Genomic DNA, 57671 nt, shown 5'->3' on the forward strand with positions numbered 1-57671 from the left:
CTTTTGCGTTTTCCCAATCGGAAGTTTTGAATAAGCCATCAGCGGCTGCAAGTGCATCTTTGTATTTTTTATCAATGTCGGCCAATGCATTTGCATCACATTTTGCGATCTGGTCTTTCGGATACTGCACATCACTCTTCACCGCGCTTGCCTGCTGGTAAATTGTTTTCGCTCCAGCCCAATCGCTCGCTTTGAATTTTTCATCCGCCTGCGCGATCAGGTCGTTGTATTTTTTATCGACGCCGGCTTTCGCAAGATTCGCATCACAAATTTTTATCTGGTCTTTTGGATATTGTTCCGTTGCCTTCATCGCGCTTGCCTGCGTGTACAAAGTTTTTGCTCCGGCCCAATCGTTTGCTTTGAATTTGTCATCGGCCTGCGCAATAAGATCGTTGTAAGGTTTGTCTTTCGCCGCCTGAATATTTTTATCGCAGATCGCAATCTGGTCTTTCGGATACTGTACATCACTCTTCACCGCACTCGCCTGCTGGTAAATTGTTTTCGCTCCCGCCCAATCGCTCGCTTTAAATTTTGTGTCGGCTTGCGCGATCAGGTCGTTGTATTTTTTATCAAGGCCCTCTTTAGCAAGATTCGCATCGCAAAGTTTTATCTGATCCTTTGGATATTGTTCCGCTGTCTTTAGCCCCGACGCTTCCAAATATTTTGCTTTCGCACCGGCCCAATCCGAAGTTTTAAATAATGCATCAGCAGCGGCTATCGCATCATTGTATTTTTTATCGAGATCAACTTTTGCCAATGCCGCATCGCACAACTTCATCTGGTCTTTCGGATACTGCTCCGTATTTTTCAGATCACTCGCCTGCTGGTAAATTGTTTTTGCTCCGGCCCAATCGCTCGCTTTGAATTTTGCGTCGGCCTGCGCAATTAGATCATTGTATTTTTTATCGGCTCCTGCTTTCGCAATGTTCGCATCACACAATGCGATCTGGTCTTTCGGATATTGCTCTGCAGGTTTAATTCCTGACGCTTCGGTGTATTTTGTTTTGGCGCCTGTCCAATCGGAAGATTTGAAAAGTGCATCAGCAGCAGCGATCGCATCGTTGTATTTTTTGTCAATGACCGATTTATTTATTTCTGCATCACATTTTGCGATCTGGTCTTTCGGGTATTGTTCCGTACTCCTCATTACCGACGCCTGTTGATAAATTCCTTTAGCGCCGGTAAAATCTGTCGCTGCAAATTTTGCATCGGCCTGAGAAATGAGATCATCGTATTTTTTCTTATCGGCTAGTTTGCCAAGTTCCACATCACATTTCGCGATCTGGTCTTTCGGGTATTGCTCAGCAGGTTTCATTCCCGAAGCTTCCTGGTATTTTGTTTTCGCTCCGGTAAAATCACCGGACTTGAACAAAGCATCGGCGGCTGCAATCGCATCATCATATTTTTTCTTGTCAGCACCCTGCTTGTTCAATTCATCATCGCATTTCGCGATCTGGTCTTTCGGATATTGTTCAGTAGCAATAATTCCGAGCGCTTCATTGTAAGTTGCTTTTGCGCCCTCCCAGTCTTTTGCAGAGAAAGCTTTATCAGCTCGTGCAATTGCATCATCATATAATTTCTGTCTCTTCTTCGCTTCGTCGGCAAGGCGTTTGAGATTATCAATGCAGGCCTGCACTTTTGCGAGATAAACTTTATCGTAATCAAAATCGTCCACATCAGGTGCAGGATTATAAACTATTCTCGCTATGGGCTGATCGAGACAGGAATAATCCAATCCGGGATACATTTTGAAAAGCTCAATCTCCACATCATACTCACCAAACGCGCCTTCTGTTCTCACTTGGGGAACATTGTAAGTATTGATCTCAATTTTTTTTGTGATATAGCCCGATTTTGTGATCGTCAGGATGTAATCGCTGTTCGGTGGTGTATCTACTTTGAATTTTCCATTAGAGGAAATAGTTGGTGAAGCGACGAGTGTTGATCCCGCATAAACATTTACAACGGCTCCGACAAGTGCTACATCTTTTCCTTTTACTTCATCAAATTCTGTAACGTGTCCCACAAAAGTCAAATGCCAGTCCACTGCTTCGGGCGGTGGCGCCTGCGCGTGAAGAAAACCCGGCAGAATCGCCAGTGAGAAAAAAATAATGAAGCGTGCAAGGACGCTACCCGGGCCGGTTCCCTTCATGTGCGGAAATAGAGGTGTTTTTAAGCGCTTCAAATATCGTTGAAAAATCCTGATTTACCCAATAGTGATTTCAACAGGGTATGCAACTTAAACAGGCATTTTCTGTGCCAGAATTAGAACCGAGAACTGAGAAAGGAGAACTGAGAGTTAAGAGATGCCCTTTAGAAAGAACGGAAGGTGCCATCGGCTAATCTTGTTTAGTGCGGGGGTAGCCCATTTTACTTTCGCACATTCCCATCTGATCTTTAGGATACTTTTCATTGGGAAAAACAGAATGTGCCAGTTGATAATAACGAAGTGCATTTTCCCAATCGGAAGAGGTATAACATTCATCGCCTTGCTTAATGAAGTAATTATATTCTTCTTTATGATTTTTTGCACTGGTCTCCGGAACTTCTGCCAATTTATCATTGCAGAATTTTATCATGACTTTCGGATAAGGATCGGCGTTCGCTTCAAAATCATCTTGTTGGTAATATTTTTTTGCCGCTTCCCAGTTTTTCGTCTTGAAACAGGAATCGCCCTTATTTAAATTAGAACGATAATTATTGGCTGCATTCGCCATTTCTGTCGAGTCAGCAACAACTTTTTCACAATAGGCAATTTTGTCCATTGGATATTTTTCACCGGGTTTTAACTGGTGCGCCTGTTGGTAATAATATATTGCGGTATTCCAATTGTAATTGGCAAATGCATCATCAGCTTTTTTTATGAGGTCATTATAATTTTCGGGAATAACCTGACTTTTTTTTGTGGTGTCAGGAAATAAAACAAAATGATTTCCGGCAAATGATTTTTCTCCGAAAGCAAAAACAAGAGTGAAAAACAACAGAAAAACCTTTCTCATCAGAATCTCATTTACATCATTACTTTTACCGTGAATTATTTCTGAAAGTTAATTCATTCCATGCAAACGCAGCTCAGTTTCTGGGAAAAGGACCGTTATTATTCCAGCATCGACATCGTGATCGCCGGCAGCGGAATTGTGGGATTGAATTCGGCGTTGTACCTGAAGAAAAAAAATCCTTCGCTGAATATTCTTGTGGCAGAACGGGGCGCGCTTCCGTCGGGAGCCAGTACAAAAAATGCCGGGTTTGCCTGCTTCGGAAGTCCGAGTGAACTCATTGACGATCTTGCGCGCATGCCCGAAGAAGACGTTTTTTCATTGGTAGAAAAAAGATTTCTTGGTTTGCAGCGGCTTAGAGAAAATATCGGCGATGAGGCGATGCGCTTCGAGAATTTTGGCGGCTATGAAGTTTTTACGAATGATGAAACCTACAAAGAATGCGAGGATCATCTTACTTATTTCAATTCGCGCCTGAAAAAAATTACTGCTCAGGAAAAGTCATTTCTTATTGCCGACGAGAAGATCCGCGAATTTGGTTTGGGAAATGTAAAACACCTGATCCGGATTCCGGCCGAAGGACAGATAGACACCGGGAGAATGATGGAAGCGCTCATTGCAAAAGTAAAATCTCTGGGCGTGAAGATCATCAACGGGATCGGGATAAAAAGATTTGAGACGGATGAGAAAGGGGTTCTGCTCCACACCGATCAGGAATATGATATCCGCGCAAAACGATTTCTCATTTGTGTGAATGGTTTTGCGAAAAAACTTTTACCGGCAGAAGATGTGGAGCCCGCGCGTGCGCAGGTGCTTATCACGCATCCCGTGCACGGACTGAAACTAAAAGGAACTTTTCATTACGACAAGGGCTATTATTATTTCCGCAATGTGAATGACCGCGTACTTTTCGGCGGAGGAAGAAATCTCGATTTCACAGGAGAAAATACGACCGATCACGCACTCACTGCTCAAATTCAGAATCGCCTCGATGAAGTTTTAAAAACAATGATCCTTCCCGGAATTGATTTTAAAGTGGACCTGCGCTGGTCGGGAACAATGGGTATAGGCGCGAAAAAAAATCCGATTGTGAAAAAAATTTCCGATCACGTGTATTGCGCGGTGCGCATGGGCGGAATGGGCGTTGCGCTCGGAAGTCTTACCGGCGAAGAAGCGGCGGATCTTGTGCTGAAAGAAATGTGATTTGATATTCAATGATTCGAAAATTCACAGGGAGCTTTTATTCCATTCGAATCATTTCATTTTCCTCAAAAGGTTCGGGTTGTTTTTCGGGTTCAGTAATTATTTCCAGGTAATTTTCAGTTCCTTTTAATTTGTAATCGGCATGGAAGGCAAATGCAAACGGAATGAAATAGTGTTCTTTTTTTCCCGGCGCGGCTTTAAATCCCATTGAGAAATAACGGCCGGATTGTAAACTTATACCTCGCTTTATTTCCATGAAAAACAATTTCAGGTAATGTTGCGCTGTATCTTTTTCCCAGGTGATGTTGCTGAAGTTCGAACTGTCATCGACATCGAACGAAACAATTAATTTCCCCTGTATACCATTTTCCTTTAACATCAGCGGATACTGAATATTTTTTGAAAACGTTTTGACGATCGTGTCCTCTACTTTCATCCATTTATGTAAACGATACGAGGAAATTTTCAGCGTCGTATCTGCTTTCAGCTTTCCATCATTCCTGTAAAAAAACGAATTGGTTTCAGTGGCCAATGAAAAACCGGAAAGGAGAAGAATGATAAAAGCCGCATAAATGGATCGCATACAATAGGAACGCGGCGGATTTTATTTTTCCATACTTCTCAGCACTCATTTTTCAAAGATATTTTAGTAACTTTAGTGTTACCAATGAAGATTTTCCGAGCCGCCATTCTTTTTCTTTTAGCGATGTTATGCATGCATGCAAGTGCATACGCTCGTGATCCGCGCGTGAAAACAGGATTGGGAAAAGGAACAGGAATCGGCGACGGAGCCAATGATAATACAGTAAAACTTCCGATCGGGCTTCCATGCGAGATCACTGACGCGAATGAAAATTCAGGCGGTGGCGATGCAGTTTCTTCGCAACCTTCCAACATTGTGGTCACTTTCGATATGCCTGCAGAGATAGGGCCGGAAGCAATTCACCAGACGCGTGCAGCCCTCGATGAAGCTGATGATATGAATGCGGCGTATGTTCTGATTCGCATTAACAGTGTTTCCGGGACGATGAATTCTGCGCAGGACATCAAGAATGAGCTAATGGAATTCGACCGGCCGGTTCTTGTTTATGTGAATGACCAGGCAATACCTGCGGCGAAACTCATTTCTACTGCCGGCGACAGTATTTACAAGAATCGGAAAAATAATATTCAACCGAAAAATAAAATTTCCATTCCAAAAGATATTGCAGCCACGCATCGCCACTACTCCAATGAAAAAAACGAGAACACTGTTGCCGGAAACTTCATTTCAAATTCTTCCGTCAATGCGAATTCTTCTTCAGAAGAAATGAATGCTTTTGCTAATGTTTCTTTACAGCATTTCAAAGTGGTGGAATTTCACGAAGGATTTTCCGGTAAACTCGTTGACTGGTGCCTCGATCCTTTCGTCAGCTTTTTTCTCATTGCAGGGTTGTCTTTCGGATTGGCGTGGCAGAAAAGAAGTTTCTTCCCCGGCCCTTCCACTTTTTTCTGCATGGTTATCATCCCGCTTCTTTTTGTTCCGCTCATTTCCAGCGGGCTTGCAAACTGGCAGGAGACTGTGATCTTTTCATTGCTGCTACTGCTTATCACTATTTTACCAATGAAAAAACGGCCGACAAGATTTTCTCTGTTATTGCTTCTTTCAGTAGCTATCCTGTTCTGTCGCACCGGGAGCATGATCAATATAGATCTCCCTTTACTGCTCATCAATGCGTTTCCTGTTTTTGTTGCGGTATTTGCCGGATGGAAATTTTTCGATCTTCTTAAAGGCCGCGCTCCTCTATCCGGCACACTTAAAAAATTGCGATTGAAATTTTCTGTTGTACGCTGATTCAGTTTTTGAACCCGATCAATATCCTGTTCGGTGAATTGCCAAGATTTATTTCTTCCACTTTATTTGCCGGGAAAACTTTTCCGAACAGATCGGCCAGTTCATCCCCCCCACTCCTGTTCTCGCGCGGCATTACATTGAAAATAATTTTTCCATTCGAATTCAGAGCGCTTTTCAGAGCGAGAAGAAATTTATCTGTCCTGCATTCTTCCGGAACTATCCCTTCCACAAAAACATCGACACAAATGAGATCGAATTTTTCAGCAACGGTTTGAATGAATTCTTCCGCGCGCGCATACACAAGCTGAAGCCCTGGGAAATTTTTCATCCCGAAAAATTCTTCTGCTATGCGGATCACTTCTTCATCGGCTTCTACCCCGGTGATCTTCAAATCTATTTTCATTTCATTCCTTACAATGGAAGCAATACTTCCGGCGCCGAATCCGAGAATGAGCATGTTGTGTGGCGGATCCTCTTTTACACGCGCCTGTTTCATTGCAAACTGAAAAACGGTGTGAAGATTTCCGAATGAATAATTCACATGCCCTGCGTTCAATACTTTTTGCCCGTTCTCGAATACTACGTCCAATCGCGGGGAAATTTTTCCTTTGACCGTAACAATAGTTTGCGGCCAGAAGAAGCTCATCATTTTTTTCAGAGCAACCATAATGTTTCTGATCCTCCCTGTTGAGCGAAGAATTGTACGAGCGCGAAGAAAAATGCGCCGATCCCTCCCAGCACATTCAGGTAAAGAAAAGACATGAATAGGCAACCGAGATTACTTCCTGATGGGCGCGATTTTTTGAAAAGTTGCAACGCCATCCATCCGAGAATGACCGATGCCGCAGCAAGCAGAAGATGAAGAACTACTTTCTGTGTCCCTGAAAATCCGTGATGGAACCATACGAATGCATTGTAAAACCAACGAATGACGATGGAAAAAATAAAAAAATAAACTGCGCTTACCCGCGTGGACTCGCCTTGGCTCATTGGAAAAAGTGAATGCAAAAGTACGACCTATTCGGTGTAAAAGAAATTGAATTCATTTTGATCCTATCGGGATTTGGAAATTTTGTAACGCAGCTTTGAGTCTTAGCGCCTTTATGGCATCCTGTTTTTTCGCCACCAGGGCACAATGACACAAAGAAAAACAAATGGAATTAAGCTATCTGCCGCCACAATTGAAATAAATCCTGTCGAGAATTTTTCCCTGGTCATTGAGTTCCGCCTGCACAATTCCCTTCCCGCTTTTCTTTCTGAATTTTTCGAGACAGATCCTGCATTGCGTGATCATTTTTTTTCCGGACGGCGTGATCATGATCCTGAACTGCCTCTTATCACTTTTCACTTCCGAACGTTGGGCGAATTTTTTCTTCTCGAGAATATCCACGATACGTGTCACCGACGCCGGATCTTTTGCCGTTCCCTGCGCGATCATCCTCTGGCTGGGCGCATCATGTTCTGCAATGAACGAAAGAATGATCCACTGATCGACGGAGATATCGAGTTTTTTTTCGCGGAAAGATCCCTGCAAAGAACCCCTTGCCTGGCGCAACGTACGTTCGAGCAGGTAAAGAAGTGAAGAAGAGCGTGCGTGTTTCATGTGTGCTGATTATTTTTTTCTGAAATGAGAAATAAGCCGAAGAATACCAGTGCGCCGTTAATGATCAATAATTCATTCCCGAATTTATATCCTCCGAGTAAATGATTTGCTTTATCAAGTTTAGTGGCAAGCCCCGCAACGAAACAAAGCGCTGCAGAAAGTACAGGAACTATGATCACACCCATGCCTTTCACTTTTCTTTTCGTGAGAATTCCGAATGAAAATAATCCGAGCAGCGGGCCGTAGGTAACGGAAGCAATGAAAAGTATGACCTCAATTATGGCGCGTTCACTCACCGCTTTCAGGATGAGAATGGAAATGAAAAGCAATACCGCAAAAGCGAGGTGAACTTTTTTTCTCGTGTTCATTTTTTCTTCCTCCGTGCGTGAAGATTTTTTTTCGCTGAATCCGAGAAAATCCATGCAGAAAGATGCCGTCAATGCGGTGAGCGCTCCATCTGCGCTCGGGTAAGCTGCGGAAATAAGCCCGATGATGAAAAATAATCCGGAGACTGTTCCCAGTGCATGAATGGCAATGTGGGGATAAAGTTCATCACTTCGGAGCATTCCGTTCTTCACTGCGTCGGCAACGTGCGTCGTGCTGTTCCAGTCCATCGTTCCGGCGTATTCCCACAACAAAACCCCGAGCGAAAGAAAAATAATATTCACAAGCACCATCACGAAACTGAACGTGATCATATTTTTTTTCGCGTCGTGAAGTGAGCGGCAACTGATATTCTTCTGCATCATCTCCTGGTCCATTCCCGTCATGGTCACCGCAATGAAGATCCCGCCGAGAAATGCTTTCGGAAAAAAATAACCCGACTTCCAGTCGAGATTGAAAACAGATGCGTTCACACTTTTTGAAATGTGTGAAAATATTTTCGGAATGTCGATATTCATTTTCGAAGCAATGAGGATCACACTCAGCACCAGCGACAGCAGCATGAAAGTAGTTTGGAGCGAATCGGTCCACACAATTGTTTTCACGCCGCCTTTGAAAGTGTAAGCGAGAATCAGTAGAATGAAAATTGCGGTGGTGACTGCAAATGGAATATTCCAGTTCTCAAAAACAAATTTCTGTAACACAAGCACCACGATGTACATGCGGCATGCAGCCCCGAGCGTGCGCGAAAGCAAAAAGAAAAATGCGCCGGTCCTGTGCGCTTCCTTTCCGAGCCGTTCACCGAGATAAGAATAAATGGAAGTAAGTTTCATCCGGTAATAGATCGGCAGCAACACATACGCGATGATGAAATAACCCACAAAATATCCGAACACGATCTGCAGATACCAGAAGTGAGAATTTCCGGTATCGCCGGGAACAGACATGAAGGTCACACCGGAAAGCGATGCGCCGATCATTCCGTACGCAACAAGAAACCAATTCGAGGAACGATTGCCGACAAAATAACTTTCGTTGTTAGCACCGCGCGAAGTGATCCACGTAATGCCGAAAAGCATCAGCGTGTAAACAGAAATGAATAGTAAAAGAGTTATTGGTTGCATCAGGGAGTACGAAATATGAAATCCCGAATTAATTCGGGAAAAAGTTACGAAATACGAAATTCCGAATACGTTCCGGAAAAAGTTTTCGTTTTTCGTACCCTGCTACAAGATTACAACTATCGGCACAGCAGTTCTCCCATTCTCCATCAGAAAATCCAACGGCCGTTTGTTGATAACCGTTTTGATAAATCGGGTGTTAATGCAGTAAAACCTGGCAGGGGAAGGAATTACTTTTACGCGAAATGATGCATTATCCTTCCAGACTCATTGAAGAAGCCGTTGAAGCTTTTGCGCAATTGCCCGGCGTGGGAAGAAAAACTGCTTTACGTTATGTGCTGCATTTGCTGAGGCAGGATGAAGAGCAAATGAAAAAATTCGGGAATACTTTTTTGAAATTACAGGCAGAACTTAAGTATTGCCGTTCCTGCCACAATCTCAGTGACCGCGACACCTGCGACATCTGCTCCAATGAAAAACGCGATCATTCTACAGTTTGCGTGGTGGAAGATATCCGCGATGTGATGGCCATCGAGAACACCAACCAGTATCACGGAATTTATCACGTACTCGGCGGCATCATTTCTCCTATGGACGGAATCGGCCCGAATGATATTGAGATTGATTCGCTGGTGCATAAAGTGCAATCTGGCCAGGTTCGCGAAGTGATCATGGCGCTCGGCGCAACCATGGAAGGCGATACCACCAATTTCTACATTTATAAAAAGCTGAAAGAATTCCGCATCTCCGTTTCCACTATTGCACGCGGAATTTCCATTGGCGATGAACTGGAATATGCCGACGAGATCACACTCGGACGCTCCATTGCCAACCGTGTTCCTTACGAACGGACTTTTTCTTCGCAATAATTTTTCTGCAGCACAATTTCATTTCAGATTTTCCGTTCACCATAAGCGTGAAAAATTATTTTCCCTGCGCAATGTCACTCCCGCTTTTTCCTTCATGCCTTGTGCCCTTGTGGCAAAAAAAACAAATTTGCCACGAAGACACTATGACACAAGAGATCGATGCCGGATTTTCATACCAATTATGTTCCGTACGAGCAAACCATCATTCCGTTAAATTTGTCCATTCTTCCCCGCGGTGAAACTTTCCGTAGTCATAGTCAATTACAACGTAGAGCATTTTCTTGAACAATGCCTGCACAGCGTGCGCCGTGCCGCGAAGAATGTAGAGACTGAGATTTTTGTGGTCGATAATAATTCGGTGGATGGAAGTGTGCCGATGGTGCGTGAAAAATTTCCGGAAGTGAATCTCATTCCGAACAAAGAGAATTTCGGATTTTCTAAAGCGAACAACCAGGCCATACGCAAAGCGAATGGTGAATATATTCTCCTGCTGAATCCCGATACCATCGTGGAAGAAACCACTTTCGAAAAAGTGATCGCGTTCATGGATGCGCATGCGGAGGCAGGCGCGCTCGGCGTACAGATGATTGACGGCAAAGGAAATTTTCTGCCGGAATCGAAACGAGGGTTGCCAACACCGGCAGTTGCATTTTACAAAATGTGCGGACTCGCGAAATTATTTCCACGCTCAAAAAAATTCGGGCGCTATCACCTCGGCTATCTCGACCGCAACCAGACGAATAAAGTTGAAATTCTTTCCGGCGCATTCATGCTGCTCCGAAAAAAAGCGCTCGACAAAGCAGGATTACTCGATGAGGATTATTTCATGTACGGCGAGGACATTGATCTTTCTTACCGCATTCTGCTCGCCGGATTCAAAAATTATTATTTCCACGACACGCGTATCATTCACTACAAAGGAGAATCGACGAGGAAAAGTACAGTGAATTATGTATTTGTTTTTTACCGCGCGATGATCGTCTTCGCAAAAAAACATTTCTCGCAGAAAAATGCGCGGCTGTTTTCCATTCTTATCAATTTCGCCGTGTGGTTGCGCGCGGGCGCGGCCATAGTCACGCGCTTCATCCGCGCTATTGCGCTTCCTGCTTTTGACGCTGCTGTTCTTTTAACCGGGCTCTATTTCATCAAATCATATTACGAATCAAACATCCGTTTCACTGCAGGCGGATCGTATTCTTCTCACGTGGTGAATATTTTTTTCCCGGTGTACGTGGTCGTCTGGCTCACGTCGGTTTATTTCAGCGGTGGTTATGACAAGCCGATACGCGTGTTGAAAATTGCGCGTGGAATTTTTGTGGGCACAGCCGCCATTCTCATCATGTATGCGCTGCTGCCCGAAGATCTTCGTTTCTCGAGAGCGCTCATTCTTTTCGGTTCGGGTTGGGCGCTCGCCAGTTTATTTCTCTCGCGGTTTTTATTTTCACTCACTCCTATTCGTTCCATGCGCATCGAGCGCGGACAATCGCAGCGCATTGCCATTGTGGGAACGATCGATGAATGCAAACGCGTAAGTAATTTACTACGACAAACTTCTGCGAATATAAGTTTCGCCGGCTTCGTGAGTTCACACGATGAAGAAAGTAAAGACAGCGCATTCCTCGGAAGATTCGGGCAACTCACCGACATCGTTACCATTTACGGAATTGATGAAGTTATTTTCTGCGCAAAAGATCTCGAAGCAAAGCAGATCATCGACCGCATGTCGCAGCTCGGTGATTCAAGGAAAGTAAGTTACAAGATCGCTCCGCCTGAAAGTCTTTCCATCATTGGTAGTAATTCCATTGACACGGCCGGAGATCTTTACGTGATTGACATTAACTCCGTGAATAAAACCGTGAACCGGCGCAACAAACGCGTCATCGATTTCGGAATTTCTCTTTTGTTCCTATCCACTTTTCCGCTTACGATATGGCTTGCAAAAAATCCCGGAGGATTCCTGAAAAATATTTTCTCCGTTCTTTTCGGAATGAAAACATGGGTAGGTTATGCTCCTTCTGCAAATGAAAATATTTTATTGCCGAAGATCCGTAAAGGCGTACTCGACCCGGCTGATGTTCTTCCCGCACAGCAGCGCACACGCGAGATCTGCGAACGGCTGAATCTTCTTTATGCCAAAGATTATAAAGTGGGAAATGATCTGCACATCATCAGGAAATCTTTAAGGGAATTGGGAAAGTGATTTCTACTTTACGAACTACGAACAACTCGCTTTGTCAGTACTTCGTAGTTCGTGCATTTCCTAATTCGTGCAGTAGTTGTATCGCAACACAACCAGTGCACATTACCTGACCAACTCTCCTACTGCGTCGTCTTTGTTTTTTTCCTGTGAATGGAATCGTGGTAGCGCTGTTTGAGTTCTGCCCAGGAATCAAAATCTTCTTTGTAAAAAATCCCCACGCCCTGTGTATAGGGTGAGTTTGCATTCGCATTCACGTTCGCATCGTTCGTGCGGTTGAACGCGCGCAGGCGCACTTTGCCATCGTCGGTTACTTTGTATTCTATATTCACATCGCCCACCCATTGCGTGGCGCCCACTGCAGTGCCCGTGGCCTGGCTCGCATTTACTTTTCCTGCATTCGCATCAATGGTAATTTTGTTATTCATGAGCTGTGTGCCCAGATAAACTTTCAGTTCCTGCGTGGTCATATCATCATTCGGCCTGTACTTCACTCCCATGTTTATGTCGGAACTGATTTGCGAGAGCCAGTTGTTTAGTGTGCCTGAAACAAAATTCGAAAGTAAAGTTGTGCCTGCACTTCCTGCACTTGTATTATTCGCAGCATTTGTTCCTTCGCGCAATTCTCCCGGCGTCATAAAACTATTGAGCACCATCAGCGAAAGTACCTGCCTGTTTTTTTCGAGATCAGACTGCGTGTAACTGCGCACGGTTTCCTGTATGGTCTGGTCGGCGGTAGGAAGACTGATGTCGAATCCTACACGCGGATTCATGAGCCGGTCATTGAGATGCATGATCACATCTACAGGATAACTTCTGTGATAGGCCTGGTTGGTGGAATCCATTGGGAAGAATGGCTCCACGCTAGCTGTTGCGCGATAAACTGCATCGGCATTGATGATCGCTTCATACGGATCGCCGTTCCAGCTTATAGTTCCACCACTCGCGAGATCGAACGGAACGTACACTACGTTCTTCATCGTGAATAAATATTTTCCTTTCGACACGCGGTAATCTCCGAACATCGTAAATTCTCCCGAAGGATAAACGTGCATTTGTATATCGCCATTCCCATTCGCCTTCAGTTCATCGCCCACCGTTTTATCAAACACGACGTTCACATTCGCATCATCGGTGGCAACCACCTCGAGTGAAAAATCGATACCGCTGCTGTTAAATCTGGGTTTCTTCTGCGAAGTGGTGTCGTGGTGATCTTCAAACACAATGAAATCATTCGAACTCACTTCACTCGTCGACGTCATGGGAATGTTGAATTCAGAGGGAATAAAATCCCTGCCACTTTTAATTTTATCCGTCTGCACTTTCATGTCGATGCTTACTTTATCATTCACATAACCGAAAACGTTCATGTATCCGGTAGCAAAAACTTTTCCGTAATACAATTCGTTCTGTTCTTCCGTAGTGTTGAGCACCATGAAATGATCGAAAGAAAAATCCATGTCGAACTGGAAATTTTTAAAATTATCATGGAACAGGTGTCCATAAATTTTCGCGGTGTCGCTGTGTTCGTCGGTGACTTTGAAATCGTCGAAGAAAAAAGAATTCTCTTCAATGTAAACCGGCTGTGTGAAAGCAGCAAGTGAAAGCCCGAGATAATCGACGATAGCGCGGCGCACCGAAACATCCATTTTTCCATTGAGCAGCGGCTTCGACGGCGTTCCTGTTAAATGCAGTTCACCGCCGAACTGTCCTTTCATCATCGAACAATAATCTTTCAGAAGCGGTGCAAGAATTCCCAATTCCATTCCGGTGAACGAAGAATTGATATCGATGCTGTTTTCTTTTTTTGACGGGTAATAAAAACCGTCGAAAATAATATTGTCGATCGCCTTGTTCGTAATGTCGTCGATGATGCCTTTCGTGAAGTGTCCGTGGAGATAAACAGCATTCTTTGCATTTTCCCAAACGGCATCCACTTCCCCGTCGCCTATTTTCTGATCATTGATCTTCAGTGTATGAAAATCAGAATTGCTCGTGAAGATCGGCGTGTTATAAAGATCGGATACTGCCGATTCTGAAGTAATGAAACCTGAAAGCGTAACATCATTCGGCTTCGTGAAATAATTCAAATAGGAAATATTAAAATTTTTCAGCGAAATATTCAACTCGTCGCTCTGCTTGTGCGAGATCATACCGTTGAAACCAATAGATTGATCGCCCGAATTGAAAACAAGATTTTTAAACGTGATGAGCGATGAATCGAAACGAATATTGTTGATGCTGTAAACACTCCACGCCGAATCGTTCACGTGAATATCTGCCTTGTTGAAAGTGAGACTGACTTGTTTCTGATTTTCAAACTGCAATTGAGAAATGATGAGTCCGTCGTTGAGCATTTTCGAATTATTTTTCCATTCGAATTTTGCCAGCACTTTATTGTCGGAAGCATCGAATGTAGTTGCAAAATTATCGATGCCCATTGTGTCGTTCAACTGTATGCGCGAAGAAGAACCCTGCACCTGGATGTAATTTTTGCTGATGCTGTTGCCGGCCGTGAAATGAAAATTCTCATAGCTGATATCGTTGAACGTAACGCCGTCCTGCGAATCGATCGTAGCATCTACCGATTCACTTTTCTTGTCGAATGATCCGCGGAAATTGGTGTTCGGTGAAATCTCCAGCCCGGGAACAAATGCTTCGATGAGTTTAGAACTTTTCCCAATGGTGATGTTCCATTTGAATTGCTGGTTGGCATCCTTGTCATGTTGTTTCGCATCGGGCACAGGAAAATAAGCAGGAAGATATTGTGACATGAGATCGGAAACCGCGTCTGGCAACTGCAACAATTCGAAATCGCCCCACACACTTGCCGATGCAACATCCGATTGCAGATTCAGCCGTCTTCCTTCGGGATCGGGCCCGGCAATGAACCAGAGTGAATTGAATTTAAAAGCTTCACCGTCCTTGCTGTAATTCATTCCGTTCACAAGCACTGTTCCGTTCACGTTGTCGATATTATCACCGGTGAGATTCATTACCATGTCGCACGACAAAAGATATTCGTGATCCTTATCAAAAAAATTCAATTCACCGAGATTTGCATTCGAGATGTTCGATTTGAAATTCAGCACCGGCATTTTTCCACTGAGATCGGCGCTTCCGTCAAAAGTCATTTTCACATTCGGATCATTCACCGTGAGGTCGCCATCAAAATAATTATTCCGGAGTGTTCCGCTATCAACACTTACACCCGAATAAGAATAACCATTGTATTCGATCTGGGAAAAATTTCCACTGAGCATTGCATTCATTTTTCCGTCAGCAGGAATTTTTCCTGTAGAATCAGGCCCTTCGGGAAGTCCCGATCCTTTGATGGTAACCTGCCCGGTAATGTGGCCCACATCTTTCGAACCGAAAAGAGTTCCGATGTTGAACTGTTGTGCACTCACCGCTCCGTTGTAAGAAACTACGTTGCTGTCGGCGGCATCCATCATCGCAAGATTGTCGAGTGAAAGAGAACCGATCGCAGAGCCGAGTGTTCCTTTCGCAACAAAATCATTGAGGAAACCTTCATACGTTCCGGTAAAAGTGATCTCGCCGAGAGAAGAAAAAGAAGAAGGCATGCTGATGTGATCTTTCTTTCCCCACGGGGCAAGCGGAATTCCTTCGAGATCTTTTTTATTTGATTTCGCGAATTTGACTTTGAAATCCATATCGGTTTCATTGATGTCGGGCAAACCATCGAAACTGAAATTACCGGCTACACGGGAAATTTCTCCGAAACGCAGATCCACATTTTTGCAACGCAGATGTTCTACTGTTCCCTTCATATCGCCGGTGAGCAATATTTTTTTTCGCATACCAATGAGATCGGGAGAGAAATAAGCAATGTCGGCCATCTCCACAATACTTTCTGAAAAATGATTATCCATTTTCACTTTGTGAACGAAATCATCGGCAACATCATCTGTAGAAGCAAAAGTGAAACAGAGAAAACCATCCACATCACTTCCGTTACGTGTTGAGAATTTGAGATTATCGAAACGCGCAAACGTATCGCCCACTGTGACGAGTGAAGAGAAAGTTTCAAGAGTGAGTCCGCATTTTTCTTTCGCTTCCATATTCACCACGCGAACACGAAGCGAATCGCCCATCGGATCGATGTTAGAAAAATCGGCATTGATGCCCGTAACGCGAATATCATCATAATCCATTCCGCGGTCTTTATCATTCCAGCGCGTGTCTATGTAAGCCACCGTTACATTGTGCAAACCTATTCCGCCCAACTCCACTTTCCACGGAGCATTTCCTGATTTAGTGGTTGTGTCATTACCCTGAAAATATTTCTGAATGAAACGATAACTCAATCCATGTTCGCCTTTGTACTTTTTTATTTTCACTGTTGCATCGGTGAGATCAATTGCATCAATGGATAAATATTTATCGTTCCAGGAAAAAGTGTGAATGCCTGCTTTGAGTTCACTGGCATAAAGCAACGTATCACCATGCTGATCTTCAACGTAAATTCCTTTGAGGACCGCACTCGTGAAGAATTCGATGTCCACACTCTTTACGGATACTTTCGTCTTTAATTCTTTCGAGAGATAATTGGCCGCTTTATTTGCGAGCCACGTCTGACAAGCAGGACTTTTCAAAGCAAAATACGCACCGATGAGCAGGACAAAAATGACCGCAAAGAACCAGGCAATTATTTTGCCGGTCTTTTTGATAATTTTAACCACTTTTTCCCTCTTGATCCTCATCATACAAAAATAACGATAATGCCCGTCATACTCGGAATTGAGTCATCGTGCGACGATACTGCAGCAGCTGTTATAAAAGACGGCAAATTGCTTGCCAGCATTGTCGCGGGACAGGATGTGCACCGGCAATGGGGAGGAGTCATTCCGGAATTAGCTTCGCGGACACACCAGCAGCACATTGTTCCTGTAATAGATCAAACGCTGAAGAAGGCGGGAATAGTGTGCAATGAAATTGATGCCGTTGCATTCACGCGCGGACCCGGGCTGCTGGGCGCGCTGCTCGTGGGAACTTCGTTTGCAAAATCGTTCGCGCTCGCATTGGGAAAACCGATCATCGAAGTGAATCACATGCAGGCGCACGTACTCGCGCATTTCATTGGCGATGGTACTGAAAAAGATGTTCCTGAATTTCCATTTATATGCCTTACTGTTTCCGGTGGCCACACACAACTCATTCGTGTTGATGATGCGTACACTTTTTCGATATTGGGAGAAACCATTGACGATGCGGCAGGAGAAGCATTTGACAAGACTGCGAAAATTCTTGGCTTGCAATACCCGGGTGGCCCGCTCGTAGATGCGCATGCGCAGAAGGGAAATCCTGTGGCATTTCATTTTCCCATTGCTAAAATTCCCGGATTGAATTTCAGTTTCAGCGGACTGAAAACTTCGGTGCTATATTTCATTCGCGATGAAATAAAAAAAAATGAAAACTTTGTTAATGAGCGGATGAATGATCTCTGCGCATCGGTTCAGCACACGATCATCAGAACTTTACTTCTGAAACTTGAAATTGCGGCAAAGGAAACGGGAATAAAACAAATTGCGCTTGGAGGCGGAGTGTCGGCCAATTCGGGTTTGAGAAAAGAGTTAAAGCTACTCGGCGAAAAGAAAGGATGGAAAATTTTTATTCCGCCGTTTGAATTCTGCACAGACAATGCAGCGATGATCGCGATGACGGGATATTTTAAATTCCTGAGAAAAGATTTTTCATCACAGGATGTTGCGCCGCTTCCGGGATTTCATTTGTAGAGACAAAAGCTCATTAGTCATCCGTATATTCGTACATCTGTATATCTGTACAATCTGTAATCCCCCCTTATGAAAAAAATAATCACTTCAAAAAATGCCCCTGCTCCTATTGGCCCGTATTCGCACGGCGTGCTTTGCGGCAATATGCTTTTTATTTCGGGCCAGGTTGGCAAACATCCCGCAACAGGAGAAATTCCTGCTGATGTGGAATCGCAAACAAAACAGGTGATGTCGAATCTCAATGGCATACTCCAGGAATCCGGAATGGATTATTCAAACGTGGTGAAGACAACGATCTTCCTGAAAGATCTGAATCACTTTTCGAAAGTGAACGAGATCTACGGTTCGAATTTCTCCGGGAATTTTCCTGCGCGCGAAACAGTGGAAGTTTCAAGACTACCTTTGGATGTTCTAGTAGAAATTTCAGTCATCGCTGTGAAATAGAATGGAGAGTGGAGTATCTTGATTTATGCTTATCCAATTTCTCCCAACCCAGAACTCAGAACTAAATGTGTGGAATAACCGGCGCGATCGCATTCACTGAATCGGGAAAAAAATATCTCGGTAAAATTGCCGACGCCGTAAAATCGCTCAAGCACCGTGGCCCCGATGGTGAAGGGATTTTCCTGCACGATCATGTTGCATTCGGCCACACGCGCCTCGCGATCATCGATACCACTTCACTCGCTTCACAACCTTTCACTTCGAACGACGGGCGATACACGATCATTCTCAATGGGGAAATTTTCAATTATCGTGAACTGCGCGCTGAACTTGAAAAAGAAGGAATGCAATTCCGCTCGAAGAGTGATACGGAAATTCTGCTCGGCTTATTTTCGAAGAAAGGAAAAAGTTGCCTGGAAATGCTGAATGGATTTTTCGCATTCGCGATCCATGACAAAATCGATAATTCTGTTTTCATTGCACGTGACCGGTTCGGGGAAAAACCATTTTTCTATTATTCCGACAATGATGTTTTTCTTTTTGCATCGGAGCCGAAGGCGATCGCAGCTTTCGGCGTAGAAATAATTCCTGATGAAGATGTAATGCCGCTTTTTTTTCACCTGAATTACACGCCATCGTGCGAACACACGCTACTCGCAGGCATTCACGAAATACCGCAGGGATCTTACGCAGGTTTTTCAGAAAAAAAATCTTTCCAGCTCCACAAATACTATTCGCTTCCTCATCACAAAAAAGAAATCAGCTATGAGGAAGCAAAAAAAGAATTCAGGCGGCTGCTGGAAAAAGCAGTCACCGACCGGTTGGTTTCCGATGTCCCGCTCGGATCATTTCTCAGCGGCGGACTCGATTCATCGGTGGTCACAGCCATTGCTGCGAAACACAAAGAACATCTCGAAACTTTTTCCATTGGTTTCCGCGACCAGTCGTTCTTCGATGAAACAAAATTCGCTGAATCTGTTTCTGCGCATCTCGGAACACGACATCATGTTTTCTCGGTTACGAATGATGATCTGCTGGCATCGCTTCATTCTTTCTTCAAAGAATTAGACGAGCCCTTTGCCGATTCATCTGTACTTGCGCTGAATATTCTTTCGCAGGAAACGAAGAAACATGTTACCGTTGCGCTTTCCGGTGATGGCGCCGATGAATTGCTGGGGGGATACAATAAACATGAAGCAGAATTGCGTGTTCGGAAAAAAGGTTTATCCAATTTCATTATTGATGTGGGCGCTCCCATGCTCGGCGGACTTCCTCAATCCAGAAATTCGCGTTTCTCCAACCGCATGCGCCAGCTCGGAAAATATGCTGAAGGACTGAAATTATCTGCCACCGAACGTTATTACCGATGGGCAGGATTCTGCACGGATGAAGAAGTGGATCGTTTATTATTAAAAAAAAGATCGAGAAATTCCCGCCACATCGAAAAAGAGATCGTCACCGGGATACATCACAACGGGGAATTCAACGAAGTGCTGCGCGCCGACATGAGAATTGTACTCGAAGGCGATATGCTCGTGAAAGTAGATCGCATGAGTATGTGGAACGGGTTGGAAGTGCGCCCGCCTTTTCTTGATCATCATCTCGTGGATTTCGTGATGCAGCTTCCTTCCGATTTCAAGATAGAACCGGGAAACAGAAAAAAAATATTGCGCGAATCTTTTCATGATCTTCTTCCGGCAGAAATTTTTACAAGGAAAAAACAGGGCTTCGAAGTTCCGCTGTTGAAATGGTTCCGGAATGAACTCAGCGGAATGATCGAAGAATTGCTCAATGAAAAATTCATTCACGAACAACATCTTTTCAATCCCGAAGAAATAAAAAAACTGCGACGCAGGTTGAATTCAAATAACCCCGGCGATTCTGTTGCGCGCATCTGGGGACTGATCGTTTTCCAGAAATGGTGGAAAAAATATGTTGAGAATAAGTGAAGAATAAAATTTTTAAAAAATAAATTCCAATTTCGTACACTTTCGTATTTCGTAACTTTCAGTAACCTTTTCGTCCCGATTGCTATCGGGATTCTCACGCTATGCCTAAAGTCCTTCGTATCACCAATCGTTTCAACCTGGGTGGCATCACTTACAATGTGAGTTACCTGAGCCGCTACCTCGCGCCTGAATTTGAAACAATGCTCATCGGAGGGCCGAATGAAACAAGTGAAGAGAGTTCACTTTTCATCCCGGAATCGCTCGGGCTTCATCCCGTTATCATTCCGCAAATGAGAAGAAGTGTGAATCCGTTCAACGATCTCGCCGCATACAAGAAGATCAAAAAGATCATTCGCGAATTCAAACCCGACATCGTGCACACGCATGCATCGAAGGCAGGCGCGCTCGGTCGGATGGCGGCGTTTCATTGCAAAGTTCCCGTGATCGTGCATACTTTTCACGGGCATATTTTTCATTCTTATTTCGGAAAAATAAAAACGGGCGTTATCCGTTCATCTGAAAAATATCTTGCGCGAAGAACAGACGCGATCATTGCCATCAGTGAAAAACAGAAAAAAGAACTGGCCATCGATCACGGCATTTGCGGGGAAGAAAAGATTACGGTTATTCCACTTGGATTCGATCTCGGAAGGTTCCGCATTGACATGGAACAGAAAAGAAAAAATTTCAGAAAGGAATTTGAAGTGGCTGATGATGAAATAGCGATCGTGATCATTGGCCGGCTTGTGCCGGTAAAAAATCATTTCCTGTTTCTGCGCGCATTGAAAAATGTTTCGGAACAAACAAAAAAGAAGATCAGGGCATTCATTGTGGGCGACGGTGAAGAACGTTTTGCATTAGAAATAGCGGCGCGTGAAATAGGATTTGACTTTGCGACTGAAAAGATCCGCGTGAAGAAATTACTCACTTTCACTTCATGGATAAAAGATGTGGACCGCGTTCTCGCGGGAAGCGATATTGTTTGCCTTACTTCCATGAACGAAGGAACACCGGTGAGTCTCATAGAAGCGCAGGCGGCATGCAAACCTGTCGTGAGTACGCGCGTGGGTGGCGTGGAAAATATTGTTGATCCTGGAAATACGGCATTGCTTTGCGAACCGGGCGATGAAAAAAAATTCGCAGAAAATCTTCTGACACTCGTCGAGAATGAGGCCGAACGGAACAGGATGGGGAAAGACGGATGGGATCTCGTTGGAAAGAAATTTCATTATGAAAGGCTCGTCTCCGACATGAGTAATCTTTACAACAGACTGCTACATTCAAAAGGATGATAAGTAGCTTTTTGTTACCTTTGTCATTCACGAATCACCAGGGTTGCTATGAAACAGATGAAGTGTGTACGACTTTTGTTACCACTGCTTTTCTTCGCCGTAATCTTCCTCGACAGTTGCCATGTACTCAACCCGAATATCATGCTGCATGCGGGCAGAAAATATCCGTATGATTCTCTTACAACAGACAGTACAGTTGCAAAAGAATTCATCATCGGCTCTAATGATATCATTGAATTCCGGCTATTCGCAAATGATGGTTTTAAAATGGTTGACATCATCGGGAATGCAACGAATACCAATATCGTGAACAACCGCCAAAATTATGAATACACGCTCGACAACAATGGCACTGTAAAACTTCCGATCATCGGAGTTGAAACGCTGAAGGGACTTGGCGTGCGGGAAGCAGAAACCTATCTTGAACAACGTTACTCGGATTATTATGTTCACCCTTTCGTTATCATCAAGATCGTCAACAAACGCATTACTATTTATCCCGGCGAACCCGGTCAGGCGAAAGTCATTGCGTTATCGAACAACAACACTACGGTACTCGAAGCGCTGGCACTTGCCGGCGGAATAAGTTCAAGCGGGAAAGCTTATAATGTAAAACTCATCCGGCAAACTTCCGATCCGAAAAAACCGGTGAAAGTTTACAAACTCGATCTTTCTTCTATAAAAGGATTGCCCGAAGGAAATACCATTGTGCAGAGTGGCGATATCATTTACGTAGAGCCCCGTCGTGAATATGCAAAACGTACCTTGAATGAAGTGGCGCCTACCATTTCTCTCCTGACGAGTCTCATCACCGTTTACTACGTTATCACGAAGATTCACTGAACTGACCTGGACCATGATGCAGGCACAGATCAATGACCGTAATGAAACGCTCGACCGTTACAAAGAGCGTATCACAAATTTCAGCGGTGAATTTGAGATCGGGCTTTTTCTTTTCATCGCGAAACGTTCCCTGCTCCTTATTTTTTTCTTTTTTGTTCTTGCTATCGGCGGTTCGTGGTTGTACCTGCGTTACTCGCAGCCGCAATATGAATCGAACAGTACGCTCCAGCTCAACACCGACAACAACGCAAAGACGATTAATGTCCAGAATATTTATGACATGGGAGATGAAGACATTCTTCCCGGCGCTGTGGAAATGATGCGTTCCAAACTTTTTCTCGAGCGTGTACTTTCGAAACTTCCGCTCTCGGTAAGTTATTTTGCAGAAGGAACTTTTAAAAGAAATGAACATTACAAAACTTCTCCCTACACGATCGGAATTTCATTGAATCAAAAAGATTTTAGCGGAATAAGAATGAATATTGTTTTCAATGCAGCGCTGAACGGGGGTTCCATCTCCTTCAATGAAGATGGAAAGGAATTCAAAGAAAATTTTATCATGAATAAATGGGTGGAATTTCCGCAGGTTTCCATTCTTGTCACTTGTGATGAAAAAAGACTGCGCCAGATGACGACGAGCGCCGGCACTTCAAATAAATATTATTTCGTCATCAATTCGCTTGATGAACTTTATGATTCCTACCTGCCCCGGCTTAATGTGAGCATTGCGAATGAAGCGGCAAAGACCCTCCGGATCTCTTTCACGGATAATAATGCCATGAAGGCGGCTGATGTGGTGAATATGATATCCACTGAATTTATCCAGTATGATCTTGAACGCAGAAGCGAATCGGCAAACAAAACACTCGATTATATCAATTCCGAACTTGATGCGCGGCTCATGGATGAAAAACTGGTAGTGGATTCCCTCCGCGATTACCGGAGTACGCATCACATTCATGACAATGAAGTGGAGAATACTTTTACGATGAATCAATATGGTTCACTCAATGATCAGCTCACCAAAGTGCAGGTGGAGCAAAGAGTACTCGACGATATTGAAAAAAAATTACAGGATCCGAACATTGATGTGAAATCTATCCTTTCACTTCTTTCCGGCCTCGAGAATACAGCTTCGCTTCAGTTGCCGCTCAATAATCTTTACCAGTTGCTGAATGAACGGGAAGAAGCATTACAATCTGCAAAACCGCAGAGCGACGAAATCAAAGCATACGATTACCAGATCAATGTTCAGAAGAATATGATCCTGCTAAGTGTGCAAACCATCCAGTCGCAAGTGGAAATCCGCGAAAAAGCGCTGGAAGAAAAATTGCACACTTATGATTCCAGCCTTCCTTCCGGCAATGATCAAAGCGTGGAGTATTCTTCCCTGCAGCAGATGATCGAGATCGACCAGGAATTCATCAAGCGTCTTATTGAAAAAAAGGAAGAGCTCGAAGCATCGAAGCACGGATTCACTGCAAAACATGTTGTACTGGAAGAAGCGCGCATTTCCTCCACTCCTATTTCCCCGAGCAGAAATATTACCATCATCACTGCGATCATTCTTGCAATATTTTCTTCTCTTGCACTTGTAATTATCCGTTATCTGCTGCACGACAAGATCAGTTCGCTGAACGAGATCATGAAACATACGCAGGCATCAATCTCTGCACTGGGAATAATTCCGCGTTATAAAAATGAAGTTCCTATTTCGCAATTACTCGTCGATAAAAATCCGAAGTCGCTCATCGCTGAATCATTCCGCTCACTCCGCACCAATCTCCAGTTCATTTCTGCTGCAGAAGGACCGAAAGTAATGGCGGTAACTTCCACTATTTCCGGTGAAGGAAAAACTTTTGTTGCGATCAATCTTGCCGGCATCATCGCTTATTCCGGAAAAAAAGTGATCATCCTCGATCTTGATATGCGCAAGCCGAAGATCCATCTCGGTTTCAATGTTGACAATGAAAAAGGAATGAGTACGCTTCTCATTGGAAAAAATAATCTCGGAGATTGCATCCGTCATAGTTCGCTCGATAACCTGGATTTCATTACGGCCGGCCCTATTCCACCCAATCCTTCTGAATTGATCATCAGCGACCGCATGAAAAATATTGTTGATGAATTGAAAAAAACGTACGAACTGATCATCATTGATAATCCTCCGGTAGGATTAGTGACAGATGGCATCGCTATCATCAAGGAAGCAGATTACCCGGTTTATATTTTCCGCGCCGACTATTCCCGCAGAAATTTTATACAGATCGTGGACCGCTTGTACAATGAGAGTAATATCAAAAAACTTTCCGTGGTGCTGAATGGTGTGGATGTTGACCGCAAAAGTTACGGTTACAATTATGGATATGGTTACGGATATGGTTATGGTTACGGTTATGGATACTACGATGATCAGCATGGAAAAAAACGGTCGTCGAAAAGAAAAATGCCGGGCAAATAAAAACTATGCGCATCTCCCCTGTTTTCATTGAAGGATTAAAGATCATTCAGCCGGATATTTTCACCGACGATCGCGGTTATTTTTTTGAATCTTGGAATGAAAATGATTTTATGAAGAATGGCATCGCGGAAAAATTCGTGCAGGACAATCAATCTTTTTCCCACAAAGGAGTTCTCCGTGGTTTGCATTTCCAGTCGCCACCCCATGCGCAGGGAAAATTAGTGCGCGTGATAGCCGGAAAAGTTCTCGACGTAGCGGTCGACATCAGAAAAAATTCGGCAACCTTCGGAAAATATTTTTCTATTGAACTTTCTGCAAAGAACAATACCCTGCTTTTCATTCCGAACGGATTCGCCCACGGATTCGTGGCGCTGGAAGAGGATACGATCTTCGCTTACAAATGCACCGGCTATTACGATAAAAATTCTGAAATAACGATCCGGTGGAATGACCCGCAGATCGGCATTGAATGGGGAATAAAAAACCCTTCTGTTTCGGCAAAAGATGCCGCTGGAAAATTTCTCCGTGAAATAGTTTCACCTTTCTGAAAATTATTGAAGAATTCATTATGGTCACAGGGAAACTTTGCACCTCCGGCTTTCGTATTTCATTATAAACATCCATCTATAGCATTGAAAAATGAATAACGATCTCGTACTGGTCTATTCCGGATATTTCATCTGCTCGATTGTTCTTGCATTCCTGCTCAATGCGCTTTTTCTCCGTTTCTCACGCACCATGGGCATACGCGTGAATACGGAACACGTGCGGTGGAGCTCCACCCAGAAACCTTCGGTAGGCGGCATTTCTTTTTTCGTGCTTTTCCTTTTGTCGATCGCCTGTTACGCAGTTTTTTTTCCTAATCGTTTTGTTCCGCTCGATAAAAAACTACTCGGGTTGCTTTGCGCATGCACCGTTGGATTCGTGATCGGCCTTGCTGATGATGCCTACAATACAAAACCACTTCTGAAATTATCTGCACAGATTCTTTGCGGTTTCATTCTGATCGCAACCGGCCAGCAGATCGATCTTTTCCGCAATGAAACACTCAATGTAATTCTTACCATAATATGGGTCGTGGGCATTATGAATTCGATCAACATGCTTGACAATATGGATGCGATCACGGCAAGTGTTTCTGTTTTCATTCTGCTTGAAGCGCTCATCACACTCTACATCACTCGCGATTTTTACAACGTATTCATCATTACCATTCTCGGCGTCATAGGAAGTTTGTGCGGATTTCTTTTTTTCAACTGGCATCCGTCAAAATTATTCATGGGCGATACCGGCAGCCAGTTCCTGGGAATTCTGCTCGCAGTAGTGGGCATTCGTTTTTTCTGGAACAATCCTGATTTCGGTGGAAATATTTTCAGATCGAAACAAATCGTTGTCACGCTTCTCGCCTTCATCATTCCGATTACCGATACAACAACGGTCATCATCAATAGAATTTTAAAATTACAGAAGCCGTGGATCGGAGGAAAAGACCACACCACCCATCATCTTTCCTATCTCGGATTAAGCGACAGCCAGGTGGCATTGCTTTTTCTCGGCATATCACTCATCTCACTCATGCTCATTTTTGTCATACAGGGAACTATTGTAAACTGGACCGGGAAACATGTCCTCATCTTCGGATCGTGGTTCGTTCTCGTCTTCGGAACGCTGTATGCGGTGAGCAGGTACACGAAACAACCTCTCACCGAAAATGGGAACGGATCGAAATAATGAAAGAATTAACTGGTTTCGCGAGCAGGGAATCCCGGTTCTGTTCTTTGCGATCGTGCTTTTCCTGGTCATACTTTCCGATCCCGACAAACCTGCTGCACCAACTCCTGCAGCTGTTGAAAACGATAGCGGATTCTATGTGCGCAATGTAAAGATCCCTCCTCTTTTTTTCTGCGGCGAAAAAGTTCCCATCGAAGATTCTGAAGTAAGAAAAAGAATTACAAAACAATTACTCGCTTATACATTCGATCAGCCCTCCACACTTTACCTGAATAAAAAAGCGGCGAGATGGTTCCCGGTAATGGAACCCATCCTGAAAAAAAACGGCGTGCCGGAAGATTTTATTTACGTGGCCATTCTCGAAAGTGGGCTCATCAATTCTCCCGATCAACCGAAGGCCGGAGGATTCTGGCAATTGCAAATTCCCGTAGCGCAATCGTACGGACTCATCATCAACGATCATATTGACGAGCGATTCAATATTGAAAAGTCGACTGATGCTGCATGCAAATGTTTCAAGGACGCTTACAAACATTATGGCAACTGGACCCTGGCTGCGGCGGCTTATGATCTTGGTATTGGAGGACTCGACAAACAGATCGACAAACAGGATAAACGCGATTATTACAAACTGAAACTTTCGGAAGAAACTTCAGATTATGTTTTCCGTTTGCTCGCATTCAAAGAACTCATTACACATCCTGAACTTTATGGTTATACCATTTCGAAAAGACAACTTTATTCCCCGCTCATCTGTAAAAAAATTGAAGTAGATTCTTCCATTCCTGATCTTCCAAAATTTGCTTCGGACAATGGAACAGATCTCGTAACGCTCAAATGGATGAACCCGTGGATCAGCAGCGACAGTACACTAATCGATGATGAAGGAACGAAATTATGGATCAGTATTCCGCCAAAAGGAATGAAAATTTACGGAATGAATAATGACATCCGCAAGAATGAAGATTCAGTGCTGATCGATTCTGCGTGGAGAGATACTACCGGTACGAAGTGACCACTCCTGTTTTTTTCCGGATGAATGCGGAATTTTATCAGCGAGAAACTGAATTTCATTATCTTTGATCAACATCCCGTCAAGGCACTGCCGCGATGGGCTTTTTTTTAAAACATGAAAAATATTTTCTTCCTTTTCGTTTTTTCATTGCTCGTTTATTCCTGCGGAAATGATTCGGGTAAAACAACAAATGATTCTTTGAAACCGAACGATTCTGTTTCGCTGATCAATGAACAGATCCGGAAGGATCCGGCAAACCTCGATCTGTATGTGAAACGATCTCGGCTTGAAATGAACCGCAAACAATTCGGGCCTGCACTCGATGATATGAATCGCGTGATAGCAGTGGACAGCAACAAGGCAGAATATCTTATTGCTGCTGCCGATATAAATTTTTTCACGATGCATACATTGCGCGCCGACTCATTGCTCAGCCGCGCGGTACGGCTCCATCCTGATAATGTGGATTGCTTATTGAAATTGGCAACGATGGATCATTATCTCACAAAGTATGATGATGAATTGAAATTGCTCGATGCAGCTTTGCACGTGGATGTGCACAACTCACAGGTTTATTACATGAAGGGAATGATGTTCAAGGAACGTCATGATACAATGAAAGCCATTTCCAGTTTTCAGACGGCGGTTGAACAGGATCCTGATCATTACAATGCGTTCATGCAACTCGGACTTTTATTTTCCACAAAAAAAGATCCGTTGGCAGAACAATATTTCATGAATGCAATATCGCTCAACCCGAACAGCGAGGAAGCGATCTATGCACTCGCACTTTTTTACCAGCAGGAAGAGAACTGGAATCGCGCAATAGAAACCTACACCACTTTATTGAAAATAAATCCGCATCACTTCGATGCACATTACAATCTCGGGATCATTGACGTGGTGAATCTGAAAATGACGGATGACGGAATGAAATATTTCAACCTGGCCATTGAAGATAATCCTAAAGAACCACGCGGCTATTACGGACGAGGATATTGTTACGAAGTGAAAGGCGATGTAACCAACGCAGAAGCAGATTACCGGATGGCGCTCAAGCAGGATCCGAATTACGACAAAGCAACTTTTGCGCTGAATAAATTATTGGGACAATAAAAATTCAATGATTCAATAATTGATTCTGAACTTTTTCAACTCGGACATTTCTGCGGGGTTCATAGAAATGAATTCACAGGGACTTACTCATGAATTTTGTTTCTCAAAAAAAATAAAATAATTTCGTTTTCATAACTATCGGGATGAATTTCAAATGCTTCCCACCGCAAGAAGTCCGATCATCACAATGAGAAAATAGCCGGTAAGTGAAACGGCTCCCCCGTATTCTTTTGAAATTCTCTGGCCGGTGAGCAGCATCAGCAAAGTGAGTGCACAACAAACCAAACCCACTTTCAGATAAAATTCATCGTGATACCAGAAACACCATGCACTTCCGAAAACAGAAATTCCGCCAGAAAATAATTCCAGCAACATGATGAATGGAACAAGTACAGGGATCATGCTCTTGAAAAATGTTTTCTCAAATTGTTTGCTCATCCATGAAATATTCCCCTTTCTGTCCGTCAGCTTGTCGAGCCCCGACTGAATGAACGTGATGGAAATAAAAAATGCGCAGAGAATGGAAACAGTGAGAAACGCAAGTTCCTGCCCGGCCCAACCGTGATAAGAATGGATGTATGGTGGCAAATGCATCTTAGCTATTGAAGTAAAAGTACAATTTTAAAGCATGATCAGTTTTTCATACTACGGTTCACAAATTTATCAGTTGCTTTTTCTTTGTGCCTTAGTGGCTGTCTAAAATTCAGTCGGCCACAAAGACTCAAAGATTAATACAGAATAATTTAACTGATAAGCTTACGATTATTCTCCTGCACAATTTACAGAAATGGGGTACACTACATTTTTACATTCAACAAAAGTTATTTAGATAAAAAAAGGGGCTCACTCAAACGGCTTGATAAAAAACTGTAGTTCTACAACTTTAATCTCCCGTCTCAACTCTTATCTCTATTTTTACGATCCTATGCCATACACCAGCAAACACGAAGTACACATTCTCCTCGGTTGCGCAGATGCGCGCGATCTTTCGCAGATTCAGATTGATGCTATCCGCCATGTATCTGCAGAGTGGAGAGCGAAAGGAATTGATGTGGATTATCATACCATTCGCGCAGCAGGATCTTTTGTTACGCCCGATGTGGTGATGGATATTAAACGCACTATTGAAAATGAATTGCGCCAGTCGCATGATGTGCATCGCCCCGTTCGTTTTTATGTGCACATACAAAGTCATGGGCATCTTACGGAAGATTCGAGCAAAGAATATATTTCTCACGTGCACGATCTTCATCTCGTAGATGGTTCACCTCTGAATTGCGGAATGCTTCACGCTTCATCACTCGGAATTGAACTCGAACAATTATTACTCGAAGAACAACCGGAAGTGATTATTGCCGGACAGAAAATAAAAATTGACGACGACAGCAAGATCCGTTCGTTGCTCAACACTGTTTACAATCACGATGGTTATCTTGCCGGCGACTGGATCAAGAGCATCGATCTCCTGCGCACACATCCGCGCAACCAGCGCACCATGCTCGAGCGCGCAATCAAGAACGATCCTGAATTAAAAAATCTTGACATACGCATCACCGCCGGAATACAGGATTATTCCATTCACGCACTCATTCGTGTTGATGGTGGAGATCCTGTTGCGCCCTGGTGGGATGAAGTGCAGCATTACGTTCGCCATCACGGAAACAACGAACGTTTGAAAAAAGAAACATTATTGCGCCAGGCAGAAAAACAAAAACCGCTTGCCGGATTACTTTGCATGTCTGATCCGAGAATGTCGTCGCGCATTGCTGCAGCGCAATATTATTTAGCATTGAAAGATATTTCTACCGGCGCCGATTATATGCCGAATACAGTTTTCAATATTTCAGGAAGTAATTTTGATATTCCGCTTACACCTTTCGGCCCGTACGTGATCGCAGGATTTTATTTCAGCGTACATTATTTAAAACTCACCGACCAGATGGTGATGGGTTATGATCCGCAACAAACCAACCGCATTCTGGCGAAGATCGAACATGACCCACTGATGAATCTCATTGTAAAAAAATACAAGGTGAATTTAATTCCGGTGAACCAGGTGGATGTGACGTCTCAGTAAATCAGAGATTCGAAATTTGAGATTTAAAACTGCAAAGAGTTGATGAGAATATTTTGCTGCACTTATTTTGAATCAGGAAACTTTCGGAACAACTTCGGAGTAATTCCGAATACGATCAGCGACAATCCGCAAAGAGAAGTAATTATTATTGGAATTGCGCCGGCCATTGTAAGATAGATCGACGGTGCCCAGAAAACAAAAGTGAGTACGATACTTGTGAATAGTGCGAAAAAGATCATCAGTATTCCAATAACTATATGCAAGATTCTCCATCCAATATTTTTCGGATTGATAAAATTTCTTATAGTTAATAGAGCAAATAATGGCATTAATACACTCATCAGGAACAGAGAAACTCCGTACCAATGTCCATCCCCGATTAGCACTGCTACGTTTTTATAATAATCAGTGAACACAAAATCTCTCCATTGATTTTCCGGATCGGGAATATGAATGATAGGGAAGAAGAAACAAATGACATCTGCAATAATTAATACCAACATCACTGAAGTATGAAATTGCTTACTCTTCATTTCAATTGCTATTAATCACGCTCATCGAAAAACTGCGCCCACTTTCCGTTCGGATTTCCGAGTACCACAAAAAGATAAACAGCGATCACAATATTCTGTACAAATAAAATATCTCCCCCGATTGCCAATTCTGTTTTGTGCACGTCTTCATAAAAATTTCCATTCTGGTAAGTAGCAATATAATAACAGTAAGGCGCGCCAAGAAAAAGTAAAAGCGCTTCGAGCTGAAGAAATGTACGCGCCGGAAATGAAAAAGGGCGTTTCAGGTTGAACGATTCCCATACAATGAAAAAAGGCATGAGCATGAAAAATAATAACGCTGCAATTCCACCTGGATGGCCATTAAAACCAATAGCGACAGAACTGCTTACCACCTGATTTTTTTTTACGAGATGGCTGGTCGTCGGTGTGTCGCCTTCGTAATGGCCGGAAAGAATATCTTTTCTTACAGGAATGAAAATAAGGCCTATCATCCAGAGAAAAGTCAGTAGTAGGAGAATTCTCCGGCGGAGTAAAGAAATTTTCATCTGGAAAATTATCAGAGAACAAGCATTCTGGAATGCCAACTCATTTTTACCGGCACCTCCCACTTCGTTTGCATTTCTCCTTTTGTAGAAATCAGATTATTGAAAACGATCGTATCTCCATTCAATTCTTTTTTTTCCATCAGTTGTTCGAACACATGAAGCTTAACGGTTTGAATACGATTTGTTTTATCGCGATAAGCCACCAGCATCCTATCGAATAAATTCAATCTGTAATCTTTTTCGATCTGCTGAACAAAGCGAACTGAATTGTCGATCCCGCATCCACTCGCACTTGCTGCTTGTTCATCTGCAGCCACAACTATAAAACGATTATACAACACATCGAAAGTTGCCATCATAAGATTTCCGTGCGAGGTCCAGTCGAGCAAAAACATATTTGCTTTCTGCTTCATCTCCGAAACTTCAGCATCGGTAATATCCCGATCACTCTGGTAGATCCAGACTCGGGAGTGAGCGGGCATTTGAGAAAAAGGTACCATAGTGAAAAAAATAAATCTCAAATTCCAAAAACCAGTGCGTCGGTCACTGCGAACAAAGTGAAGCAGTCTTGAGCGCTGGCTTTTGAAAATTTTTTATTTTATCCTCTTCCGAATTCGCGGAGAAGACGCGTGTGCGACACGAGCGCGCCTATGAATGTGCGCTTGGAGATGTAAGGATAATTAAATTCTTCTGCGGTTTGTTTTACGATCGGAGAGATCTTTTTATAATGAATGTGGCTCACCGATGGAAAAAGATGATGCTCCACCTGGTAATTCAATCCACCAACATACCACGAGAGCAACCAGTTTTTCGGCGCAAAATTCGCAGTCGTGAAAAGCTGGTGAACGGCCCAGTCATTTTCCATATTTCCACTTGCATCCGGTTTCGGATAAGAAGTCTCTTCGATCACATGTGCGGGCTGGAAAACCATGGCAAGAATTAATCCACAGGTGAAATGCATGGACAAAAATCCAATGAGAAATTCCCACCATGAAATATTCATAACGTACAATGGAAGTACCACTACCCATGCATAATAAAAAACTTTACTTGCGGTGAGAATGAAAAGCTGCATGGCGTAAGATTTTTTCGCGGCTTTCACAAGTCCACGTTTATTATAACGACTCAATTGCTGAAAATCTTTTGTCGTGATCCACATCAGCGTCATCATTCCGTAAAAGAACCATGCATACAGATATTGAAAGCGATGGATCTTTCTGTACGGCGCGTGCGGAGAAAAACGAAGGAATCCGAGCGGGGCAATATCTTCATCATGTCCTTCGATGTTCGTGAAAGTGTGATGCAACATATTGTGCTGGATCTGCCAGTTCAGATAATGTCCGCCGATGAAATTCATCGAGAACGACATCACTCTGTTCAGCACTTTATTATTGGAATAACTTCCGTGATTCGCATCGTGCATCACTGATAAGCCAACTCCCGCCATTCCTGCTCCCATAGCAATGCTCAGCAAAAGCAATCCCCACCAAACAGAAACCACGCCGAAGATCATGAGAAAATAAGGGGCGAGAAAGAAGCCAAGCATCAGGAAAGTTTTCATCAAAATTCGAAAACCGCCGGTGCGTTTGATCTCGTTCGATTTGAAATAGGTGTCGACGCGCGATTGAAGCGTCTGTAAAAATTGCCGCTGCTTATTCGCGTACCTGATTCTTACTTTTTCTGTGCTCATACTTTTTTGATTTGTGAGAGGGGGTATGCGCAATAATTTCCGCAAAGTTCGCATTTATTCCGGAACGATTGCCCAATGAAAGTGAGGTTACTAACAGGATAAGACTTAAAAAATACTAAAAAGTCAGATTTCAATGTAAAAATGCAGGATTTCGGATAAAATATGCCAAGTTTTAATCCCAAAACTATTGACCGGAATTTCTCTTAAAGCTCATTCGCCCCGAATACTCGAGGCAATCAACTCCGCGACGTCCATCACTTTTGTTTTTTCTTCTTTGTTGAAATGCTTCACCCCGTCTGTCATCATCGTCATGCAAAACGGGCAACCCACCGCGATCACATCAGGGTTCAATTGCAATGCTTCTTCGGTCCGCTCCACGTTTACTTCTTTATTTCCTTTTTCCGCTTCTTTGAACATTTGCGCTCCGCCTGCACCACAACATAAACCTTTTTCCCTGCTGCGTTTCATTTCTGCCAATTCCACATCGAGTTTCTGAATTACGGAACGTGGCGCTTCATAAATATTATTTCCTCTGCCGAGATAACAGGGATCGTGAAAAGTAATTTTCTTCCCTTTGAAAATTCCACCCTGCACTTTTAATTTTCCGGAATCAATAAGTTGCTGAACTAATTGCGTATGATGAATGACTTCGAATTTTCCGCCGAGTTCCGGATATTCATTCTTAAGCGTGTTGAAACAATGCGGACAGCCGGTGACAATTTTTTTCACCTGGTAATTATTCAGCACCGTAATATTATTCATGGCCTGCATCTGGAAAAGAAATTCATTTCCTGCGCGCTTCGCGGGATCGCCTGTACACGCTTCTTCGGTTCCGAGCACAGCGAATTTAATTCCCACGTGATTTAAAATTCCAACAATTGCTTTCGTGACCTTTTTTGCGCGATCGTCAAAACTTCCCATACATCCCACCCAGAATAATATTTCCGGAACTTCACCTTTCGCAGTGAGTTCTGCCATTGTGGGAACATGTAATTTTTCGTTGTTCATATTCTCTATTCGTGTGCCAGCCGGGAACGCCGCTTATTTAAAAGATTTATACAGATCAGGATTTAAAAACCTGTATCGTTGCTTCGCGTTCTATGAGGTCGGTGAATTTTCCATCGAAACGTGTAGCACGCACCATGTGATTATCTATCCAGTGATAATTTCCTCCGCGTGGTTTTCCCATGAGTAATCCGTGCCAGCGAAAACCATTTTTCAGCAACCATTCTTCGGTGATGTCGCGGTGTTCTTCGGTGCGCGAAGTGAAGAACGTGATGATGTGTCCTTCATCGTACCATTTATTTACCGTCTCCAGCGCCTGCGGGTAAACTTCCGCATCGTGCATTCTCCACGGTTCTTCATTGGGAATATCATCGCAGATCGTCCCATCAATATCGATGAGAAAATTTTTGATGTTCGCGGGAAGAACCGGGGATATTTTTTTTCCGTTCTCTTCGATGTTAATCAGTTCGTTATTCATCCAGTTATTTTTGCTTTGACAAAATAAGTTTATCTATTCTACTCTTCATTTCCGGCGTTTCGCGGCACAGTTTAAGTTCCTGTTCAAATACAACTTGCTTATTCCGGAATATTTTTAAAGTCGTACTACATATCGAATCACAAGGAAATGCATGGGCGATGAAAGTACCATTTCCTTTTGAAATAATTTCTGCGCCGCCGCACACAATTGATTTTGTATCATTAAAAGGACTGCCGTCACAGTACAATTTTATTTCATTGTCGAAATCATAAAGCAAAGTATCCCGCAGCGGAAAAACAGAAATGCTGTAGATTGATCCGGAAATAATTTTCATTTCGGAAAATAAAAAAGCAATGCAAATTAATACAAACACTATTTTCATTTTATTATTCATTCGCCCAATTCATTCTGTCAGCAGGAGAAAATTGCCAGGGCGCGGCATTGTTCTCAATATTCGTCATCATCATGTTCAGTTCATTCGGCGCGGACGATTGTTCCATTACCATGAATCTCCGGAGGTCAATGATAATGGAAAGCGGATCGATATTCACCGGGCATTCCTGCACGCACGCGTTGCACGACGTACACGCCCACACTTCCTCGGGCGTAATGAGATCGCCAAGCAATGATTTTCCATCGTCAACAAATTTTCCTTTATTCTCATCGCGGTTTTTTCCAACAGCTTCAAGACGATCACGCGTGTCCATCATTATTTTCCTGGGCGAAAGTTTTTTCCCAGTAATATTCGCCGGGCAACTCGAAGTGCATCTTCCACACTCCGTACACGAATATGCATCCATCAATTGTTTCCAGGAAAGATCAGTAACATCTTTAGCACCGAAACGTTGAACCGTTCCTTCCGGAGGTGGCGGCGGAGTGAAAGAAGGATCGAGCATGGCTTTCACTTCATTGGTCACGGAAGGAAGATTGCTGAATTCTCCTTTCGCTTTTAAATTGGAATAAAATGTATTCGGGAATGCAAGAAGAATATGAAAATGTTTCGAATAAGGAATGTAATTCAGGAACGCCATGATGCCCACAATGTGAAACCACCAGCAGAAACGTTCCGCCATCACTAATCCTTTTAACGATGCGCCACCATAAAATCGAGCAAGATGTGAACTCACCGGGAATGCAGAAGAAGAAACTTTCACTCCTGCATAATGGCCGAAATGGATCCACTGCAAACGCAGATCGGCTGCATTCATGAAAAGAAATGCCGTCATCAGCAGCATTTCCATTATGAGAATATAATTTGCATCCGATCTCGGCCATCCATCGAGATCCTTACTCGCAAGGCGTTTTACCTTTGCAATATTTCTCCGGCAGAAAAAAATGAAACACCCGAGAAAAACAAGCACCGCAAGAATTTCAAATGTGGCAATGAGAATGGAATAAAGCGGCCCGAGAAAAGAAAGTACACGATGTGTACCGAAAGCTCCGTCGACAATAATTTCTATCACTTCAATATTGATGACAATGAATCCGACGTAAACAAAAATGTGCAGTACAGCAGGCAACGGACGCGAAACCATTTTCGATTGCCCGAGCGCTACACGAACCATGGTCATCCATCTTTCTTTTTTGTGATCGCTTCGGTCTGTATTTTTTCCAAGCAGAATATTTCTGCGGATCTTCCGAACGTTGATCGTAAAGAGCACGGATCCCGAAATGAGAAGAAGTATGAAAAGAGTTTGGGCGATGTATTCCATTACCGGGAATTAAATGCAGGCAGGAATTAATTTTTTCTTCCGAAAATAGAAATATACTTTTTCGGATGAGCTTGCAGATCCACAATGAGCGAATCAAGATCTGCATTTGTTTTTGTAAGATCGTTGTAGAGTTTTTTATCGTTGACCAGCAATCCCATCGATCCCTGCCCGTCATTTATTTTTTCCATGATGCCGGCCACATTCGACATGACCACGCTTGCGCTGTCGATGGTTGCTTTCAAATGCGATTTAGCAATGGAATCGCTGATGTCGGCAAAATTATTTATTGCTTTTGAAAGTGGTTCGTTGTTGTTCGCAAGATTGGTGGAAATGGACTGGATCTTCGTAAGAATATCGGCAAATCTTTCTTTCTCCGAAGCAACAAGTGTATCCATCCTCTTCGCAGTTTTTTCGAACGTTTCAATAGAAGTGCGAATGCTCGCGAAACTTGCGACAAGATCTGTTCGTGCATTCTGATTGAGAACCGCCTGAAAAATATTCACCACCGAATCTACAGACGAAACAAGCCCTTCTAATTTTTTCTTCAATGGCAATACCACTTCACTCACCTGGTCTTTCAGCCCGCTTTCATTTGTGCCCATCAGTGTATCGCCTTCTTTCACCTTTGGATTTTTCGGATCGGCCATGATCTTGATCGCTTTGTAACCGAGAAGTCCGTCGCTGAAGATCATGCACTGCGAACCTTTTGTGACGATCGCGTTATCATCTGTGATGATGAAATGAACAACAAGGCGGTTGGTTTTAGGGTCGAGTTTGATGTCGCGCACCGTTCCTACTTTAAATCCGTTTATCTGTACTGTATTATTTGCCGTGAGTCCGTCCACCTGGTCATACACCGCATACAGATCGGTACTCATCGAAAAAATATCGCGCCCCTTGAGGAAGTTGAACCCGTAAATGAAACAGGCGAGTGCAACTATCACTACAACTCCTGTCTTGATCTCTTTGGAATATTTCTTCTTAGCCATTTAACAGTACAAATGTACTAAACAAATAAAGATGGTCATTGGACATTTGTCATTGGGATTTGTCATTGGGAATTAGGAATTTGTTAATTGGTCATGAGGAAAATTATTTAAACACAAGCCCTAATTACAATTGGCCAATGACCCTCTTATCTTCCATTCAGTTTTTTCGCCTGGTCGGTGGTAATGCGGTTTCCGCTCTTGTCAAACGCCACGATAAATGCCTGCGGAAAATTCTGGCGGATTATTGTTTGTTCTTTTGTCGCTTCGGCCATGGAATAATATTCTCCGCTCGTGTATTTATAAATTCCATTCTGCTCATAATGCCATACGTCCTGCGATCCTTTGAATTCCGCCGCATCATCAGCAAGTAATTTATCGGTAGAAAATAGCTGCACACGATAAATTGCTTTTGCATTATCTCTTTTTATTTTTTCTGAATCGACAACTATCGGGACATCCTGTACAATACTGTCCTCATTTTTTTTCACACTGTCGTTTTTCGCAGGGGAAACTCCTCCTGTCACATAGTTGAAAGGTTTTCTAAGCCCTGCTGTGTCTTCGGGCAAAATCCTGTACGGTTTCATATTTGCAATGTCATCATCGTACGTAATATTATTTCCTTCCACATCATCTTTCCAGGAACGGAATGCACGGAAAATACTTGCCGCCATATAATCCTGTCCTTTTTCTCCCGATAAAAAACGTTCTTCCTGCGGGCTCGACAAAAATCCTGTTTCAATGAGCACCGATGGCATACTCGTTTTCCAGAGCACGAGAAATCCCGCCTGCTTCACACCTTTATCTTCACGTCCCGCATTGGTGGAAAATTGCTGTTGGCACAATTGAGCGAAACGCATGCTCTGCTCGAGATAAATATTCTGATACCAGCTGTAAATGATCTCCGCTTCATCTGAATTAATATCGAGATTGTATTTGTTCTGGTAATTATCTTCCATCGTCACTACATCATTTTCTCTTTTTGCAACATCAAGATTTCCTTCTGCTTTGTGCAAACCCATTACATACGTTTCTGATCCGTTGGCTTCTTCGTTGCAGAGATCGTGATATTTTCCATGCGCGTCTTTTTTTCTCACACAGGCAGAATTGCAGTGAATGCAAATGAAAATATCAGCGTTGTTGCGGTTCGCGATTGCTGCGCGCTCGTTCAATTCCACGAACACATCCGTAGTGCGCGTGTACACGACTTTGACATCGGGATAATGATCAGAAATATATTTACCAAATTTTAACGCCACAGCAAGAGCAACATCTTTTTCCTTCGCGAAATCTCCGTGACAACCGGGATCTTTACCTCCATGGCCTGCATCAATGCAAACGACTCTTATTTTTTTTGTTTCGGGCTTGATTTTTGTTGCAAAAGAGCCCGTCAGCAGCATAACCATCGATGCTGCCAGGAAAATAATAACAGGCCTTACTACGTTACGATTCATTCAGGATAAAACGCAATACAAACGATTTTATTTAGTTTTGAACTCATTGCTGTACTTCCCACAAAAATACCGCCAAACGAAAGTCCCTAAGGAGACAGCAAACCGACTTTTCCTCCCTGTTTTGTTAATAATCGCCGGCCTCTTCACATCTTTTAATCTTTTTTGTGCTCCTGTAAATCCACTCGCTCCAGACACCGGAAAGATCATTGTGAAAAAGAGTAGCAACGCACTCGATTTCCAGATTGATTACAGCGCGAATGATTCCATTCATTTCGATCTTGAACACAAATTGGTTTATCTCTACGACAGCGCGAAAGTAGATTACAACGACATTCATCTCGAGGCCGATTACATTGTGATCGATTTTAATAACAATGTTGTTTCTGCCGACGGCCCCAGAGATTCAACAGGAAAATATACAGGCAAAGCACATTTCAGCAACGCCGACCAGGATTTTGAAGCAACGCATCTCGCTTACAATTACAAAACACAGAAAGGAAAAATTTCGGAAGTCACCACCGAAGAAGGCGACGGAATTCTTCACGCCGACATCGTGAAAAAAGATACCGGCAAAGTCACTTATGGTTATAAAGGATTTTTTACCACCTGCGATCTCGATCACCCGCACTACGCGATCTACGCAAAGAAAATGAAAGTGATACAGGACGATAAGATCATTACGGGACCTGCTTACCTGAAGATCGCTGATGTTCCCACACCACTCGGTGTTCCTTTCGGATTTTTTCCGAATAAGAAAGGGAGAAAATCAGGCATCATCATTCCCACTTACGGTTCGTCGCCCACGCTCGGATTTTTTCTCCGCGACGGCGGTTACTATTGGGGAATTTCAGATAAAATGGATATGGCGGTGCGCGGCGATATTTATTCGAAAGGAAGCTGGGGTGCAAAAGTGTACACGAATTACAGAGTACGCTACAAGTACAGCGGAAATCTTGCGCTGAAATATTCGCGCATCATCACCGGCGAAAGTGAATTGCCCTCGCGTTATGCGCGCAATGATTTTTTCATCAACTGGTCGCACACGCAGGATGCGAAAGCCAATCCTTCCATTCGTTTTTCTGCGAATGTGAATGCAGGAACTTCTTCCTACAATAGAAATAATGGTTCGCGTCCAACAGATTATCTCTCGAATACTTTTCAGTCCAACATCTCGTGGAGCAAAGCGTGGAAATTCGGATCGCTCTCGGCGAATATCCGCCATAGCCAGAATACGCAAACGCACAATGTGAATTTGAGTGCACCTACGCTTTCACTTACAATAAACCGGTTTTATCCATTCCGGAATTCAAGCCGCACGCACACGAGCTGGTACAACAAGATCGGTGATAAAGTTTCGGTGAGTTATGCATCCGAATTCCAGAACAACATCAGCATCGGCGATTCTTCTCTCAAATACGAATGGCGCGATTATGTGGCTTCGCGTTTTAAGAATGGAATACGGCAAAGCATGCCGGTTTCCGCTTCGTTCAATTTGCTTCATCATTTCACAATTACGTTTGCTTCTACCATGAATTCCATTACGCAATTCAAAACTATTAATCGTTATTGGAACGGCGAAAGTGTGATCACAGATACCGTAAACGGCGCGCATATTAGTTTCGATTACAATGCAAGCGCTACCATGACCACGAAAATTTACGGCATGTTCCATTTACGCCACACTAAATTTTCCGTCATACGCCACACGCTCACGCCTGCGCTCTCGTTCACGTACATGCCCGACTTCACGAATCCGAAATATGGTTTTTATCGTTCCGTGCAATCGAGTGAATTCGGCGCTGTGACAAAATATTCCATTTTTGAAAACGGGATTTATGGAGCGACTCCTGCCGGAAATCTCGGCGCTATCGGTTTTAATCTCATGAATAATCTTGAAGCAAAAAAACGTCCGAAGGATAATGACACAACAGCTACCGAACAGCGCGTGACTTTACTCGACGCGCTCAATTTCGCTTTCAGTTATAATCTCATGGCGAAACATTTCAACTGGTCGTACATCACCGGCGGATTCCGCCTGAAGCTTTTCAAAAAATTCGATGTCAACGGAACATTTAACGCCGATCCGTATCGAATAGATGCAAACGGAATTCGAATAGAGCGTTTCGAATGGAGAACAGAAAATCGCCTCGCGCGGCTAACGGGCGCGGCAGTGAGCATGAATACTTCATTGCGGAAAGGAGGGTTGAGTGCGTCGAATCATTATTCTTCCACGCGGGGAACAGAACAGGAACTGAATATGATCAACGCCAATCCGAATGCTTACGTTGATTTTAATATTCCCTGGTCGCTCAATATCGGTTACACATTGAGCTGGAGTAAACCTTCACTCATTTCCACGACTACACAAACTGTACATTTTTCCGGCGACATGAATGTAACTCCGAAGTGGAAAGTAGGATTCGATTCGAATTATGATATTCAGAAACAGAAATTTTCCAGCGCATCCATCAACGTGTACCGCGATCTTCATTGCTGGCAAATGCAGTTCAACTGGATTCCATTCGGTGTGCGGCAGAGTTACAACATCACCATCAATGTAAAATCGGCCATGCTGCAGGATCTGAAACTCACGCGCAAAAGAGAATGGTTTGATTATAGTACGCTGTATTGATTTTTTTTGCGCTTGTGAAATGAGGAATTCGCCACTCCTAATATTTTCGCCCGGCATAAAATAAGCATCATTATCTTTGACCTTAATTCTTTCCCGATGAAAAAAATAATTTTTCCTTCCTTTCCCGTTCTCGTCTTCGCAATTCTTTCTTTTTCCAATGCGCCGCACGAAGTGGTGAATTCCGGCGACAACGATTCGACTGTAGTCTCCAAAATTTTCCGCGAGTGCATGGCGAATGGTGAAGCGTATGAAAATCTTCGCGGCCTTTGCATTGCTGCGCCAAAACGACTGAGCGGTTCGCCGGGTGCACAAGCTGCAGTGGAATACATGAAAAATGTAATGGATAAATGTGGCTTCGATAAAGTTTGGCTGCAACCCTGCATGGTTCCTCATTGGGTGCGTGGCAATCCGGAATTCGGCGCGATCAAATATACCAATGCAAAAAGAAAAGATCACGTGGTGAATGTGTGCGCACTCGGCGGATCAGTTGCAACTCCTAAAGAAGGTTTGACCGGTGAAATTGTAGAAGTGCAGAACTGGAAACAACTCGACTCGCTCGGGAAAAACGGGGTGCAGGGAAAAATTGTTTTCTACAATCATCGTTGGGACGATAAAAAAATTTCCACGTTCGCTGCGTATGGTGAAACGGTTGATTACCGATGGGATGGCGCGCATCGCGCAGAACAATACGGAGCCATTGGTTCTATGGTGCGTTCCTGCACGAGTTCCATTGATACATTTCCACACACAGGAACTGCGCGCAACGATTCACTGATGGCAAAAATTCCTGCAGTTGCTATTGCAACAAAAGATGCTGATTTTCTTCACAATGAAATTATTGCCAATGGGAAAGTGAAATTCATTTTAAAAATGAATTGCCAATGGATGCCTGATGAAAAATCGTACAACGTGATCGGAGAAATAATCGGCAGTGAACATCCCGAACAGGTGATCGTCGTGGGCGGACATCTCGACGCGTGGGAACTGGGTGCGGGCGCGAATGACGATGGCGCGGGCGTAGTTCAATCGGTGGAAGCCATTCGTTTGTTTAAACAGCTTGGTATTCGTCCCAAACACACGATACGTTGTGTTGCATTCATGAATGAAGAGAACGGCGGCCGCGGAGGAAAAGCGTATGCCGATTCTGCCAAAGTGAAAAATGAAAAACACATTGCCGCAATAGAATCAGATGCCGGCGGATTTACTCCGCGCGGATTCGGAACAGAAATGGATTCGCTCAAAAAAATAAAAATTCAATCGTGGAGAAATCTTTTTCTTCCTTACGGAGTTTATGATTTTGATCATGGTGGCGGTGGCGCTGACATAGGCCCGCTTAAAACACAGGGGACTCCATTACTCGGCCTTCAGCCCGACGGCTCGCGCTATTTCGATTATCATCACACGGAAGATGATCAGTTTAAAAATGTGAATCGCCGCGAATTACACATGGGCGCTGCATCCATGGCGGCAATGCTATTTCTCATTGATAAGTATGGATTGTGATTCAGGGAGCGGAATGCGGGATTTGCGGACCTGCGAAAAATAATATTTCTCAAAAAAAGTCCGCACGTCTGCAAATTCCGCATTCCGCTACCAATAGACATATAGACAAAACTAATTTCCCCCTGAAGTTTTTCTCTATACATTTGTATCAGACAATTCACTCAATCATTTCAAATAAAAATAATTTCAAATGGCACTCCAGATCACAGACAGCAATTTCGAAGAGATCGTTCTCAAATCAGACAAACCCGTTATCGTTGACTTCTGGGCAGAATGGTGCGGCCCGTGCAGAATGGTTGGTCCAATTGTAGAAGAGATCGGGAAAGAATACGATGGCAAAGCGATCGTAGGAAAAGTGGACGTCGATAATAATCCGAATGTTTCGATGCAATTCGGCATCCGTAACATTCCTACCATTCTATTTTTCAAAGGAGGAAAAATGGTGGACAAACAAGTGGGTGCTGTTGCGAAAAGTGTATTGACACAAAAACTCGAAGCGCAACTCTGAAAATTTCACATAATGAATTCAGAAAGCAGGTTGGCAACGATCTGCTTTTTTTATTTCGTCTGAAATCACTATTTGTATTTTCGCTTTCACAATTTATTCCTCTGACGAAGTTGTATCTTTATTGAATGGCTCTCGATCACCAGGAACTCCAGCAGTTCTCGCATCTCGAACTTCTCGCACGGCAGGTGGTGGAAGGATTTATCACGGGCCTTCACAAAAGTCCATTTCACGGATTCTCCGTTGAATTTGCAGAACATCGTTTGTACAACAGCGGCGAGCCCACAAAACATATTGATTGGAAATTATATGGCCGCACGGATAAAATGTTCGTGAAGCGTTATGAAGAAGAAACAAATCTCCGTTGCCAGGTGGTGATTGACAATTCTTCTTCCATGCATTTTCCTGAAAAAGGAAAAGACGAAATTGAAAATAAAATTACTTTCTCTGTAAAATGTGCTGCGGCCCTAACTGAATTACTCAAGATGCAGCGCGATGCCGTTGGCCTTTCCGTTTTTTCAGAGTTTGTGGAGTTGCACACGCCCGCGCGGAGCAATACGGTTCACAACAAGATGCTTTATCATGAACTGGGAAAACTACTGGATGTAAGGACAGATTTCTCCAATAAAAAAACCTTCGCGGTACAGGCATTGCACGAGATCGCAGAAAGCATTCACAAAAGATCACTCGTTATTATTTTCAGCGATATGTTCGATTCGGGAACGAACAATGATGAACTTTTTTCAGCGTTGCAGCATTTGCGTCACAACCGGCATGAGGTCATTCTCTTTCACGTTACCGATAAAAAGCACGAACTCGATTTTGATTATGAGAACAGGCCTTACACATTTGTGGATATTGAAACGGGTGAAGAACTGAAAGTGCAGCCGAATGAAGTGAAAGATCATTACCTGAAAGCGATCACCGATTACAAAATGGAACTCAAACTCCGTTGCGGGCAATACCGCATTGATCTCGTGGAAGCAGATGTGAACGAAGGATTCAAACAGGTGCTGCTGCCCTACCTGCTCAAGCGCACGCGCCTGCTGTGAACGGAAATGCGCTGTACATTTCAGCCGGAATAATCTATTGATATTTATTTATGAATTACAACACCAATAATATTTTTTTGACGCCATTTCTGCGTTTTGTAAACTCATAACTTTGCTCCGGCTTTCACAAAGGTCATGTCAAAAGACGACCATCTTAACCTTCACAAAAAAGTAACTTTCGCCGGGCTCCTTGTTACTCTTGGAATCATTTACGGCGACATTGGAACTTCCCCGCTTTACGTTCTGCAAACCATAGTCGGCACTGACAATAAAATTGACGGTGAAATTATTTTCGGCGCGTTATCCTGCATCGTCTGGACACTTACTTTACAGACCACAATAAAATATGTACTGCTTACTTTACGTGCAGATAACAACGGTGAAGGTGGAATTTTTGCGCTGTATGCACTGGTGCGGCGCACAAAAAGAAAATGGCTTTTACTTCCTGCGATCATTGGCGGTTCCATGCTGCTTGCCGATGGAATAATTACTCCGCCAATTTCTGTAACAGCCGCGGTGGAAGGTGTGAGCGGCGTGAGTAAAAATTTTCCGATCGCATCGGTAACCATCGGTATTCTCGCTGCACTTTTCATCATCCAGCAATTCGGAACAAAATTCGTCGGCAAATTTTTCGGGCCGATGATGTTCGTTTGGTTTTCCATGCTTGCCGTTCTCGGAATTTCACAGATCAAAAATGACTATACCATTCTCAATGCACTCAATCCTTATTATGCCATTCATTTACTTCTTACGCATAAAGGAATGGCGCTTGGAATTCTCGGTGCAGTTTTCCTTTGTACAACGGGAGCAGAAGCGCTGTATTCCGATCTCGGCCATTGTGGAAGAAAAAATATCCGCATTACCTGGACGTGTGTAAAAATTTGTCTTGTGCTGAATTATTTCGGACAAGGCGCATGGCTCATCAGTCATGAAGGGCACAAGCTGAGTGAATTTGCTGATCGTGCAAATAATCCTTTTTACACGATCATGCCTGATTGGTTTTACGGAGCGGGAATCGTGATTGCAACTGCAGCAGCTATCATCGCAAGCCAGGCGTTGATCACCGGCTCATTCACACTCATCAACGAAGCGATACGATTGAATTTCTGGCCGAAGGTGCGCATTAAATATCCAACCAATCTGAAAGGGCAACTTTACATTCCATCTGTAAACTGGTTATTGCTCATCGGTTGTATTGGTATCGTAATCTTTTTTCATCAGTGGCCCGCTTCTTATCCCGGTGAACCCGATTCGTCAAAAATGGGAGCTGCTTACGGCCTCGCGATCATTGTCACGATGTTAATGACCACCATCCTGCTCAGTTATTATTTGCTGATGAAACGTACGAAAGTTTGGCTCGTTGTATTGGTACTCATCGTTTACCTGCCCATTGAATTACTTTTTCTTCGTGCGAATCTCGAAAAATTCCGGCATGGCGGTTTCATTACCGTGATGGTAGGAATTCTGCTCATCGCACTAATGTGGATATGGTATGATGCAAGGAAGATCCGTAACCGGTATGTTGAATTTGTAAAACTGGATGAATATCTGCCGATGGTTGCGGAACTCGGACAGGATACTTCTATTCCCAAGTACGCAACACATCTTGTTTATCTCACGAGCGCCGACATCAAAGACGAGATCGAATCGAAAATAATTTATTCCATTCTGCAGAAACGTCCGAAACGAGCGGACGTGTACTGGTTCGTGCACGTGCATGGCACGGACAGCCCGTACACGATGGAGTACAAAGTGAATGAACTCGTGGCTAAAGAAGTTTTTCGGATTGATTTTTTCCTCGGCTTCCGCGTTCCCACAAAAATAAATCTGCTGTTCCGGAAAGTGGTGCAGGAAATGGTAACGAATCACGAAGTGGATATTACGTCGCGTTACGAATCGCTGAATAAAGCGAATGTCATTGGCGATTTCCGTTTTGTGGTGCTTGAAAAATATCTTTCTGCCGATAATGAACTCCCGGTTTACGAAAAAATTATTCTCGATATTTATTATTTCATGAAACCGATCACGCTCTCCGAAGAAAGTGCTTTCGGTTTGGATACGAGTTCCGTCACCGTTGAAAAAGTTCCGATCGTTATTGCACCCGGAAAAGAATTCAACATGAGAAGAATTTCCTGAAGTAATTTTTTCTTTATTTCTGCCAGTTCTCAAGTCTCCCCTCTCTTTCTTATCTTCGCTATTCAATTCTCCGCTTGTCTCCGAAAACCAGATTACCTTCTGAAGAAATTCTCGTTGCGAAACTGAAAGATCACGACGAAGGCGGATTGCGTTTGCTTTACGATAATTATTCTTCTGCACTTTACGGAGTAATTTTCAGGATCATTCGGGAAAAGGAAACAGCAGAAGATGTTTTGCAGGAAACTTTTCTCAAGATCTGGAATAATATCGCAAGTTATGATACAACAAAAGCGCGGCTCTACACCTGGTTGCTGAACATTGCGCGGAATTCTGCCATTGACAAAATCCGTTCGAAAAATTTTCGCAAGAATGAACAAGTCCGCAGCATAGAAGATTACGTATATACCGTTGACCGGCAACATAACCAGGTAACGGGTACCGATCATATCGGTTTAAAAAAACTTGTGGATGGACTGAAGCCGGAACAACGACAACTGATCGAACTTTTATATTTCGGCGGCTATACACAAAGCGAAGTTTCAGATGAACTCGGAATTCCCCTCGGCACAATTAAAACACGCGTTAAAGCAGCGATGACCCGTTTGCGCGAACTCATGAAATGAACCCGCAGGAATACATATCGACCGGAATTCTCGAGCTGTATGTGCTCGGGGCTGCATCGCACGATGAGATTCGTGAAGTGGAAAAAATGGCGGCGCTTCATACGGAGATTCGTTACGAGATAGAACGTTTGCAGATCGCGATGGAAAAATATGCGGAGGAACACCGGATCATTCCCGATAAAAAAAATAAATTGAAAATTCTGAGCATTGTTTCCGGCGAAAAAGTTCAAAAAAAATCTGATGATGAAATTGTCTCAGGAAAAACTCCATTTACATTTTCATGGAAACCATTTGCTGTTGCAGCATCACTTCTTCTTATCATCAGCATCAGCGTGAATTTTTTCCAATGGCATAATCTCAATGCTACGAAAGAAAATGATGATGCCGTTCTTGCTGCATCCAACCACATCACCGACACGGCGCTGGATGGAATGACGGGAAGAACTGCCATCGTCCGCAGAAAAATGGACAGTGTGCGGCGTGTTCTGAATTTTTTGCGCGACCCGATGACGCAGAATGTTGCACTGGAAAGTAAAATTCCGGGACATCCGATGAAAGCAGTCGTGCACTGGAATATGAAATCAATGGAAGTGGCTGTTGATCCGATGACTTTACCAATGACCTCTCCTGATCAGAAATATGTTTTGTGGGCTTTTGTCAATGGAAATCCTATAAATGAAGGAAGTTTTTCTGTTAATAATAATTCCGGAATTCAAATGATGAAAACGGTGCAACAGACAGAATCATTTGCAGTTTCATTGGAGAAATCAGGTGACGTTATTGCCCCGCTGGGGCCTGTTTATGTAATGGGCGATCCTGCCCGTTCGCAACCCTGATTTTTTTACGATCTTTGGAAACGTGAAAAAAATCTCATATTACATTTTTCGTTTCATTTTTATTCCTGCATTCATCCTCGTGGTTTACGGTGGCTGCAAGAACACGCTCGACATTAATGCCGATTACAAAGATGTGCTTGTATGTTACGGGCTGCTGGATCCACACGATTCTGTTCAATATGTGCGTATCGATAAAGTTTTTCTTGGCGAAGGCAATGCGCTGGTGATGGCTCAGAATAATGATACGATCAGTTTTGCTCCGGGGCGGCTGGATGTGAAAGTGGAACGCTGGTACAATGGAAATTTCATGACTTCTTACCAGTTGTATTCTGACACAACCTTACCCAGGGACAGTGGATTGTTTGTCCATCCTTACCAGGTTTTATACCGCGGAACTTTCCCGGTGCTGAAAGACGGAAGCGAATACAAGATCGTGGTGAAAGATCTCGTGAAAGGAACTACGGCAACTTCCATTACAAAAATCCCCGGCGATGTAACCATCACTGATCCCGTCAGCAATTTCATGCCGCTGAATTTGTGGGATACCACCAACATTGTTATGCGATTCAAAACCGGCGTGAACGGATATCGTTACCGGATGATCCTGCGTTTTCATTACACCGAACAATTTGTTTTCGATACCACCCAGACTTCTCAGAAATATGTGGATTGGTATTTCACCGAACAGGATGCTTCTTCGAATGCGGGAAATCTGCAACTGGAATATGCTTTCGAACGCCATACTTTTTTCAATGTGCTGAAAAATCTTATTCATGTTGATCCGATGGTTCACCGCATTACAGGAAAAGTTGATCTCATTTTTGTAGGGGCAACAGATGATGTGGCGACTTACATGAACGTGGCAACTGCAAATAGCAATTCGGCAGCCGACCTTCCTCCTTTCTCCAACATTTCCGGCGGGTACGGATTATTCGCAGCGAGAACAACTACCGCTTCGCTCAATTACTGGCTTGACCAGAACACGGTTCATTATCTATACGTGGATCCTGTGACACAACCGCTCGACTTCATCCGCTGATCAGTCTTTCACGATCTTACCGCTGAACGATCTTCCATCTGCAGTTTCTATTCTCAGGAAATAAATTCCATTCGCCAGCGAAGAAATGTCGAAACTGAAATGATCTCCATTCATGATACCGGAATAATTTTCTGCGCTGATCTCCTGTCCTGTCACGTCATAAATTCCGGTGCGTGAAATTTTTTCTGAAATATTTTTTGTACTGACCGTGAAAATTCCATTGGTAGGGTCAGGAAATAACTGCATGAAAGACGATTGCTCAATTTCATTCACCGATGTAATGTTATTGATATTGATCATGGAGAGGTTCGGATGATAACGATAACCGATGTTGGAAAAAGATCCGCCTGCAAATAACCAATCCTGGGTGGCAGCCATCGTTACGGGAAAAGCATCCGGCATTGGTGTCCACGCTTCGAATGAAGAAGTGAAATTATCATAATCACAAACTCCGGGGTAATAATTTGAAGAACCTACAATGGAAAATGCTCCTGAAATAAAAAGATCCCTGTTGTAACGCGCAAAACTTCTTGTGTATTGATCGAACATCGGATTGTCGGCAAGCACAGTTCCGGAAGCCGTGTCGACTGAAGCAAAATAAACGCGAGGAATTCCTGCAACCTGACTGAACCATCCGCCAAGAAATAATTTTCCGTTGTAAAGGTCCATATCATAAATTCCATTGTCCGTATTGCAGATCCAATTCCAGTCCACAAGCGCTGTTGTTGTGCTCACACGTGCAAAATTATCGCGCATCTGCCCGCCTATCTGCGGAAAAAATCCCGCCACATACAAATGATCATTATCGAGAATAAGTTTATTCACCGTTCCTGTACAACCGGGATTCCATGCTGTGGCAAGAGAATTATTTATTGTAACACATGCAATATTATTTCTCGCCTGTCCGGCAATGGTTGTAAAATTTCCGCCGAGGAATGCAATGGAATCATTCAGCGCAATGCTGCGGATCAATCCATTTGCCCCGGGATTGAATGCATTCACATTGCCGGTAGAAAGATCGAATGAAGCAATGCGTGCGCGGTTTTGCGAATTTACAAGGCCGAAATCTCCGGTAATGAAAAGTGAATTTGTATTTGCAGTGATGTAGTGCACCTGCGCATCAAGCGTGGGCGCCCACAACGTTGGCGTTTGCGTGTAAATATTTATGGAACACAAATTGGAACGCAAAACTCCTCCTGCTCCTGTAAAATCTCCTCCGCAGAAAATTTTTCCATTCCGTCCCGGCATCATGGCGTTCACCGGAGCATCGAACATTGGATTCCATGCATGAACATTTCCTGCGCCGGTTGAATCAATGATGGCGGCAAAAAAAACAGTATCAGTTGCCACACGTTTGAATTTTCCTCCTATACAAATTGCATCATTCCACGGCTGAATACAAAAAACTTCATTGTACACGACCGGTGCCCACGGGAGCACGTGCATCGCAAGCGTGAGGCACGCGAGATAAAATCTGTTCTGCCCGTCAGCGATCGTGAATGCACCGCCAATATAAATTCTGCTGCCAACGAATTTCATGTCATTCACAATTCCATTCAGCCCCGCATTGAAACTTAAATCAAGATTTCCGGAACTGAGATAAACCACAGCCATTCCCTTCCGCTGTGTGGTAGCGAATGAAGAAAATTCTCCTGCGATGTATGCGTAACCAAAAGTTCCTTCAACCTCTATACATTTCACCGGGCCATCAACCGTTGTTCGCCATGGAAACGGCCCGCTCAGAATATAAATTCCGGTTTGCGGATCCACTTTCGTAAGATAAGTTGCGGGCTGGCCTCCCACGTTCAGGAATTTTCCTCCAATAAGCATTAGTCTTGTCACAGTATCCATTCCAAAAGCGTAAATAATATCATCTGTCTGCGGATCGAATGCGAGTAAAGAATCATTTCCCGGCGTTTGCATGGAATCTGTAACATGAAATGATGCGCCACGTTCGCGGGGAAAGCCCTCAATATTTGTAAAATTTCCGCCCACATAAAGTGTGTCTTTGAAAACATAAAGCGATGTTACTTCTGCATCGGGATCTGGACGAAAAGTTGCATCGAAATTTCCATTTGCGTCGAGACGGAAAAGATTTTTCCACGGAACAATTCCAACTTCACTGAAATTTCCTCCCACATAAATTCTTCCCAAACTGTCTTTCGCAATGCAATTTACTTTTCCTCTTACCATCGGGAATGGAAGAACCGTAGCAGCAGTCACCGAATCATTTGCAGTGAAATGTCCGCTCACCGGGCTGATCTGTGAAAAATTTCCACCGACATAAAGAATACTATCGCGCAGGTAAACTGAATTCACCGGGCCATTCGGAATCCACAAAGCGGTATCGGAAACCTGTGCGAACAATGAAATCTTTATGATGAAAAAAAAGAAGAAAACCAGAAATCGTTTCATAGCTACCATTGGCAATGCTATACACGCCACCTCAAAAGTAACCAATCAGAATGAAGGACAAAACTTCGTATGTTTGCAGCCACAATTCCAGCTTGTTTTCATTACCGCATTCATGAAAAAAATTCTTCTTTTTCTTTCGCTCGCCCTTGTTTTCTGGACGTGTAAAAATGAACTCGATATTCTCGACAAATGGAAAGAAACCACCATCGTTTACGGACTTCTTGACCAGACGCAGCCCAAACAATACATCCGTATAGAAAAAGCATTTCTCGGCCCCGACAATGCGCTTGCAATGGCGCAGCAATACGACAGTATCAATTATGCGCATCAACTTTCTGTCTGGCTACAGGAACTCGATGCGAATGGCTCCATGATCACTGCTTATGCGCTGGCGCCTGATACGTTGACCACAAAAGATTCAGGAATGTTCAATTTTCCCGAACAGGTAATTTATTCCATGAATACTCCGTTGATGGATCCGAGCCACAAATACAAAATTGTCATTGATAATAATCAAACCGGCAACCATGTGGAATCAACGACGCACCTCGTCGAGGATTTCAACGTTACACGGCCGAGTACGACCACTATTGGTTTGGTACAAATAAACACCACAACGAAATTCACAGTAGAATGGCAGGGATCTGCGTCAGCAAGAATTTACCAGGTGGGAATGAAATTTCATTATTACGAGATTGATGTAAATGGCGATACTACTTTTGTTACCACTCCTGAATGGGTGATCGGTTCTGTAGTTACCGACGGTGAGAACGCAACTACACTTCACACGGTAGAATTTGCACCGAATGATTTTTATCGTTTCATCCGCAGCGTGGTTCCTGATAATCCACTCATCGTAAAAAGAAAAGACAACGGTATCGATTTCACTGTGTATGGTGGCGGAGAAGAATTGTACACTTACATGCAGGTGAATGCGCCTTCTTCTTCCATTGTACAGGAAAAACCTTATTACACGAATATTGAAAACGGGTACGGCGTTTTCTCTTCGAGAATTTCCAAATCAAAAAGCGGTCTTTCCATCACACCGCAAACAGAAGATTCACTCGCGCGCGGACAATTCACCTGCCCTCTGAAATTCGAAGACAGAAATGGTGCAGTGCCAGGTTGTCAGTGATCAAAAATCTGATTTCTATTCTTACAAGGCAATGGTATTCCCATTGCCTTTTTGACATTCATACTCCGGTAATTAATGCCGTTTCCTGCCATTAATTCTTCATTCGCCCGCTGGCACAGGAATTGACCATTCATTATTGAAAAAAACATTTTTAAAAAAAACTATTATGGCTAAAATAATCGGAATTGACTTAGGTACCACCAACTCCTGCGTGGCAGTCATGGAAGGAAATGAACCAGTTGTTATCCCCAACAGCGAAGGTCACCGCACGACTCCGTCTATTGTTGCATTTGTTGACAATGGCGAACGGAAAGTTGGTGAACCTGCAAAACGTCAGGCCATCACGAACGCAAAAAAAACCGTGTACTCCATCAAACGTTTTATGGGACATCTTTTCAATGAAGTAACGGAAGAGTCGAAGCGCGTTCCATATACTGTTTTGAAAGGTGATAATAATACACCGCGCGTTCAGATCGACGACAGAAAATATACTCCGCAGGAAATTTCTGCAATGATCCTTCAGAAAATGAAGAAGACCGCAGAAGATTTTCTCGGAACTGAAGTGACCGAAGCCGTGATCACTGTTCCCGCTTACTTCAACGATTCGCAGCGCCAGGCCACGAAGGAAGCCGGAGAAATTGCCGGACTCAAAGTGCGCCGCATCATCAACGAACCCACTGCTGCTGCTCTTGCATACGGACTCGATAAGAAACATCATGATATGAAAATTGTTGTGTTCGACTGCGGTGGCGGTACGCACGACGTTTCTGTTCTTGAATTGGGTGATGGTGTATTCGAAGTAAAATCTACCGATGGTGATACACACCTGGGTGGTGATGATTTCGACCAGAAAATAATTGAATGGCTCGTTGCTGAATTTAAAAGTGAAAATGGAAATCTCGATCTCACTAAAGATCCGATGGCATTGCAGCGTTTGAAAGAAGCAGCGGAAAAAGCAAAAATCGAATTGTCGAGTTCGGCTACCACAGAAATAAATCTTCCATACATAATGCCGGTCGACGGAATTCCGAAACATCTCGTGCGCTCACTTACACGCGCGAAGTTCGAACAACTTGTTGACGATCTCATCAAACGTACTATTGAGCCGTGCAGAAAAGCATTGCAGAATGCAAATCTTACGGTGAATGATATCAATGAAGTAATTCTCGTTGGCGGATCAACACGTATTCCTGCGATCGTAGATGCGGTTCAGAAATTTTTCGGCAAAGCTCCTTCGAAAGGAGTGAATCCTGATGAAGTGGTTGCTGTGGGCGCTGCAATTCAGGGCGGCGTGCTCACCGGCGAAGTGAAAGATGTATTGCTGCTCGACGTTACTCCGCTTTCACTCGGCATTGAAACGTACGGCGGTGTTTGCACCAAACTCATTGAGTCGAACACTACTATTCCTTCAAAAAAATCAGAAACTTTTTCTACCGCTTCCGACAACCAGGCAAGCGTGGAAATTCATATTCTGCAGGGCGAACGTCCGATGGCGAAAGATAATCGTACGCTTGGAAGATTCATTCTCGATGGAATTCCTCCTGCGCCCCGCGGCGTTCCGCAGGTAGAAGTGATCTTTGATATTGATGCAAATGGAATTCTGAATGTTTCGGCAAAAGACAAGAAGACCGGAAAATCGCAGAACATTCGCATCGAAGCAAGTTCCGGGCTCTCGAAAGAAGAGATCGAAAAAATGAAACGCGAAGCAGAAGTGAATGCCGACGCCGATAAAAAAGCGAAAGAAGAAGTTGAAAAAATAAATCAGGCCGACGCACTCATCTTCCAGACGGAAAAACAACTGAAAGAATTCGGCGACAAACTTCCGGCCGATAAAAAACAACCGATAGAAGATGCACTTGCAGAATTGAAAAAAGCGCACACTGCAAAAGATATTCCTGCCATTGACGCCGGACTTGCAAAACTGCAAGGTGTTGTGCAGGGAATGTACGAAGCGATGCAGCAAGCAGGTGCAAATCCGAATGCAGAAGCAACTGATGCAAATGCAAATCCTGCTGACAATGCCGACCAGAAAAAAGGAGACGGAGAAGTACAGGATGTGGATTTTGAGGAAGTGAAGGATGAGAAAAAATAATGTGCTGATTGAGTTAGCGCACGAATAAATTGTGAAGACCGCTGCTGGGAGATAGCCCCGAATTATCGGGGCGAACGGTGGCGGTTTTTTATGTAATGAAAAAAGTTGTTATAGTTACAGGAGCTGGTTCGAGTTGTGAACTTGGCGTTGATGGCGGGATCAGTCTATTGATGCGAATTGCTGATGATATCGGCGATTCGGCTAGATTTAATAGTGAAGCCCTCGATCTTATCAATCAATTTCTCAGTCGAGAAAAATCGAAGCGCTTAAATAATCTCCCTGATATTGTGAGAAGAAAAATTTACTTTGAAAATATCTTACGATTCAAGGATCCTCTTGTTAATTGGGGAAAAAATGGTAATTCAATTGATTCTTTTCTCCGAAATGAAACAAACGCCCCTTTTCGGGAGTTTGGGCAATTTGCAATTTCATATTTTATGATTGGTGCTGAAGATTGGCTTATGAGGCAAAACCTTTATGGTATAAAGTCAAATTGGCTTAAGAACTTCCTTGAGTTGCATTTGGAAAACAATATGAGTCGAATAATTTCAGGAGAACTCGAGCTACAACTCATTACCTTCAATTATGAACGAATTCTTGAGCATTTCATTTACAATTTCGTAAGACACAAAATGCAAAACCCATTGAAAGGACTTGAAAATGGTAATGACCAAGCAAATGATTTTATAACCCGGCTCAATATTCAACATATCTACGGAAAAATTGCAGATCTAGAATGGCAGAATAGTGCGGAAAAGAAACACGTTCGTTTCGGGGAAAGAAATGATAACATGCTTTATACTAGTTTAGCAATGGGAAACATTCGATTAATTGGCGAGCCCCTCGGACGAATTGATGAAGATAAAATCAGCTGCATTCGAAAGTCAGTGCAGTCGGCAGATAAAGTGTACTTATTAGGTTTCGGATATGATGAATCGAATTTGAATATTCTTTTCGGCGATATTTCGAACTTATCAAAACCAAGTAAACAGAAAATTGTTAGCACAGTTTGGGGAGACAAAGAATTCATTTACGATCTGACTAAGAGGTACGCTTCAATTGCCTTTCATGAAAGGCGTTGCTCTGAATTTGTTGGCGATAAAGCAGTCTTCAATTTAGATTGATCGATTAACCAACCAATTAAGGCACTTCAAAAAAATTAAGATTTTTCTCCGCGTAACCTCCGCGTCCCCGCGGCAAATAAATTATCTTTGAAAAGCAAACTACAAATCAAATGGGTACTTCAGAATTTCTTCGTACAGAATCCGATTACAATTCTGCTCTTAGCCGGATCGATGAACTCATTGCCAAAAATCCTGTTGTCGGTTCAAAAGATTTTATTGAGCTTGATCAATGGGGAACACTTGTTTGCGAATACGAAGACATCCATTTTCCAATAGAAGAATAGTTCTCCTTCTCCATTTTCCCGCAAAGGCACAAAGGCGCGAAGAAAACTTAGCGCCTTGGCGTCTTAGCGGTAAAATTATTCTTAATCCGTAGTCAACTACGTAGTTTATTACCTATATTTGCCTCATGGCAATCATCGACGACATAGGCCCTCTCGCAGTAGCAGCGCGTTTGCAGCGGCTCGCAGATACGATTCGAAGAGACGGCGTGCTCGTTTACAAAGAGCATGGCATAGACTTCGAACCGAAATGGTTCCCGGTGGTTTATGTGCTGCATAAAAAAGGTGCGATGAGCGTGGTTGATCTTGCTGCGGAAGTCGGCATCGCACACCCTTCTCTTATTCAGCTCGTGAAAGAACTCGAAGCGAAAAAATTGGTCCGTTCTTCAAGCGACAAAAGCGACGGGCGCAGGCGCGTACTTGCACTCACGCCTAAAGCGCACACGCTCGTCAGAAAAATGCAACCCGTTTGGAAAAAGATCAGCGCGGCGGTGACTCAGATGGTGAAGACAGAGAATAATTTAATGAAGGCGATGGAGGAATGTGAAGACCGATTGAAAACTGAAAGTTTTTTTTCCAGAGTGAATAGACAACGTTCAACAAAATAATTGTCAGACTGAGCTTGTCGAAGGCTGACTAATAAGAAGGACTATGACACACACCATTTCTCCAATGAAAAAGAAGATCAGCGAAGATCTTTGCATTATTGAATTCAAAACAGAACATTCGAAAATTTTCAAAGATCTCAACATCGCGTGGATCTCAAAAAGTTTTTTCGTTGAAGAATCGGATGAAACTGTTCTCAGCGATCCGGAAAAATATATTCTTGAAGGCGGGGGAGCTATTCTTCTCGCGAAATACAAAGAAGAGATCGTGGGCACATGCGCACTCACGTATGAAGACCACAATATTTATGAATTGACAAAAATGGCCGTCGATGAAAATTTCCGTGGACTGAAGATCGGTTATCATCTCGGCGTAGCAACACTTGAAAAAGCAAAACTAATCGGCGCAGAAAAAGT

At 43.4% G+C, this 57671-nt stretch carries 49 protein-coding genes (1 of these 49 running past the window's edge); 29 read left to right on the forward strand and 20 right to left on the reverse strand.

Annotated features, from left to right (window positions below):
- On the reverse strand, positions 1-2152 hold a 2152-nt coding region (locus tag HY064_11145; protein MBI3511210.1), incomplete at its 3' end, for a hypothetical protein.
- A 187-nt stretch (positions 2153-2339) separates the two neighbouring features.
- Positions 2340-2999: a hypothetical protein gene (locus HY064_11150; GenBank protein ID MBI3511211.1), complete on the reverse strand. Its 660-nt coding sequence runs from the start codon at positions 2997-2999 to the stop codon at positions 2340-2342.
- 60 nt (positions 3000-3059) lie between these two features.
- On the opposite strand from HY064_11150, the gene HY064_11155 reads away from it, so the two are divergent.
- Complete coding sequence (locus tag HY064_11155) at positions 3060-4199, forward strand: FAD-binding oxidoreductase (protein ID MBI3511212.1); 1140 nt, start codon at positions 3060-3062, stop codon at positions 4197-4199.
- A 37-nt stretch (positions 4200-4236) separates the two neighbouring features.
- Here the strand turns inward: HY064_11155 and HY064_11160 are convergent, their stop codons facing one another.
- On the reverse strand, positions 4237-4782 hold the full coding sequence (locus HY064_11160; protein MBI3511213.1) for a hypothetical protein: 546 nt from the start codon (positions 4780-4782) through the stop codon (positions 4237-4239).
- Between the two features lie 84 nt (positions 4783-4866).
- On the opposite strand from HY064_11160, the gene HY064_11165 reads away from it, so the two are divergent.
- Positions 4867-6033 carry a hypothetical protein gene (locus tag HY064_11165; GenBank protein MBI3511214.1) on the forward strand — a complete coding sequence of 389 codons (1167 nt, stop codon included), beginning with the start codon at positions 4867-4869 and terminating at the stop codon, positions 6031-6033.
- 1 nt (position 6034) lies between these two features.
- Here HY064_11165 and HY064_11170 read toward each other — a convergent pair whose 3' ends face one another.
- The 4 genes from HY064_11170 to HY064_11185 all read right to left on the reverse strand — a co-directional run bounded on the left by HY064_11170 (position 6035) and on the right by HY064_11185 (position 9144).
- A complete protein-coding gene (locus HY064_11170) occupies positions 6035-6679 on the reverse strand; it encodes a hypothetical protein (GenBank protein ID MBI3511215.1) in 645 nt (214 codons plus the stop codon).
- A gap of 8 nt (positions 6680-6687) precedes the next feature.
- Positions 6688-7023, reverse strand: a complete 336-nt coding sequence (locus tag HY064_11175; protein MBI3511216.1) for a hypothetical protein — start codon at positions 7021-7023, stop codon at positions 6688-6690.
- Between the two features lie 175 nt (positions 7024-7198).
- A complete protein-coding gene (locus tag HY064_11180) occupies positions 7199-7636 on the reverse strand; it encodes a MarR family transcriptional regulator (protein ID MBI3511217.1) in 438 nt (145 codons plus the stop codon).
- Positions 7633-9144 carry a sodium:solute symporter gene (locus tag HY064_11185; GenBank protein MBI3511218.1) on the reverse strand — a complete coding sequence of 504 codons (1512 nt, stop codon included), beginning with the start codon at positions 9142-9144 and terminating at the stop codon, positions 7633-7635. The genes HY064_11180 and HY064_11185 overlap by 4 nt, the downstream gene beginning before the upstream one ends.
- A 242-nt stretch (positions 9145-9386) precedes the next feature.
- On the opposite strand from HY064_11185, the gene recR reads away from it, so the two are divergent.
- Both recR and HY064_11195 read left to right on the forward strand, forming a co-directional pair.
- A complete protein-coding gene (gene recR, locus HY064_11190; GenBank protein MBI3511219.1) occupies positions 9387-10010 on the forward strand; it encodes a recombination protein RecR in 624 nt (207 codons plus the stop codon).
- Positions 10011-10245: 235 nt separating this feature from the next.
- Positions 10246-12210, forward strand: a complete 1965-nt coding sequence (locus HY064_11195) for a glycosyltransferase (protein MBI3511220.1) — start codon at positions 10246-10248, stop codon at positions 12208-12210.
- A gap of 119 nt (positions 12211-12329) precedes the next feature.
- Here the strand turns inward: HY064_11195 and HY064_11200 are convergent, their stop codons facing one another.
- Positions 12330-16934: a translocation/assembly module TamB domain-containing protein gene (locus tag HY064_11200; protein MBI3511221.1), complete on the reverse strand. Its 4605-nt coding sequence runs from the start codon at positions 16932-16934 to the stop codon at positions 12330-12332.
- 15 nt (positions 16935-16949) lie between these two features.
- On the opposite strand from HY064_11200, the gene tsaD reads away from it, so the two are divergent.
- The 10 genes from tsaD to HY064_11250 all read left to right on the forward strand — a co-directional run bounded on the left by tsaD (position 16950) and on the right by HY064_11250 (position 28814).
- Entirely contained in the window at positions 16950-17963 is a 1014-nt protein-coding gene (gene tsaD / locus HY064_11205) for a tRNA (adenosine(37)-N6)-threonylcarbamoyltransferase complex transferase subunit TsaD (GenBank protein ID MBI3511222.1), read from the forward strand.
- Between the two features lie 69 nt (positions 17964-18032).
- Positions 18033-18407, forward strand: coding sequence for a RidA family protein (locus HY064_11210; GenBank protein ID MBI3511223.1), 375 nt, complete (start codon positions 18033-18035; stop codon positions 18405-18407).
- 65 nt (positions 18408-18472) lie between these two features.
- Positions 18473-20356, forward strand: coding sequence for an asparagine synthase (glutamine-hydrolyzing) (asnB, locus tag HY064_11215; GenBank protein MBI3511224.1), 1884 nt, complete (start codon positions 18473-18475; stop codon positions 20354-20356).
- Between the two features lie 101 nt (positions 20357-20457).
- Positions 20458-21648: a glycosyltransferase gene (locus tag HY064_11220; protein ID MBI3511225.1), complete on the forward strand. Its 1191-nt coding sequence runs from the start codon at positions 20458-20460 to the stop codon at positions 21646-21648.
- A gap of 48 nt (positions 21649-21696) precedes the next feature.
- Complete coding sequence (locus tag HY064_11225; GenBank protein ID MBI3511226.1) at positions 21697-22491, forward strand: polysaccharide biosynthesis/export family protein; 795 nt, start codon at positions 21697-21699, stop codon at positions 22489-22491.
- Between the two features lie 13 nt (positions 22492-22504).
- On the forward strand, positions 22505-24952 hold the full coding sequence (locus HY064_11230) for a polysaccharide biosynthesis tyrosine autokinase (protein MBI3511227.1): 2448 nt from the start codon (positions 22505-22507) through the stop codon (positions 24950-24952).
- A 5-nt stretch (positions 24953-24957) separates the two neighbouring features.
- A complete protein-coding gene (gene rfbC, locus HY064_11235; protein MBI3511228.1) occupies positions 24958-25500 on the forward strand; it encodes a dTDP-4-dehydrorhamnose 3,5-epimerase in 543 nt (180 codons plus the stop codon).
- A 91-nt stretch (positions 25501-25591) separates the two neighbouring features.
- Entirely contained in the window at positions 25592-26683 is a 1092-nt protein-coding gene (locus HY064_11240; protein ID MBI3511229.1) for an undecaprenyl/decaprenyl-phosphate alpha-N-acetylglucosaminyl 1-phosphate transferase, read from the forward strand.
- Positions 26664-27698 (forward strand): lytic transglycosylase domain-containing protein, encoded by a 1035-nt coding sequence (locus HY064_11245; GenBank protein MBI3511230.1) that lies wholly within the window; start codon positions 26664-26666, stop codon positions 27696-27698. Before HY064_11240 ends, HY064_11245 begins: the two co-directional genes overlap by 20 nt.
- Before the next feature lie 114 nt (positions 27699-27812).
- On the forward strand, positions 27813-28814 hold the full coding sequence (locus HY064_11250; protein ID MBI3511231.1) for a tetratricopeptide repeat protein: 1002 nt from the start codon (positions 27813-27815) through the stop codon (positions 28812-28814).
- A 150-nt stretch (positions 28815-28964) separates the two neighbouring features.
- On the opposite strand, the gene HY064_11255 is transcribed toward HY064_11250, so the two are convergent.
- A complete protein-coding gene (locus HY064_11255) occupies positions 28965-29408 on the reverse strand; it encodes a DoxX family protein (GenBank protein ID MBI3511232.1) in 444 nt (147 codons plus the stop codon).
- A gap of 331 nt (positions 29409-29739) precedes the next feature.
- Here HY064_11255 and HY064_11260 point away from each other — a divergent pair, with 331 nt between their 5' ends.
- On the forward strand, positions 29740-30891 hold the full coding sequence (locus HY064_11260; protein ID MBI3511233.1) for a hypothetical protein: 1152 nt from the start codon (positions 29740-29742) through the stop codon (positions 30889-30891).
- A gap of 62 nt (positions 30892-30953) precedes the next feature.
- Here the strand turns inward: HY064_11260 and HY064_11265 are convergent, their stop codons facing one another.
- From HY064_11265 to HY064_11310, 10 genes are all read right to left on the reverse strand, one after another.
- On the reverse strand, positions 30954-31154 hold the full coding sequence (locus HY064_11265) for a hypothetical protein (protein MBI3511234.1): 201 nt from the start codon (positions 31152-31154) through the stop codon (positions 30954-30956).
- A 281-nt stretch (positions 31155-31435) separates the two neighbouring features.
- On the reverse strand, positions 31436-31951 hold the full coding sequence (locus tag HY064_11270) for a hypothetical protein (protein MBI3511235.1): 516 nt from the start codon (positions 31949-31951) through the stop codon (positions 31436-31438).
- Positions 31952-31962: 11 nt separating this feature from the next.
- The gene (locus tag HY064_11275; protein ID MBI3511236.1) at positions 31963-32433 is read right to left on the reverse strand and encodes an ABC transporter ATPase; all 471 of its coding nucleotides are present in this window, start codon (positions 32431-32433) and stop codon (positions 31963-31965) included.
- Positions 32434-32549: 116 nt separating this feature from the next.
- Positions 32550-33641 (reverse strand): acyl-CoA desaturase, encoded by a 1092-nt coding sequence (locus HY064_11280; protein MBI3511237.1) that lies wholly within the window; start codon positions 33639-33641, stop codon positions 32550-32552.
- 210 nt (positions 33642-33851) lie between these two features.
- Positions 33852-34619, reverse strand: coding sequence for a (Fe-S)-binding protein (locus tag HY064_11285; GenBank protein MBI3511238.1), 768 nt, complete (start codon positions 34617-34619; stop codon positions 33852-33854).
- Between the two features lie 85 nt (positions 34620-34704).
- Complete coding sequence (locus HY064_11290; protein MBI3511239.1) at positions 34705-35124, reverse strand: phosphoheptose isomerase; 420 nt, start codon at positions 35122-35124, stop codon at positions 34705-34707.
- Between the two features lie 4 nt (positions 35125-35128).
- A complete protein-coding gene (locus HY064_11295; GenBank protein ID MBI3511240.1) occupies positions 35129-35458 on the reverse strand; it encodes a hypothetical protein in 330 nt (109 codons plus the stop codon).
- 52 nt (positions 35459-35510) lie between these two features.
- Entirely contained in the window at positions 35511-36836 is a 1326-nt protein-coding gene (locus HY064_11300) for a (Fe-S)-binding protein (GenBank protein ID MBI3511241.1), read from the reverse strand.
- 26 nt (positions 36837-36862) lie between these two features.
- The gene (locus tag HY064_11305; GenBank protein MBI3511242.1) at positions 36863-37825 is read right to left on the reverse strand and encodes an MCE family protein; all 963 of its coding nucleotides are present in this window, start codon (positions 37823-37825) and stop codon (positions 36863-36865) included.
- A gap of 146 nt (positions 37826-37971) precedes the next feature.
- Positions 37972-39276, reverse strand: a complete 1305-nt coding sequence (locus HY064_11310; protein ID MBI3511243.1) for an N-acetylmuramoyl-L-alanine amidase — start codon at positions 39274-39276, stop codon at positions 37972-37974.
- Positions 39277-39397: 121 nt separating this feature from the next.
- On the opposite strand from HY064_11310, the gene HY064_11315 reads away from it, so the two are divergent.
- From HY064_11315 to HY064_11350, 8 genes are all read left to right on the forward strand, one after another.
- Positions 39398-41908, forward strand: coding sequence for an LPS-assembly protein LptD (locus tag HY064_11315; protein ID MBI3511244.1), 2511 nt, complete (start codon positions 39398-39400; stop codon positions 41906-41908).
- A 96-nt stretch (positions 41909-42004) separates the two neighbouring features.
- Positions 42005-43411: a M20/M25/M40 family metallo-hydrolase gene (locus tag HY064_11320; protein MBI3511245.1), complete on the forward strand. Its 1407-nt coding sequence runs from the start codon at positions 42005-42007 to the stop codon at positions 43409-43411.
- 190 nt (positions 43412-43601) lie between these two features.
- Entirely contained in the window at positions 43602-43919 is a 318-nt protein-coding gene (trxA, locus tag HY064_11325) for a thioredoxin (protein ID MBI3511246.1), read from the forward strand.
- Between the two features lie 125 nt (positions 43920-44044).
- Positions 44045-44968, forward strand: a complete 924-nt coding sequence (locus HY064_11330) for a DUF58 domain-containing protein (protein ID MBI3511247.1) — start codon at positions 44045-44047, stop codon at positions 44966-44968.
- Positions 44969-45103: 135 nt separating this feature from the next.
- A complete protein-coding gene (locus HY064_11335; GenBank protein ID MBI3511248.1) occupies positions 45104-47104 on the forward strand; it encodes a KUP/HAK/KT family potassium transporter in 2001 nt (666 codons plus the stop codon).
- Positions 47105-47178: 74 nt separating this feature from the next.
- A complete protein-coding gene (locus tag HY064_11340; protein ID MBI3511249.1) occupies positions 47179-47727 on the forward strand; it encodes a sigma-70 family RNA polymerase sigma factor in 549 nt (182 codons plus the stop codon).
- Positions 47724-48563, forward strand: a complete 840-nt coding sequence (locus HY064_11345) for an anti-sigma factor (GenBank protein ID MBI3511250.1) — start codon at positions 47724-47726, stop codon at positions 48561-48563. Before HY064_11340 ends, HY064_11345 begins: the two co-directional genes overlap by 4 nt.
- A 22-nt stretch (positions 48564-48585) precedes the next feature.
- Positions 48586-49602, forward strand: a complete 1017-nt coding sequence (locus tag HY064_11350; GenBank protein MBI3511251.1) for a DUF4249 family protein — start codon at positions 48586-48588, stop codon at positions 49600-49602.
- Here HY064_11350 and HY064_11355 read toward each other — a convergent pair whose 3' ends face one another.
- Positions 49603-52017, reverse strand: a complete 2415-nt coding sequence (locus tag HY064_11355) for a T9SS type A sorting domain-containing protein (GenBank protein ID MBI3511252.1) — start codon at positions 52015-52017, stop codon at positions 49603-49605.
- Here HY064_11355 and HY064_11360 point away from each other — a divergent pair.
- The 6 genes from HY064_11360 to HY064_11385 all read left to right on the forward strand — a co-directional run.
- Entirely contained in the window at positions 51983-53152 is a 1170-nt protein-coding gene (locus tag HY064_11360) for a DUF4249 family protein (GenBank protein MBI3511253.1), read from the forward strand. The genes HY064_11355 and HY064_11360 overlap by 35 nt on opposite strands.
- A gap of 166 nt (positions 53153-53318) precedes the next feature.
- Complete coding sequence (gene dnaK / locus HY064_11365) at positions 53319-55244, forward strand: molecular chaperone DnaK (GenBank protein MBI3511254.1); 1926 nt, start codon at positions 53319-53321, stop codon at positions 55242-55244.
- Positions 55245-55339: 95 nt separating this feature from the next.
- The gene (locus HY064_11370; protein MBI3511255.1) at positions 55340-56368 is read left to right on the forward strand and encodes a hypothetical protein; all 1029 of its coding nucleotides are present in this window, start codon (positions 55340-55342) and stop codon (positions 56366-56368) included.
- A 110-nt stretch (positions 56369-56478) separates the two neighbouring features.
- On the forward strand, positions 56479-56652 hold the full coding sequence (locus HY064_11375; GenBank protein MBI3511256.1) for a transcriptional regulator: 174 nt from the start codon (positions 56479-56481) through the stop codon (positions 56650-56652).
- A 125-nt stretch (positions 56653-56777) separates the two neighbouring features.
- Complete coding sequence (locus HY064_11380; protein ID MBI3511257.1) at positions 56778-57257, forward strand: MarR family transcriptional regulator; 480 nt, start codon at positions 56778-56780, stop codon at positions 57255-57257.
- 43 nt (positions 57258-57300) lie between these two features.
- Positions 57301-57671, forward strand: partial view of a GNAT family N-acetyltransferase gene (locus HY064_11385; GenBank protein MBI3511258.1) — the 5' portion only. The gene runs 130 nt beyond the window's last position; only the first 371 of its 501 coding nucleotides appear in the window; its start codon is at positions 57301-57303; its stop codon lies beyond the right edge, outside the window.

The sequence above is a fragment of the Bacteroidota bacterium genome (assembly GCA_016194975.1).
In the GTDB taxonomy this organism is placed as follows: domain Bacteria; phylum Bacteroidota; class Bacteroidia; order Palsa-965; family Palsa-965.

Coding starts and splice junctions, on each gene's coding strand:
- HY064_11180 (MBI3511217.1), bottom strand. CDS start 7,636: ATGAAACACGCACGCTCTTCTTCACTTCTTTACCTGCTCGAACGTACG.
- HY064_11155 (MBI3511212.1), top strand. CDS start 3,060: ATGCAAACGCAGCTCAGTTTCTGGGAAAAGGACCGTTATTATTCCAGC.
- HY064_11370 (MBI3511255.1), top strand. CDS start 55,340: ATGAAAAAAGTTGTTATAGTTACAGGAGCTGGTTCGAGTTGTGAACTT.
- HY064_11260 (MBI3511233.1), top strand. CDS start 29,740: ATGCCATACACCAGCAAACACGAAGTACACATTCTCCTCGGTTGCGCA.
- HY064_11185 (MBI3511218.1), bottom strand. CDS start 9,144: ATGCAACCAATAACTCTTTTACTATTCATTTCTGTTTACACGCTGATG.
- recR (MBI3511219.1), top strand. CDS start 9,387: ATGATGCATTATCCTTCCAGACTCATTGAAGAAGCCGTTGAAGCTTTT.
- dnaK (MBI3511254.1), top strand. CDS start 53,319: ATGGCTAAAATAATCGGAATTGACTTAGGTACCACCAACTCCTGCGTG.
- HY064_11275 (MBI3511236.1), bottom strand. CDS start 32,433: ATGCCCGCTCACTCCCGAGTCTGGATCTACCAGAGTGATCGGGATATT.
- HY064_11270 (MBI3511235.1), bottom strand. CDS start 31,951: ATGAAAATTTCTTTACTCCGCCGGAGAATTCTCCTACTACTGACTTTT.
- rfbC (MBI3511228.1), top strand. CDS start 24,958: ATGCGCATCTCCCCTGTTTTCATTGAAGGATTAAAGATCATTCAGCCG.
- trxA (MBI3511246.1), top strand. CDS start 43,602: ATGGCACTCCAGATCACAGACAGCAATTTCGAAGAGATCGTTCTCAAA.
- HY064_11345 (MBI3511250.1), top strand. CDS start 47,724: ATGAACCCGCAGGAATACATATCGACCGGAATTCTCGAGCTGTATGTG.
- HY064_11280 (MBI3511237.1), bottom strand. CDS start 33,641: ATGAGCACAGAAAAAGTAAGAATCAGGTACGCGAATAAGCAGCGGCAA.
- tsaD (MBI3511222.1), top strand. CDS start 16,950: ATGCCCGTCATACTCGGAATTGAGTCATCGTGCGACGATACTGCAGCA.
- HY064_11225 (MBI3511226.1), top strand. CDS start 21,697: ATGAAACAGATGAAGTGTGTACGACTTTTGTTACCACTGCTTTTCTTC.
- HY064_11305 (MBI3511242.1), bottom strand. CDS start 37,825: ATGGCTAAGAAGAAATATTCCAAAGAGATCAAGACAGGAGTTGTAGTG.
- HY064_11250 (MBI3511231.1), top strand. CDS start 27,813: ATGAAAAATATTTTCTTCCTTTTCGTTTTTTCATTGCTCGTTTATTCC.
- HY064_11230 (MBI3511227.1), top strand. CDS start 22,505: ATGATGCAGGCACAGATCAATGACCGTAATGAAACGCTCGACCGTTAC.
- HY064_11200 (MBI3511221.1), bottom strand. CDS start 16,934: ATGATGAGGATCAAGAGGGAAAAAGTGGTTAAAATTATCAAAAAGACC.
- HY064_11160 (MBI3511213.1), bottom strand. CDS start 4,782: ATGCGATCCATTTATGCGGCTTTTATCATTCTTCTCCTTTCCGGTTTT.
- HY064_11300 (MBI3511241.1), bottom strand. CDS start 36,836: ATGGAATACATCGCCCAAACTCTTTTCATACTTCTTCTCATTTCGGGA.
- HY064_11375 (MBI3511256.1), top strand. CDS start 56,479: ATGGGTACTTCAGAATTTCTTCGTACAGAATCCGATTACAATTCTGCT.
- HY064_11290 (MBI3511239.1), bottom strand. CDS start 35,124: ATGAATAACGAACTGATTAACATCGAAGAGAACGGAAAAAAAATATCC.
- HY064_11285 (MBI3511238.1), bottom strand. CDS start 34,619: ATGGCAGAACTCACTGCGAAAGGTGAAGTTCCGGAAATATTATTCTGG.
- HY064_11335 (MBI3511248.1), top strand. CDS start 45,104: ATGTCAAAAGACGACCATCTTAACCTTCACAAAAAAGTAACTTTCGCC.
- HY064_11330 (MBI3511247.1), top strand. CDS start 44,045: ATGGCTCTCGATCACCAGGAACTCCAGCAGTTCTCGCATCTCGAACTT.
- asnB (MBI3511224.1), top strand. CDS start 18,473: ATGTGTGGAATAACCGGCGCGATCGCATTCACTGAATCGGGAAAAAAA.
- HY064_11380 (MBI3511257.1), top strand. CDS start 56,778: ATGGCAATCATCGACGACATAGGCCCTCTCGCAGTAGCAGCGCGTTTG.
- HY064_11310 (MBI3511243.1), bottom strand. CDS start 39,276: ATGAATCGTAACGTAGTAAGGCCTGTTATTATTTTCCTGGCAGCATCG.
- HY064_11295 (MBI3511240.1), bottom strand. CDS start 35,458: ATGAAAATTATTTCCGGATCAATCTACAGCATTTCTGTTTTTCCGCTG.
- HY064_11165 (MBI3511214.1), top strand. CDS start 4,867: ATGAAGATTTTCCGAGCCGCCATTCTTTTTCTTTTAGCGATGTTATGC.
- HY064_11175 (MBI3511216.1), bottom strand. CDS start 7,023: ATGAGCCAAGGCGAGTCCACGCGGGTAAGCGCAGTTTATTTTTTTATT.
- HY064_11210 (MBI3511223.1), top strand. CDS start 18,033: ATGAAAAAAATAATCACTTCAAAAAATGCCCCTGCTCCTATTGGCCCG.
- HY064_11320 (MBI3511245.1), top strand. CDS start 42,005: ATGAAAAAAATAATTTTTCCTTCCTTTCCCGTTCTCGTCTTCGCAATT.
- HY064_11245 (MBI3511230.1), top strand. CDS start 26,664: ATGGGAACGGATCGAAATAATGAAAGAATTAACTGGTTTCGCGAGCAG.
- HY064_11220 (MBI3511225.1), top strand. CDS start 20,458: ATGCCTAAAGTCCTTCGTATCACCAATCGTTTCAACCTGGGTGGCATC.
- HY064_11360 (MBI3511253.1), top strand. CDS start 51,983: ATGAAAAAAAAGAAGAAAACCAGAAATCGTTTCATAGCTACCATTGGC.
- HY064_11355 (MBI3511252.1), bottom strand. CDS start 52,017: ATGAAACGATTTCTGGTTTTCTTCTTTTTTTTCATCATAAAGATTTCA.
- HY064_11255 (MBI3511232.1), bottom strand. CDS start 29,408: ATGCATTTGCCACCATACATCCATTCTTATCACGGTTGGGCCGGGCAG.
- HY064_11240 (MBI3511229.1), top strand. CDS start 25,592: ATGAATAACGATCTCGTACTGGTCTATTCCGGATATTTCATCTGCTCG.
- HY064_11150 (MBI3511211.1), bottom strand. CDS start 2,999: ATGAGAAAGGTTTTTCTGTTGTTTTTCACTCTTGTTTTTGCTTTCGGA.
- HY064_11170 (MBI3511215.1), bottom strand. CDS start 6,679: ATGAGCTTCTTCTGGCCGCAAACTATTGTTACGGTCAAAGGAAAAATT.